Source organism: Emticicia aquatilis, from assembly GCF_014644295.1.
Classification (GTDB): Bacteria; Bacteroidota; Bacteroidia; order Cytophagales; family Spirosomataceae; genus Emticicia; species Emticicia aquatilis.
This window is the reverse complement of record NZ_BMKK01000014.1, coordinates 57,672-115,342: the sequence shown is the minus strand read 5'-3', so window position 1 is coordinate 115,342 and position 57,671 is coordinate 57,672. Positions and strand designations below refer to the sequence as shown.

51 protein-coding genes, 1 tRNA gene and 1 pseudogene (2 of these 53 cut by a window edge) are annotated in these 57,671 nt (G+C 36.1%); 33 read left to right on the top strand and 20 right to left on the bottom strand.

Annotation, left to right across the window (positions count from 1 at the left end):
* On the top strand, positions 1 to 437 hold the end of the coding sequence (locus IEX65_RS24710) for a glycoside hydrolase family 43 protein (RefSeq protein ID WP_188770456.1). It extends 583 nt beyond the left edge of the window; the window shows 437 of its 1,020 coding nt (coding positions 584–1,020); the start codon falls outside the window, past its left edge; its stop codon occupies positions 435 to 437.
* Positions 438 to 507: 70 nt separating this feature from the next.
* Here the strand turns inward: IEX65_RS24710 and metG are convergent, their stop codons facing one another.
* Positions 508 to 2,613: a methionine--tRNA ligase gene (gene metG / locus IEX65_RS24705; protein WP_188770511.1), complete on the bottom strand. Its 2,106-nt coding sequence runs from the start codon at positions 2,611 to 2,613 to the stop codon at positions 508 to 510.
* A 119-nt stretch (positions 2,614 to 2,732) separates the two neighbouring features.
* A complete protein-coding gene (locus IEX65_RS24700; RefSeq protein ID WP_188770454.1) occupies positions 2,733 to 4,358 on the bottom strand; it encodes an NADP-dependent glyceraldehyde-3-phosphate dehydrogenase in 1,626 nt (541 codons plus the stop codon).
* A gap of 216 nt (positions 4,359 to 4,574) precedes the next feature.
* Between IEX65_RS24700 and IEX65_RS24695 the strand changes: the two genes are divergently transcribed.
* From IEX65_RS24695 to IEX65_RS24685, 3 genes are all read left to right on the top strand, one after another.
* Positions 4,575 to 5,417, top strand: a complete 843-nt coding sequence (locus IEX65_RS24695) for a 1-acyl-sn-glycerol-3-phosphate acyltransferase (protein ID WP_188770452.1) — start codon at positions 4,575 to 4,577, stop codon at positions 5,415 to 5,417.
* Positions 5,418 to 5,528: 111 nt separating this feature from the next.
* Positions 5,529 to 6,272 carry a 3'-5' exonuclease gene (locus tag IEX65_RS24690; protein ID WP_308424973.1) on the top strand — a complete coding sequence of 248 codons (744 nt, stop codon included), beginning with the start codon at positions 5,529 to 5,531 and terminating at the stop codon, positions 6,270 to 6,272.
* A 69-nt stretch (positions 6,273 to 6,341) separates the two neighbouring features.
* The gene (locus IEX65_RS24685) at positions 6,342 to 6,803 is read left to right on the top strand and encodes a protein-disulfide reductase DsbD domain-containing protein (RefSeq protein ID WP_188770451.1); all 462 of its coding nucleotides are present in this window, start codon (positions 6,342 to 6,344) and stop codon (positions 6,801 to 6,803) included.
* 132 nt (positions 6,804 to 6,935) lie between these two features.
* On the opposite strand, the gene der is transcribed toward IEX65_RS24685, so the two are convergent.
* The 3 genes from der to era form a co-directional block, all read right to left on the bottom strand.
* Positions 6,936 to 8,246: a ribosome biogenesis GTPase Der gene (gene der / locus IEX65_RS24680; RefSeq protein ID WP_188770449.1), complete on the bottom strand. Its 1,311-nt coding sequence runs from the start codon at positions 8,244 to 8,246 to the stop codon at positions 6,936 to 6,938.
* Positions 8,247 to 8,435: 189 nt separating this feature from the next.
* A complete protein-coding gene (locus IEX65_RS24675; protein ID WP_188770447.1) occupies positions 8,436 to 9,335 on the bottom strand; it encodes an EamA family transporter in 900 nt (299 codons plus the stop codon).
* A 142-nt stretch (positions 9,336 to 9,477) separates the two neighbouring features.
* Positions 9,478 to 10,386, bottom strand: coding sequence for a GTPase Era (era, locus tag IEX65_RS24670; protein ID WP_188770445.1), 909 nt, complete (start codon positions 10,384 to 10,386; stop codon positions 9,478 to 9,480).
* Positions 10,387 to 10,496: 110 nt separating this feature from the next.
* Here era and IEX65_RS24665 point away from each other — a divergent pair.
* A tRNA-Met gene (locus IEX65_RS24665) sits at positions 10,497 to 10,569 on the top strand.
* Here IEX65_RS24665 and IEX65_RS28255 read toward each other — a convergent pair.
* The 3 genes and pseudogenes from IEX65_RS28255 to IEX65_RS24655 all read right to left on the bottom strand — a co-directional run bounded on the left by IEX65_RS28255 (position 10,529) and on the right by IEX65_RS24655 (position 12,402).
* Positions 10,529 to 11,503, bottom strand: coding sequence for a recombinase family protein (locus tag IEX65_RS28255; RefSeq protein ID WP_374757864.1), 975 nt, complete (start codon positions 11,501 to 11,503; stop codon positions 10,529 to 10,531). The two genes, IEX65_RS24665 and IEX65_RS28255, sit on opposite strands and share 41 nt — an antisense overlap.
* A gap of 165 nt (positions 11,504 to 11,668) precedes the next feature.
* Positions 11,669 to 12,190: pseudogene (locus IEX65_RS28250) on the bottom strand (recombinase family protein); the annotation flags it as partial.
* A gap of 11 nt (positions 12,191 to 12,201) precedes the next feature.
* Positions 12,202 to 12,402: a hypothetical protein gene (locus IEX65_RS24655; protein ID WP_188770442.1), complete on the bottom strand. Its 201-nt coding sequence runs from the start codon at positions 12,400 to 12,402 to the stop codon at positions 12,202 to 12,204.
* Between the two features lie 602 nt (positions 12,403 to 13,004).
* On the opposite strand from IEX65_RS24655, the gene IEX65_RS24650 reads away from it, so the two are divergent.
* The 4 genes from IEX65_RS24650 (at position 13,005) to IEX65_RS24635 (ending at position 16,442) form a co-directional block, all read left to right on the top strand.
* The gene (locus IEX65_RS24650) at positions 13,005 to 13,760 is read left to right on the top strand and encodes a hypothetical protein (protein WP_188770440.1); all 756 of its coding nucleotides are present in this window, start codon (positions 13,005 to 13,007) and stop codon (positions 13,758 to 13,760) included.
* Between the two features lie 308 nt (positions 13,761 to 14,068).
* Positions 14,069 to 14,692 (top strand): hypothetical protein, encoded by a 624-nt coding sequence (locus IEX65_RS24645; protein WP_188770439.1) that lies wholly within the window; start codon positions 14,069 to 14,071, stop codon positions 14,690 to 14,692.
* Between the two features lie 483 nt (positions 14,693 to 15,175).
* Positions 15,176 to 15,796, top strand: coding sequence for a recombinase family protein (locus IEX65_RS24640; protein ID WP_188770437.1), 621 nt, complete (start codon positions 15,176 to 15,178; stop codon positions 15,794 to 15,796).
* Between the two features lie 391 nt (positions 15,797 to 16,187).
* Positions 16,188 to 16,442 carry a hypothetical protein gene (locus IEX65_RS24635; protein ID WP_188770435.1) on the top strand — a complete coding sequence of 85 codons (255 nt, stop codon included), beginning with the start codon at positions 16,188 to 16,190 and terminating at the stop codon, positions 16,440 to 16,442.
* A 180-nt stretch (positions 16,443 to 16,622) separates the two neighbouring features.
* Here IEX65_RS24635 and IEX65_RS24630 read toward each other — a convergent pair whose 3' ends face one another.
* From IEX65_RS24630 to IEX65_RS24610, 5 genes are all read right to left on the bottom strand, one after another.
* On the bottom strand, positions 16,623 to 18,290 hold the full coding sequence (locus tag IEX65_RS24630) for a hypothetical protein (RefSeq protein ID WP_188770433.1): 1,668 nt from the start codon (positions 18,288 to 18,290) through the stop codon (positions 16,623 to 16,625).
* Positions 18,274 to 20,310, bottom strand: coding sequence for an McrB family protein (locus tag IEX65_RS24625; protein WP_188770430.1), 2,037 nt, complete (start codon positions 20,308 to 20,310; stop codon positions 18,274 to 18,276). The genes IEX65_RS24630 and IEX65_RS24625 overlap by 17 nt, the downstream gene beginning before the upstream one ends.
* Before the next feature lie 4 nt (positions 20,311 to 20,314).
* Complete coding sequence (locus tag IEX65_RS24620) at positions 20,315 to 21,577, bottom strand: DNA cytosine methyltransferase (protein WP_188770428.1); 1,263 nt, start codon at positions 21,575 to 21,577, stop codon at positions 20,315 to 20,317.
* Between the two features lie 542 nt (positions 21,578 to 22,119).
* Complete coding sequence (locus IEX65_RS24615) at positions 22,120 to 22,269, bottom strand: hypothetical protein (protein ID WP_188770426.1); 150 nt, start codon at positions 22,267 to 22,269, stop codon at positions 22,120 to 22,122.
* A gap of 136 nt (positions 22,270 to 22,405) precedes the next feature.
* On the bottom strand, positions 22,406 to 23,371 hold the full coding sequence (locus tag IEX65_RS24610) for a hypothetical protein (RefSeq protein WP_188770424.1): 966 nt from the start codon (positions 23,369 to 23,371) through the stop codon (positions 22,406 to 22,408).
* 264 nt (positions 23,372 to 23,635) lie between these two features.
* Between IEX65_RS24610 and IEX65_RS24605 the strand changes: the two genes are divergently transcribed.
* Positions 23,636 to 26,521, top strand: a complete 2,886-nt coding sequence (locus IEX65_RS24605; protein WP_188770422.1) for an FAD-binding and (Fe-S)-binding domain-containing protein — start codon at positions 23,636 to 23,638, stop codon at positions 26,519 to 26,521.
* 84 nt (positions 26,522 to 26,605) lie between these two features.
* Here the strand turns inward: IEX65_RS24605 and IEX65_RS24600 are convergent, their stop codons facing one another.
* Positions 26,606 to 27,748 (bottom strand): 2-isopropylmalate synthase, encoded by a 1,143-nt coding sequence (locus IEX65_RS24600; RefSeq protein WP_188770420.1) that lies wholly within the window; start codon positions 27,746 to 27,748, stop codon positions 26,606 to 26,608.
* Between the two features lie 511 nt (positions 27,749 to 28,259).
* On the opposite strand from IEX65_RS24600, the gene pyk reads away from it, so the two are divergent.
* Positions 28,260 to 29,711 carry a pyruvate kinase gene (pyk, locus tag IEX65_RS24595; RefSeq protein ID WP_188770418.1) on the top strand — a complete coding sequence of 484 codons (1,452 nt, stop codon included), beginning with the start codon at positions 28,260 to 28,262 and terminating at the stop codon, positions 29,709 to 29,711.
* A 95-nt stretch (positions 29,712 to 29,806) separates the two neighbouring features.
* On the opposite strand, the gene IEX65_RS24590 is transcribed toward pyk, so the two are convergent.
* On the bottom strand, positions 29,807 to 30,583 hold the full coding sequence (locus tag IEX65_RS24590) for a hypothetical protein (RefSeq protein ID WP_188770416.1): 777 nt from the start codon (positions 30,581 to 30,583) through the stop codon (positions 29,807 to 29,809).
* A 205-nt stretch (positions 30,584 to 30,788) separates the two neighbouring features.
* On the opposite strand from IEX65_RS24590, the gene IEX65_RS24585 reads away from it, so the two are divergent.
* Both IEX65_RS24585 and rnhB read left to right on the top strand, forming a co-directional pair.
* Positions 30,789 to 32,141, top strand: a complete 1,353-nt coding sequence (locus IEX65_RS24585) for an MATE family efflux transporter (protein WP_188770414.1) — start codon at positions 30,789 to 30,791, stop codon at positions 32,139 to 32,141.
* Positions 32,142 to 32,176: 35 nt separating this feature from the next.
* A complete protein-coding gene (rnhB, locus tag IEX65_RS24580; protein WP_188770412.1) occupies positions 32,177 to 32,785 on the top strand; it encodes a ribonuclease HII in 609 nt (202 codons plus the stop codon).
* Here the strand turns inward: rnhB and IEX65_RS24575 are convergent.
* Positions 32,757 to 33,605 (bottom strand): sugar phosphate isomerase/epimerase family protein, encoded by an 849-nt coding sequence (locus tag IEX65_RS24575; RefSeq protein ID WP_188770410.1) that lies wholly within the window; start codon positions 33,603 to 33,605, stop codon positions 32,757 to 32,759. The genes rnhB and IEX65_RS24575 overlap by 29 nt on opposite strands.
* A gap of 173 nt (positions 33,606 to 33,778) precedes the next feature.
* Positions 33,779 to 34,558 (bottom strand): TIGR00266 family protein, encoded by a 780-nt coding sequence (locus IEX65_RS24570; protein ID WP_188770408.1) that lies wholly within the window; start codon positions 34,556 to 34,558, stop codon positions 33,779 to 33,781.
* Between the two features lie 176 nt (positions 34,559 to 34,734).
* On the opposite strand from IEX65_RS24570, the gene IEX65_RS24565 reads away from it, so the two are divergent.
* The gene (locus IEX65_RS24565) at positions 34,735 to 35,142 is read left to right on the top strand and encodes a hypothetical protein (protein WP_188770406.1); all 408 of its coding nucleotides are present in this window, start codon (positions 34,735 to 34,737) and stop codon (positions 35,140 to 35,142) included.
* A gap of 79 nt (positions 35,143 to 35,221) precedes the next feature.
* On the opposite strand, the gene IEX65_RS24560 is transcribed toward IEX65_RS24565, so the two are convergent.
* Positions 35,222 to 35,527 carry a YtxH domain-containing protein gene (locus IEX65_RS24560; RefSeq protein ID WP_188770403.1) on the bottom strand — a complete coding sequence of 102 codons (306 nt, stop codon included), beginning with the start codon at positions 35,525 to 35,527 and terminating at the stop codon, positions 35,222 to 35,224.
* 120 nt (positions 35,528 to 35,647) lie between these two features.
* On the opposite strand from IEX65_RS24560, the gene IEX65_RS24555 reads away from it, so the two are divergent.
* Entirely contained in the window at positions 35,648 to 36,316 is a 669-nt protein-coding gene (locus tag IEX65_RS24555) for a YdcF family protein (protein ID WP_188770402.1), read from the top strand.
* Between the two features lie 98 nt (positions 36,317 to 36,414).
* Positions 36,415 to 37,077 carry a hypothetical protein gene (locus tag IEX65_RS24550; protein ID WP_188770400.1) on the top strand — a complete coding sequence of 221 codons (663 nt, stop codon included), beginning with the start codon at positions 36,415 to 36,417 and terminating at the stop codon, positions 37,075 to 37,077.
* On the opposite strand, the gene IEX65_RS24545 is transcribed toward IEX65_RS24550, so the two are convergent.
* A complete protein-coding gene (locus IEX65_RS24545; RefSeq protein WP_188770398.1) occupies positions 37,074 to 37,436 on the bottom strand; it encodes a CoA-binding protein in 363 nt (120 codons plus the stop codon). The two genes, IEX65_RS24550 and IEX65_RS24545, sit on opposite strands and share 4 nt — an antisense overlap.
* 47 nt (positions 37,437 to 37,483) lie before the next feature.
* Entirely contained in the window at positions 37,484 to 38,362 is an 879-nt protein-coding gene (locus IEX65_RS24540; RefSeq protein ID WP_188770396.1) for a DNA-3-methyladenine glycosylase family protein, read from the bottom strand.
* Positions 38,363 to 38,800: 438 nt separating this feature from the next.
* Between IEX65_RS24540 and IEX65_RS24535 the strand changes: the two genes are divergently transcribed.
* From IEX65_RS24535 to IEX65_RS24455, 17 genes are all read left to right on the top strand, one after another.
* Positions 38,801 to 40,045 carry a c-type cytochrome gene (locus IEX65_RS24535; protein WP_188770394.1) on the top strand — a complete coding sequence of 415 codons (1,245 nt, stop codon included), beginning with the start codon at positions 38,801 to 38,803 and terminating at the stop codon, positions 40,043 to 40,045.
* Positions 40,046 to 40,127: 82 nt separating this feature from the next.
* On the top strand, positions 40,128 to 43,181 hold the full coding sequence (locus IEX65_RS24530; protein WP_188770392.1) for a TAT-variant-translocated molybdopterin oxidoreductase: 3,054 nt from the start codon (positions 40,128 to 40,130) through the stop codon (positions 43,179 to 43,181).
* 64 nt (positions 43,182 to 43,245) lie between these two features.
* Positions 43,246 to 44,625 (top strand): NrfD/PsrC family molybdoenzyme membrane anchor subunit, encoded by a 1,380-nt coding sequence (gene nrfD, locus IEX65_RS24525; RefSeq protein WP_188770390.1) that lies wholly within the window; start codon positions 43,246 to 43,248, stop codon positions 44,623 to 44,625.
* 27 nt (positions 44,626 to 44,652) lie between these two features.
* Positions 44,653 to 45,174, top strand: coding sequence for a DUF3341 domain-containing protein (locus IEX65_RS24520; protein WP_188770387.1), 522 nt, complete (start codon positions 44,653 to 44,655; stop codon positions 45,172 to 45,174).
* 34 nt (positions 45,175 to 45,208) lie between these two features.
* Positions 45,209 to 45,823 (top strand): c-type cytochrome, encoded by a 615-nt coding sequence (locus tag IEX65_RS24515; RefSeq protein WP_188770385.1) that lies wholly within the window; start codon positions 45,209 to 45,211, stop codon positions 45,821 to 45,823.
* A 110-nt stretch (positions 45,824 to 45,933) separates the two neighbouring features.
* Positions 45,934 to 47,274 carry a quinol:cytochrome C oxidoreductase gene (locus IEX65_RS24510; RefSeq protein ID WP_188770383.1) on the top strand — a complete coding sequence of 447 codons (1,341 nt, stop codon included), beginning with the start codon at positions 45,934 to 45,936 and terminating at the stop codon, positions 47,272 to 47,274.
* Positions 47,275 to 47,354: 80 nt separating this feature from the next.
* Positions 47,355 to 48,488, top strand: a complete 1,134-nt coding sequence (locus tag IEX65_RS24505) for a cytochrome c oxidase subunit II (RefSeq protein WP_188770381.1) — start codon at positions 47,355 to 47,357, stop codon at positions 48,486 to 48,488.
* A gap of 36 nt (positions 48,489 to 48,524) precedes the next feature.
* Positions 48,525 to 50,405, top strand: coding sequence for a cytochrome c oxidase subunit I (locus IEX65_RS24500; RefSeq protein WP_188770380.1), 1,881 nt, complete (start codon positions 48,525 to 48,527; stop codon positions 50,403 to 50,405).
* 33 nt (positions 50,406 to 50,438) lie between these two features.
* A complete protein-coding gene (locus IEX65_RS24495; RefSeq protein WP_229250878.1) occupies positions 50,439 to 51,440 on the top strand; it encodes a COX15/CtaA family protein in 1,002 nt (333 codons plus the stop codon).
* Between the two features lie 3 nt (positions 51,441 to 51,443).
* Positions 51,444 to 52,325, top strand: a complete 882-nt coding sequence (gene cyoE, locus IEX65_RS24490; protein WP_188770377.1) for a heme o synthase — start codon at positions 51,444 to 51,446, stop codon at positions 52,323 to 52,325.
* A gap of 55 nt (positions 52,326 to 52,380) precedes the next feature.
* Entirely contained in the window at positions 52,381 to 52,989 is a 609-nt protein-coding gene (locus tag IEX65_RS24485; RefSeq protein ID WP_188770375.1) for a cytochrome c oxidase subunit 3, read from the top strand.
* Between the two features lie 80 nt (positions 52,990 to 53,069).
* Positions 53,070 to 53,816 (top strand): cytochrome c oxidase subunit 3, encoded by a 747-nt coding sequence (locus tag IEX65_RS24480; RefSeq protein ID WP_188770373.1) that lies wholly within the window; start codon positions 53,070 to 53,072, stop codon positions 53,814 to 53,816.
* 54 nt (positions 53,817 to 53,870) lie between these two features.
* Positions 53,871 to 54,203, top strand: a complete 333-nt coding sequence (locus tag IEX65_RS24475) for a cytochrome C oxidase subunit IV family protein (RefSeq protein ID WP_188770371.1) — start codon at positions 53,871 to 53,873, stop codon at positions 54,201 to 54,203.
* A gap of 3 nt (positions 54,204 to 54,206) precedes the next feature.
* Positions 54,207 to 54,902 (top strand): SCO family protein, encoded by a 696-nt coding sequence (locus IEX65_RS24470; protein ID WP_188770369.1) that lies wholly within the window; start codon positions 54,207 to 54,209, stop codon positions 54,900 to 54,902.
* A gap of 58 nt (positions 54,903 to 54,960) precedes the next feature.
* The gene (locus IEX65_RS24465; protein ID WP_188770367.1) at positions 54,961 to 55,500 is read left to right on the top strand and encodes a DUF420 domain-containing protein; all 540 of its coding nucleotides are present in this window, start codon (positions 54,961 to 54,963) and stop codon (positions 55,498 to 55,500) included.
* A 17-nt stretch (positions 55,501 to 55,517) separates the two neighbouring features.
* Entirely contained in the window at positions 55,518 to 55,763 is a 246-nt protein-coding gene (locus tag IEX65_RS24460) for a CAMCR motif-containing small membrane protein (protein ID WP_188770365.1), read from the top strand.
* A 198-nt stretch (positions 55,764 to 55,961) separates the two neighbouring features.
* On the top strand, positions 55,962 to 57,671 hold the 5' portion of the coding sequence (locus IEX65_RS24455) for a carbohydrate binding family 9 domain-containing protein (protein ID WP_188770362.1). The gene runs 486 nt beyond the window's last position; only the first 1,710 of its 2,196 coding nucleotides appear in the window; the start codon lies at positions 55,962 to 55,964; the stop codon falls past the right edge of the window.

The following is a 57,671-nucleotide window of genomic DNA, read 5'->3' as shown; positions in this document are numbered from 1 at the left end:
CACTCTGTCCGATTGTTGCAAAGTTGAGTGATGATATGCTGCAATTTGCCGAACAACCAAGAGAATTGAAGATTTTGGACGAAAATGGAGAATTGCTCTTAGCGGGTGATAATGACCGCCGTTTTTTTGAAGCTTCTTGGATGCACCACTATAACGGCAAATATTATTTTTCGTATTCAACTGGCGACACGCACTTTATTTGCTACGCTACGGGCGATAATCCCTATGGGCCTTTTACATACCAAGGCAAAATTCTTAATCCTGTAGTTGGGTGGACGTCCCATCACTCGATTTGTGAGGTTGAAGGTAAATGGTATTTGTTCTACCACGATTCAAGTTTATCTGAAGGCGTTACACATTTAAGAAGTGTAAAAGTTACCGAAATCAGCTACGACTCAGAAGGTAAAATTCTAACTATTGACCCATATTTGGATTGATAACAAAAATGCCCCAAACGTATTTAGTTCTGGGGCATTTTTTATGATAAATAGTCGGAATGCTTTGATATTAACTAACTGGCCCACCATTCCAAACTTCTTTGTGTGGTTGGAGAAGTGCCAAACTTCCATCACGGTTTTCAGCCATCAAAATCATTCCGTTCGATTCGATTCCCATCATTTTTCTTGGAGCAAGATTTGCCAAGAAAGTTACTTGTTTACCAATCATTTCTTCAGGTGAGAAATGTTTGGCAATTCCGCTCAAGATAGTGCGTTTCTCAAAACCATCATCTACCAAGAATTTGAGTAACTTATCGCTTTTTGGTAATTTTTCAGCTTCCAAGATAGTGCCGATACGAATATCCATTTTAGCAAAATCATCGTACTGAATCGTTTCTTTCAAAGCTGGTACTTTTGCATTTTCTAATTCATTCATTCGCTTCGATTCTTGTAATTTTTTTACTTGTTTTTCAATCACATCATCTTCGATTTTCTCGAAAAGATAATTATCTAATTCATTCGCAAGTGGTTGTGAGTTTGGAACTAAATCTATTCTCCCTGCATCTAACCAATTGTATTTCCAATATATAGCGGAAACTTCATAATCATTAGGTTTGCCTTCACTGTCTATTTTAATAAATCCTAAAATATCAATAATTCTTTTGCTAGTAAAAGGCAAAAATGGTTCGCAAAGAATTGCTAAATTAGCAACAATTTGTGAACTAAGATTTAAAATCGTACCAACTCTTTGAGGGTCAGTTTTTATAATCTTCCAAGGTTCAGTATCTGCCAAGTACTTATTTCCTAAACGAGCTAAATCAATCATCGAGGCAAGTGCTTCTCTAAAACGAAAAGTATCAATAGAATTTCCTATGCTTACAGGGAATGTTTTAATTGCCTCGATTATAGTATGGTCATAGTCTGTAAATTCTGAAGGTTTTGGTAGTTCTCCTTCAAAATATTTATTCACTAAAACCAAAACTCGATTTACAAAATTTCCAAAAATACCAACCAATTCGCTATTATTTTTGGTTTGGAAATCTTTCCAAGTAAAGTCATTATCTTTCGATTCGGGCATATTGGCCGAAAGGGCATAACGCAATACATCTTGCTTATTCGGGAATTCCTCCAAATATTCGTGTAACCAAACCGCCCAGTTTCTTGAAGTTGAAATCTTATCACCTTCCAAATTCATAAACTCTTGTGCAGGTACGTTATCAGGTAAGATATAACTTCCTTCGGCCATCAACATCGCAGGGAAAATAATACAGTGGAAAACAATATTGTCTTTTCCGATGAAATGCACGAGTTTGGTACTTTCATTTTTCCAATAATCTTCCCAGTTTTTGCCATTTTGGGCTGCCCATTCTTGCGTAAACGTGATGTAGCCAATTGGTGCATCGAACCAAACGTATAAAACTTTTCCTTCGGTGTCAGGCAAAGGAACGCTGATTCCCCAGTCTAAATCACGAGTCATGGCACGAGGTCTTAGTCCATCTTTTAACCACGATTGGCACTGACCAAATACGTTGGTTTTCCACTCTTTGTGGCTGTTTACGTATTTCTCAATGTCGGGCTGCATACGGTCGAGTGGCAAATACCAGTTTTTGGTACTTTTCATGATAGGTTTCGAGCCTGAGAGCGTCGAACGAGGGTTTTTCAACTCAGTTGGCGAGAGCGTAGAACCACATTTTTCGCATTGGTCGCCGTACGCATTCGGGTTTCCACAAACAGGACATTCGCCCACGATGTATCTATCAGCCAAAAACTGTTGAGCTACTTCATCAAAATATTGTTCGCTGGTTTCTTCATCGAAATAGCCTTTATCGTACAACGTCGTAAAAATTTCTTGCGAAACCTTATGGTGAGATTGATTGGACGTGCGAGAATAAATATCGAACGAAATACCAAAATCAGCGAAAGATTTTTTGATTTGTTCGTAATAGAAATCAACAACTTCCTGAGGTGTTTTTCCTTCTTTACGGGCCTTTACTGTAATTGGCACGCCGTGTTCGTCAGTACCACTGATAAACGCCACATCAGCTCCTTTCGAGCGGAGATAACGCACGTAAATATCAGCAGGTATGTAGCAGCCCGCCAAATGCCCAATATGAATAGGGCCATTGGCATAAATCAAAGCGGCCGTAACGGTATATTTTTGCGGAGTTTCGGTCATATCTTCTTTAGTATTCAAAAATTATTGTGCAAAGTTACGGTATTGCTACATAGAAACGAAAAACCCCTCAAAAGTTTTTGTTTTTGAGGGGTTGAATATATTGATAGCTAAATAACATTTTAGAAAACGTATTTCGTAGAAAGGAAGTGTGAGCTATGCTCTTCGACAATCTCATTGAAAATTTTCTTATTGGCATCGGTATCTTTCGTAGCTACTACCGTACGAATCGAGAAAGCCCTAAGAGCATCTTCTACCGAGAGTGTACCTTCGGCCGAGTCTTTTCTTCCTGTAAATGGGAAAGTATCTGGGCCACGTTGACACTGAGCGTTGATATTTACACGGCTAACTTGATTCACGAGCGGGTCAATCAAATGAGCAATTTGGTCAGGATTTGTACCAAAAATACTCACCTGCTGTCCGTGCGACGAATCAATGATATATTGAATAGGCTCTTCGACATCATCAAAAGGCACAACTGGCACGAGTGGCCCGAATTGCTCTTCACTGTAAACTTTCATTTTGCTATTCACAGGGTAAAGCACCGCAGGATATACAAATGAGTTTACGGTCGTACCGCCGCCTTCATTCACAACTTCCGCTCCGTTGGTTTGAGCATCAGCAATGCACTCTGCCAAATACGTTGGTTTGTTTGGTTCTGGCAATGGCGTTAAGTTTACACCAGCTTCCCACGGCATTCCGAACTTCAACTTTTCGAGTTCTTCTGTAAATCTATTCAAGAATTTCTTCGCAATCGAGCGGTGTACCCAAATGATTTTGATGGCCGTACAACGTTGACCATTGAATGAAAGCGAACCCAAAATACATTCTTTCACTGCCAATTCTATATCGGCATTTTTCAAGATAATTCCTGCATTTTTGGCATCAAGACCCAAAACAGCTCTCAAACGATTGAGTTTTGGGTGCATTTTTTTCAAATCATTGGCTACTTTGCTCGAACCAATGAGCGTAAGTACATTGATTTTGCCAGTTTGCATCAATGGCGGAACTACGTTTGCTCCACGTCCGTAAATTGTATTGACAACGCCTTTCGGGAAACATTCTTGGAAAGCCTTCAACAACGGGTAATGCAAAAGCGTACCGTGTTTTGGTGGCTTAAACAAAATCGTATTTCCCATGATAATGGCAGGAATCAGCGTACAGAAAGTTTCATTCAACGGATAATTGAATGGCCCCATACAAAGCACCACACCCAAAGGCGAGCGTCTGATTTGCCCAATAATACCTTGCTCAATTTTGAAACGAGACGAATTACGGTCAATATCTTTCAAACAATCAATCGTATCATAAATATATTCAATCGTTCGGTCGAATTCTTTGATTGAATCGGCCAATGATTTGCCAATTTCATACATCAATAAATTCACGATTTCGGTCTTTTTCTCAAGCATTTTTTTGAGAAAATTTTCCATGCAAGCAATGCGTTCGCTCAAACTCATCGTTGGCCATTCGCCACGGCCATTGTCGTAGGCTTTCAAGGCTGCATTCAGAGCATCCATTGCTTCTGCTTCGTCGGTAATCGGGTAACTTCCGATAAGCAAACTTTCAAATTTATCGCCGTTTTTTACATAAATCGGAGAATAAACATCTTGCGTAGCACCCGTCCACTGACGCATTTCGCCACCAACTAAATACTCTTTTTGGTGAAGCGGTTGAATCTGAAATTGTTCGGGAATTTGACCAGCTTCGGGGAAAATAGCCGTGATTTTGTTTTGTAGATTTGTCATGTTTTTGTTTAGAATCAAGCTGTTTTGTTGTAAAACACAAACGAAATTACAGCCATCAATAGCAAAACCAAAGAGAATTTGGTTTTTTTGAAATATTCGGCAGAAAACTACAATTTAATGTCAAACAAGTGCCAAAATCAAAAATCTATTTGGTCGGAAAGATTTTTATTCAGATTTTTGAATTACTAAAAACTTTCACCTAAACATCCTTGTCAATTGCTTTATTATATCTTACGTCCTTTTGTTACGTTTCTGCTGAAATTTTTTATCAAACGAATTAAAAATACAGGCCTCGAAAATATACCAAAATCGGGGGCAGTTATGTTGGCTTCTACGCACGCCAATTCGTTTTTTGATGCGGTTTTATTATGTTGTACGCTCGACCGACGCATTTGGTCGTTGGCTCGTGGTGATGTTTTCAAGAAAAGTTTAGCAAAAAAAGCTCTCTCGAGCCTTTTTATGATGCCTGTGCATCGTCTTTCGGAAGGAAAAGAGCATTTGGGAGATAATGATGAGACTTTCAAGAAGTGTATCGAACTTTTCAAACAAGGCGAAATGGTACTGATTTTCTCGGAAGGACTCTGCACCAACCAGACAAAACTTTTACCACTCAAAAAAGGAACTGGGCGTTTGGCTCAGAAGGCATGGGGAGATGAAATTTCGTTGACAGTAATTCCAGTAGCTATTACTTACAATACTTTTACAACTTATGGAAAAGTAATAAACTTAAGTTTTGGTGAAGCAATCCAAAAGGCAGATTTGCCGAATCCTGCCGAAGATGGTGTTTTTTTACGCCGATTCAATGAAGTTTTGACCGAAAAACTCAACCAGATTTTAAGCTGGAATTTCCCTAAACTGTCGCCTGCACAAGCACCGCTTTTCACGCTCGGATACATCACGCATTTTCCTGCAATTTGGTTGGCCACTTTTATTTCAAAAAAACTCACGAGAGGAATCGTCTTTTTCGATTCCATCACGATTGGCCTAATGATTGTACTAATGCCTTTATATTGGTTGATTATGTTCTTTGTGGTGCGAACATTCTGTTCGCTATTATGACGTTTTCTGACTGAATATTACAGCGAACAGGATGCGGCCGTCGCTCGGTTCGCACCACATTATGTAACTTTTGCTCAAAAATGAAGTCTGAAATCCAACACTTAAACACCTATGATTATGATAGATGATGCTTTTGTCAAACACCTAAAAAATGTCTTATTCATTGACATCGAAACGGTTTCGCAAGTGCCTGATTTTGAGCTACTTGACGAGCGACTGCAAAAACTTTGGCTTAAAAAAGCAGTCTATCTAAATAACGAAGAAAACCTGTCAGACGGAGAGTTTTATTTGAAAAAAGCAGGAATCTATGCCGAATTTGGCAAGGTGCTTTGCATAGGTGTTGGGGGAATAATGTTTGATGAAGAAAATAAACCATCGCTTCGAGTAAAAATGATTGGTGGAGACGACGAGCGAGAGGTTTTGCAAGCCTTCAAGAAGATTGTCGAAAAACATAAAGCAGGTAGTAATTTGATGCTTTGTGCTCACAACGGCAAAGAATTTGATTTTGCATATTTGTGTCGCCGAATGTTGGTCAATGGAATCGGTTTGCCGAGGGTTTTGCAAATATCGGGTAAAAAACCGTGGGAAATAAATCATTTGGATACGCTCGACCTTTGGAAATTTGGTGATTATAAGCACTTTACGGGCTTAGATTTGCTGGCAGCGATTTTTGATATTCCGAGTAGTAAGAGTGAAATCAGTGGCGACCAAGTGAATCATGTGTATCATGTTGAAAAAGATAGAGCAAAAATCGAACGATATTGTGCGGCTGATGTTGTAGTTTTAACGCAGCTATATATGAAAATGAATAATTGTGCGTTAATAGAAGAAGAAAATATTGAAGTACTTTTGTAGTTTCAGCAAGGTCGGCGAGGTTCGAACCTCGCCGACCTTATAAATATCAATTAATTTTATATTCAAAAAATGAAAAAAATACTCTTTTTATTATTTGTTGCTTCATCATTTGCGGCATCGGCTCAGATTTTAAAACCTGCTAAATGGACATTTACGCCTTCAAAAACATTAGCCAAAGTTGGCGAAACAATAGATTTAGTTTTCACAGCCAAAATTGATGATAATTGGTATATGTATTCTTCTCAACTAAAAGTGGAAGGGCCATTGCCGACATCAGTAAATTTCACAAAAACCGAAGGCTATCAAGTTGTCGGGAAACTCACGCCAGTGAAACCAAAAGAGAAATACGATGAAATTTGGGGCGGAAAAGTGCAGTATTTCGAGCATGAAGCTAAGTTTATTCAGAAAGTGAAAATAACGAAGGCCAATCCAATCATCGAAGGAAAAATCGAGTGCCAAACTTGTACCACCAAAGATGGCAAGTGCGTACCAAACAAAGATAAATTCAAGTTTGATGTTAAGACAATTTGATATTGGTAAACTGGTTATTGGTTTTAAACGCATAAAAAAAATCCTCGTTTCGGCGAGGATTTTTTTATTATAGGTTTTTGATTGTCAATAGACTATTCGTAAATCGTCATTCGCAATCATTCGTCATTCGACTTACTTCGCTCTAAAGAATACTGTAATAGCCACGCCCTCAAAACCGAAGTTTTCACGGAGTTTGTTTTGCAAGAAACGAGAATAAGATTCCTGCACGTATTGCGGTAAATTACAGAAGAAAATAAAAGTTGGTGAAGGCGTAGGCACTTGCACACAGTATTTTATTTTAATTTGTTTACCTTTCAACATCGGTGGTGGCGTACGCTCGATAATCGGCAACATCACTTCGTTGAGTCTTGAAGTCGTAATTTTCTGAGTCTTATTCTCATACACTTCCATAACTTTCTCAATCACTTGGAAAATACGCTGTTTTTCAATTACCGAAGCAAAAATAACGGGCATATAATTCATCGGAGCCAATCTGTCTAAGATTGCTTTCTTCATTGTATCGGCCGTTTTTGAGTCTTTCTCCACCAAATCCCACTTATTTACCATCAAAACAATGGCTTTTTTAGCGTTGTGAGCGTGACCAATGATGCTAATATCCTGCATTTCTAAGCCCACCGAAGCATCAATCAAAACCAAACAAACATCTGAGTTTTCGAGTGCTTTTACTGAGCGGAGTGTCGAATAAAACTCAATATTTTCCTGTACTTTGGCTTTCTTACGAATACCCGCCGTATCAGTCAAAATAAAATCTTTTCCAAAAAGCTTATAGTGTGTATCAATCGCATCACGGGTTGTGCCAGCCATGCTGTTTACGATACTTCTATCTTTGCCTGTCAAAGCATTCAAGAAAGATGATTTTCCAACATTCGGACGACCCAAAATCGCAATTCTCGGAATACCCGCATCTGGGTTTTCTACGCCCTCATCATCAAAATTCTTTACAACAGCATCGAGTAATTCTCCAGTTCCGCTACCATCAGCAGCCGAAATCGGAAAAATCTCTTCGCCCAAACCCATTGCATAAAACTCAGCGGCAGTCTGATGACGCTCGAAGGTTTCGGCTTTATTGGCCACTACATAAACGGGTTTTTTAGAACGACGCAAAACATTAGCAAAGTCATTATCTAAATCGGTCAAACCAGTCATGGTATCAACCACAAACAAAATAACAGTCGATTCTTCGATAGCTATCTCGACTTGCTCACGAATGGCAGCCTCGAAAGTATCTTCCGAACCAACTACATAGCCACCAGTATCAATAACTGTGAAAAATTTTTCAGTCCAAACCGCTTGTCCGTAATGACGGTCACGGGTTACGCCAGGCATATTATCGGTGATGGCCACACGGCTCTCGATAAGGCGATTAAAAAGAGTAGATTTGCCGACATTCGGTCGGCCTACGATTGCAACAATATTTGCCATAAAAAATCAGTAAACGGTTATCGTTTTTGAAACAATAAACAGTGATTCTCTTGCGAGAACTGTGAAAAATTGTCGATGTTTTTGTCTACAATCGACGTAAATAAAAGATTGTATCCCACAACGGGGGTGCAAAGGTACAAAAAAATATGCAGAAAACTATTGATTATCAGGAAGATAGATTATTACAACTTAAAACAAACCTTGAATATCTTGCCATGAAATCAGACCTATGGCCGCAACTGCCAACAAAAGTCCGATTTTATTGAGTGTAGTGAGTTTTTCTTTGAAGAAAACAAAAGCTACTAAGGCCGAAACCAAAATAACGCCGATATTATAAAGCGGATAAACAAACGCACCGCTATTTCCGTAGGCAGTTAGTGCCAAAATTAAGAAATAGAACGATAAGAAATTAGGAACACCAAGCGTAATACTGGCCAAAATATTCTTCAATTCAATCTTTTCTTGTCCACGAATTACTCGAATCACCAGCACAATCATTCCCGCCAAAATCGCCCCAAAAACCATCACAAGCGTAACAGGTACGGTGCGGTCTGCCGATTTTATAAAGTTGATATTCAAGTAGTTAATCGAAGTATTCGTAACGCCGTACATCAAAAAAACCGCCACAGGCAAAAGAAAATCTAAGCCTTTGCCCGATACTTTCTCATTGCTTTTCTTGAACGTACTAAGTGCAACTGCTCCCAAGGCAAGAGCCAAGCCTAAATAATTTAATCCATCAAATGGGCGTCCCTGTGTTTTGAAAATCAATAAACTACAAAGTACAGGAATCACCAACGAAATATTATTGGCCAGTGAAGTTGCCGTCATTCCCATTCGTTGGGTAGAAAATCCTGATAATAAGAAAGTTATGATAAAACCAACACCCAAAATAAGGGCGTAGAATGTCCAATTTTCCGAAAAATTGAGTTCAAAACTTTGTCCTTCAGGCATTAGAGCCAGCCCAGTCAAAAAACAAATAGGGTAGTTAAATGCAATTGCCTGAAAAGTGCTAATGCCAAATTTTGGGTACAAACGAAAGTTTGTCAACAACAAAACCGAAAAAATAATGCTTAGAAGAAGATAGAACATGGCTTTTTCAAATATTGATAATTTTCATACTTAACTTTTTGTTACCACGGAGACACGGATTGCATAGATTAACACGAATTTTTCCGTGAAACTCTGTGTAATCGCAGCGGCGAACCGTCCGTGTCTCCGTGGTAAAGAAATATCACTCATACCCAAATCGCTCCAATTTTTGGCGTTTATTTCGCCAATCTGGCTCAACTCTGATGTACTGCTCCAAGAAAATTTTCTTACCGAAGAAGTTTTCCATTTCTTGACGAGCCTCAATACCCACTTTCTTGATACGTTCGCCTTTATGCCCCAACAGAATCGCACGCTGAGTAGTTCGTTCCACATAAATTTCGGCACTTACCACAATCATATCCTCTTTTTCTTTGAAACTCGTAATCACCACTTCGCAGCTATACGGTACTTCTTTCGTATAATTCGTAAAGATTTTTTCACGGATAATTTCGGCCGCAAAGAAGCGTTCGGGCTTATCGGTCAATTCATCTTTCGGGAAATATGGGTGATGAACTGGCAAAAATCCAATAATTTTTGAAAACAAACCATCAACATTTTGTTGGTGCAATGCCGAAATCGGAATCACCTCAACGGCCTTGAAGTTTTCTTTCCAGTAACTTACTTTTTCTTCGATTTGCTCAGGCGTTGCCAAGTCTATTTTGTTGATAATTAACAGAATAGGCGTTTCTGTATGCTGAAGTTTGGTGATAACATCATCTTCATCGTGCTTTTCGAAAATATCCGTTACAAACAAAATTACGTCGGCGTCTTCGAGCGAGCCATGCACAAAGTGCATCATTGATTTATGCAATTCATATATCGGTTTGATGATACCGGGCGTGTCGGAGTACACCAACTGGAAGTCGGTGCCTTCATGCACACCATTCACAATACCCATGATACGGTGGCGAGTGGTTTGGGCTTTCGAGGTAATGATTGAAAGTCGCTCACCTACGAGAATATTCATCAACGTCGATTTACCGACGTTTGGTTTTCCAACGATACTAATAAAGCCCGCCTTGTGGTCGGGAGAAATGATTTCTTCTTGCATTTGAATTGGTCACGACAAAAAATAATCGTGTTTTTTTTATTTTTTTGCAAAGATAGTTTTTTATTGTGAAATTTTCTCGTACCTTTGCAGTCCGATATATGGAACAACATCGCGGGATGGAGCAGTTGGCAGCTCGTTGGGCTCATAACCCAAAGGTCACAGGTTCGAGTCCTGTTCCCGCTACTAAATGAGACTTTTCATCAATTTGATTGAAAGTCTCATTTTTTTTGCATTCATAATTGCTTGATAGGTAGTTACTTACAAGTAAAAAAGAGTTAACATCTTTGGTTAGATATGTGTGATTTTTCTTATCAAAGAATACACCCGAAGGAAATAGTGTATTTTGTAATGCTTTTTTCACTTCAAATGTACTCGAAACCCATATATTTCCTATATTTTGAAGGCTTTCGAGAGATTTTTTTATTAAATCTTCTTGGTTAGATAATTTTGGGTTAGTGTTTTTTAAATTCTTATTCAATTCTGATAATTCCTCTTCTATTGACTGTACTGTTAAGTCATACACTTTTTTTGTAAGTTGGCTTTTTCCAAATCTAATGTGTACACTGTTCAATTCGCTTTCAAGATTCTTTATTTTATTTTTAATATCCTTTTCTTTATTTGCTTCCATTGTATTAATAGCTGTATAGATTTTTTTCATTTGTTTCTCAATTAGAAAAGAAAAGGATTGATTGATTTTGTATTTATCTAATAATTCTATAAAAAGTTCATTTGCACCAATATTATTTGATTTTGGTTTTGTAATAGCATTAAGACTAACTCCTTTGCAATAATTACATTTATAATAAAAAAGCTTTTTCTTCTTATTTTCATAGCTGGTTAGTTTATTTTCACATTGATGACATTTTAGAAAGGCATTTAAGGGTTTACATTCATCTACTTTGTTATGTTTATAACCACTCTTATTTTTTTTAAGAATTTTTTCTAATTTAAAGAAATCGCTTATTGATATTATTGCTTCCCAATTTCCTTTAATAGCCTCTTCGTTTTCAAGTAATGAATTTGTTGAAACCCCACAATAAAAAGGATTTCTCCATATACTACTAATTGTTTGTTTCGGAATAATTAGTCCTTTAATTCGTAATTCTTTTAGAATCATAGTATCTGAATAATTACCTGATAGCTTCCATTTGAAGGCTTCTTGTAATAGTCTTCCATCGGAATTAACCTCAATTCTTTGTACTTTTGCATAACGATGTTCTTCTGTTGCCCTTGGTCCAAAAAGAGTATAACCACGTGGAACTTTGCCTAACCATTTGCCTTGAGATACAAAAGTTCTCATCCCTGGAATAACCCTCTCCTGTTTTGTTACATTTTCTTTTTTACTTTGAAGCAAAGCCTCTAAAATTGTAAGATAACCTCTATCGGATGTTGAGTCAATACCCGATTTTGCTTCTATTAAATGAATCATTTTTTTTGTTACTAAGTCTTCTAAAATTTCAATAGCCTTTCCTCCACTACGAGAAAATCTATCTATTGCAAACACCACAATACCAAAAATATCACCATTTTGCTTTTTAACAAATTTAAGCATATTGTTAAATTCTTTTCTACTTTCATCATTTTTAGCACTTTCATGTATATTTCCAAACTCTCGTATAATTACAAAACCTTTCTCTTTGCAAAAGTCTCGGATTGTTTTATCTTGGTTTGATAAACTAAAATTGTCCGCTTGACCAACACTTGAAATTCGTGTATAAATAACTACCTTATTAGATTTTTTTACAGATTTTTCCTTACTTTTTATTAAGCTATTAAAAGCTGATAAATTACTATTTTTATTCATTCTAAATTTATTTAATTGTTGTTGTTATTATAGAGCATTTTAGCAAAATCTACTAAAATTTCTTTGAGAAACCCTATCTCTTCATCATTTATTTTGGGGTAGATATTTCTTATTTCTGCATCTGTTAATTTAAATCTTTCCATTTCTGAAAAGTCTGTTACTAAATTTTTTTTGTGAATTGATTTTTTTAAATCAATGCCTTTTTTAATCATTCTATTTTTATTTTTTCACTACTTTTTATACAAATCATTTCAGAATATCTGTGATTGTAGTGCAAAGGTAAGCTGAATAAATGGCTAAAGTCAATAGGTAAAATACAACAAAATATTATAAAAATTATAAATTTATAATTTAAAAAACGTTGTTTTAAGAGGAAAAATACAGTTGTTTGATGTTAAGTATTTGATTATAAGTTATTTAAAAATAAATTAAATTAAAATAGATTTAATACCAACTGAAAATGAGATTTTAAGCCCAATTATATACCCTTATTTATAAAAAATTTAACAATTTCTTAACATTGAAAATCGTGTTATTTTTTTGAAATGAAAATCTACAATAAAATAAAAATTACTACTTTTTTGATGGTTTTTGCTAAAATATGATACTTATTGATAGAGAATTGATTTTAAAAAGTGTATTTTAAAAAGTGTATTTTAAAAAGTGTATTTTAAAAAGTGTATTTTAAAAACTTTTCTCAAATAATTTCGCATTCTCACTTGACAATCTAAAATAGAAATAATATAATTTCTCAAATGGCTCTTGACTCAACGCAATACGCATAAAAAGTGTCATTAAAAATTATACTAATAAAGTGAGAGAAAAGAATAAAATAGTAGCTACTCCTAATAAAGTAGGGAGACCTCAAAAATATAACACAGAAGAGGAGAGAAAAGAAGCAAAAAGAATTCACGATAAAATTAATCAGCGAGAGTGTAGAAGAAGAAAAAGGATAAAAGAACTTGAAAAAGAGATTGAAAGAATTGTTATTAGCAATAAAGAATCATTAAAGTGCAATAAAAACATTCATCAAGTAAAATCTAAAAAGGGTAATATTGAGTACAGAGAATCATTAGCCTCTTTTTTTGGCAAATTTGAATATGATACTTTATTCACAGGAACGTTAAACCCAAATAAGAGAGAAAAAAATAAAGAAAAAAAGGTAGAAAACGATGTTAATTATCAAACACAACGCCATGAAAGAGTATTTGATATAAACCCTTCGCAAAGATTAGGGATAAACGCTTTTATCAAAAGTTCGGATAGGTACATTAATGATTTATTAAAAAATGGATTATTTAAAAGGTGTTTTGGCGTTTTTGAATTAGGAAAAAATAACAATATCCACATTCATATATTATTCAAGAAAGGAGATAATGTTAAAAATTTTAGAGGCTTGTTGAAAAAAAAATGGGTGTTGGGTAATTCACATACCAAAGCCATAAAGCAAAAAGAAGAAAATAGAATGATTAGCTATTGTGTAAAAGATTTAAAACCATTTTCAAGCAATAAAAAAGATTTAATTAATGTTGATTATTGGCTTTTTGAAGGGAATTTTGATAAACAATAGATAATGTATCTATCCGCTCGCTCCCTTATTTTCACGTATCCCCCCTACTTCCGCTGAGGAGGGGAAGGGGGGGGATATAACCCATCAATTCCTTCTTTAAAATTTTACCAAAATTTTAAAGAAAACTCACTTTTTTTAAAACAAAATCAGGTTGTTACTATTTTGGATTTTTTGGTGTTTTAGGGTATTTCAAGGCTTTTAAGACCTTTTATTATATTAAAATATTATTCCCCTAAGTAAATTAGCCATAGGTCAAAAAAAATATATACTCACTCACAACTTTTGGCTTTTTGTGAATATTTATAAGAATGGAAATGTTAAATAAAACCCCTTGTAAATCGAAAAAAAACATTTTAGATGAAACTCAATCTTCTAATGTTAATCTGATTAACCAAATCTATTGCAAATTAGATACCCAAAGTCCTTGGTCTAATGATAAGTATTTTTATAAATTAACTATCGCAAAAACACCATTACGTACTAATTATCATATTTTTTCCTTTGAAGACTTCAAAGCAATTTCACGTAAAATAACAAACGGAGTTGCTTCAATTGGTAGGGTAGCAAATAGATATTTTTGGAACAAATATTTTATTGGTGGTGTGAAAGTAGTTTCAATTATTCAAGAGAATGAACAAAGTTATCCAACTTTTAAATTAAAATTTTTATTATATAGTAATTACGATAATTTGGATGTCCTAATTAAAGCTGGTTTAACATCAAGGATTAGAAAAATAGACCCATTATTAAGCGTCTCATTCGATTATTTAGGTAATTATGATAAATTATTAATCACCGATTATACAAATGCCTTAAATAGCATTTATTCTAACTCTGAAACACTCAATAAACTTGGTGAAATTAATATGAAGCAAATATTAAACAATAAGACTCAAAAACCTTACTTCTTAGGAGATTTATATGGCAAATAGTTAAGCATCTGTGTAAAAAAATAAATGCTTAACTATTTGTTGTAGCGTGATTACTTTACGCATCTAATTGCACGTTCCCCTGTTTTAAAGTCACTATATCTTGCTACTTCGCTATTTTCAAAATATAGATTTCTTATAATTGCATTCGAGCCATCAGAAGATGTTGAAGTCCAAAATAATGTGGCTGTACCAAGAAAACCATAAACACCTTATATTCAGCAAAATTATAATCAAACAGGTGGTAAAGTGGCAACACAAATGGTTATTAATTCTGACTCAAGTAGTGAAAAAGAGCTTTATGAAAGATTAATTGAAGAACTGAAAGATGAAGTCAACTTTCTTCGGAGTAAGGTACAATTTTAATGATGTATTTTAAATCAAGAATAAAAGGGAAACAAAATAATTGTCTTTAGTTGCCCAAAAATTAGGTATTTCAATCAAAATGTTGTAATTTTATTCTGTGAATTAAAATACACCAATAAGATGAAAGTAAAATACAATAGAGTATCAACAACACAACAAACAGGCGATAGATTTTCAATTGATACAGAAAAATACGACCTTACACTGTTTGACAAGGTTTCTGGAACTGTTCCATTTAAAGAGCGACCAAAAGGCAAAGAATTAGTTAAATTAATTGAAGAGAGCAATGTGAATATCAGCCTATATGTAGAGGAATTCAGTCGTTTGGGAAGGAATACAGGGGATGTTATAAAAACCTTAGAATGGTTAGATGAAAAAGGGGTAAACGTCAATATCAGAAATATTGGTCTTCAATCACGACCAAATGGAATAAAGAATCCTATTTGGAAAATGATTAGCTCTGTAATGTCCTCACTTTATGAAATGGAGTTGGAGAATATCAAAGAGCGTACAACTGTGGGAAGGCAAGTTTATGTTCAAAAGGGTGGTATTCTTGGAAGACCGACCCTTTCAGTAGAAACGGAAATAGATTTTTTGAAAAAAGATAGTATTCAACAAATTATTAAGAATCTAAAAAAAGGGTTTACGATTCGAGAAATATGTAAAATTGTTGATTGCTCAAATAAAACAGTTATTAAGGCTAAAAAAATAGCAATTAAGCACGGCATCTTGTTACTTTAATCTTCTCCAAGATTATTGGGTAATACTGGGATTTGCTGCACACTTCGGTCGATTGCACCATGAAATCCTTGTAAATATCTGATTTATAGTAAGTTACGTCAAATCATTTTACAAATACCCGCAAACAATTTATTTTAGAAGATATAGAAATACAGATTTAATGAAAACCAATTAAAATCTATTATTTTTTAAGGTGTATTACCTTTTTTTAGTGATTTTCTTCTAATTTTCGTAATTGTTTAAACGTTCGTTTTTACTTTTACGGTTTTTAGTTTAAACAGAAATAAATTATTCAATTCAAAGACAAATTGATTTAAGTTATTGATTGATACTAAACTGTAAAAAAATCAATTTCAACAATCAAACTATGTTAATATAACAAAAGAAAAAAATGACAAGGACAATTTCGCAACTACGCAAAGAGGCAAATAAAGCACCTAAATACGTTTTAAAAATGGATGGACTTGATTTATTTATAGCTGAAGAACAAGCTTTAACAGGCTGTAATATCACTGAAGATATAAACAAAGCCATAAAATATTCTGTAGGATTCGATAATGAAGAATTCAAAACTAAGATTTGGACAGCTACGGCTCAAAGACAATTAAATAATAAAAATATAAAATTTGAAGTCGTCTATTTGTAATTTAATGTATGATAAACTAAACTTTGGTTTCATAAGTAGTTACTTCTATCTCGCCTTTTTTGTTTTTACTAATTTGTTCTGTTTTCAATATAAAATAAAACTGTAAATACATGATTATCAACAAGTTATATGTTTTTGTTTGCCTTTTGGGTTACTAAGTGGAAAGTTTTTAAGTTATTATTACATCAATTCTTTAATTTCAAAACCTGTTTGTAAAGGAATTGTATCATTAAAATACTTAGCAATTAACAATTTACCATCATTTGTATAAAAGCATTTACCATTTAGAACTTTAAAGTTAGCATTTACAAATTTTTCAGCCTCTTCCTTGATTAATTCTTTTTCATAAATTGTAAATCTTGATTTGGTTGCGTCATTAAAGAAATTAATAAATTGTCTCCTAAAATCTCTTTGGGCTTTATCTCTAAATTCGGTAATAGTATATTGATTAAAAGTTGAATACGCTTTTAAAATAAATAAAAAATTCATTTTGTATTGGTGTACAAATAGAGTATCTCTATCAAATAATCTATCTTCAAAATGAAAAGATTTAATAGGTAGTTCTGTATGTTGAGTTAAATTTGGATTATCAAAGTCATTAACATCCTCTATATAGCCGTAGATAAAAAAATTAGGTGTCAGGTTATAACCCTCAGTTATTTCGTCTCTATACCGAATGTTTTCTTTATATACTTCTCCTTTATTTAATAAATCAATGTTGAACTGAATGACATTTTTAGCATAAGTAAACTGCTTATATTTTGATAGTTTACCCGCCTCGGAGTTGGATTTATAATACTTAGAGTCACCAATGAAGAAGATATTTGAAGTATCTATTAAAGATTGGTCTTCATAAATATGGTCGATAATTTTCCCATCATTATTGTTTTTTAAATCATTTAAAGAAATACCATCCTTTGGCGAGTCTAATTTATCAGAAAATAATTTATCCACCATATCTTCAAATACAATGTTATAATTCTTTACGGATATAAACTCTTCTTTTTTCTTTTTTATACTACTTGTATCTGTTTGTTGAAAGTATATCTCACAGAGACGAAACATTTTCTTTAAAGTATCCGAAAAATAACGATGTTTGATTTTGCGAAGCTTTGATAGTCCAGTCTTTTGTAGTTTTGCAAATACTGTACCCTCAACGATATTATAACTTGAGTCTATCTTTAGCTGTAACTGGTGATTTTTATTAAAGTGATGTAAAATTGAAAAAAAGTAAACAATTAATTCTTCCTCATTATTGACAATTTTCTTCTTATTGGTAATTTGGGAGTAAATAGGTGTATTAGATGAATCTAAAAACGGTAAGGATTTTCGGATAGTCTTCTCCCATTTAGGTTTTTTCGCTTGGTTCGACTTGAACTCTATATGCTTAAATAAAATTGTATTTTTATTCTTTTTGTAGAAGTTTACGAATGTTAACAGTAAGTCTAAATAAGTATATTCATTTCGACCTATATTGGTATTGAGTTCTAAACTTTGATTTGTTTCAATAATTATATTGTCTGAATTTCTTCGTTTATATTCTTTCAGACTATTATAAAAAAAAACAATAAGTTGTCTTATCCACTGGTATTCTTCTTTATGTTTGAAAGAAAAATGTAGCTCCAAATCAAAAAGAACATCTTTGGAAACACCAAAAACAGTTTCTTTTTCATTTTTCATGAAAACTTTAGGCAACATATAAACTAATTGGTTTCTATCAAAAGAATGGTAGTAACCTACTGCATTTATAGTACCTTCAAGTCCTTTTTGAATATAAAACTTAGGGCTATCAAATAGAGCTTCTAAGTCTTCAATATTATATTTTTCACCTTCAATTAGAACTCTCATCTTTTTTAGATTCAGTTATTTGTGGAAGAGTATCTAAATTTAGAGTTGAGGTTATAGTTATTGATAAATTAGTCAAAATCTTTATTATTTCATCTAAACCGTTGGTTTCTATCGGAAAAAAATCTTCATAATATGTACCTTTTAGAAAAATAGAGTCACTTTCCTCCTCATCTTTGAAAACATCATTCCACAGATAAAATATAGCCTTATTAATGAATTCTTTCAATGTAATTTCGTCTTGTGACGGTTTGATAAAGTAGTTTCCAATACATTTATCCATGCCTAAATTATCATTCTGCTTAATCTTTAAATTAACAGTTTTGATAAAATCTAACCATTTAAAAGAACGATTTTCGTCTATTTTAACAATGTATGTTGATGATTTATTTTCTTCATTTTCATCATAGCAAATAGGTATATAATCCCAATCCCATCTTCTTCTAAAAGCACTATCCATAGGAAATAGTGATTGGTCAGAAGTATTCATTGTAGCCAGCAAACTAAGATTTGGAGGTAATTTTAGTCCATTTGTTATTCCTTCATGGCTTAAACCAAGGGCTTTAATTAAATATTCTTTAAGTTCTTCCGATGGAGAAACCGTGTAATTACTATGTCTATCTAATAACTGGAATATGTCTCCAAATATTTCTGCACAGTTTCCTCTATTTATCTCCTCAATGGCTAAATAATACTGGTTCTCAAGGTCTTTCCAAGCTCTAACATAAATGTTTGTAAATGCTTGAGGGACAAATCTGTATTTTACCTCATCTTCTGTATATACTTCTTGATTATCATCTTTATACTTAACTGGTACTGTAATAGGTTTATATCCACCTACAAATAAAGCATGGTCATATTCGGGATGAAATGTTATTCTTTCATAAAATTTTGTGTCAAGATTCTTCAAAATCTCATTTACCTTGTATGACTTACCAGTACCAGGAGCACCATAATAGATAGTATTCTGAGGGGGGAGTCTTTTTGATGAGGGATTACTATAAATTTGAGTGGTTTTTCTTATTAATCTAAATATATCTTCTTCCTTAACAATCTCTAAGGTTGAGTTTGAAATATTATCTAAATAATTATTGAAGTTTACAAGTGTACGCCCTCTTCCTTCACCCTCTGCACTCCACTGTGTTGTAAAGTAGGAATGTTCATTATTAAGAACTGTAATATTATTGCTAAAGAATCTAATTGTATCGCTTGACTTTAGTAAATCAGGGGTTTGTGCATTATTAAACATCCCAATTATATAATCAGTCCCAAAGAATTTAGGCAATGATATACCTTTAAATGCTCTGTCTTCTATTTTGTTGTCTTTGATTGTTTGATTTTCTAAAATGACGTTTTCTCCAAACTCAATTAAGATATACTTGAATGTATCGAAAATGATTTGTTTGAGTATAGGAGAGCTTATAATTACCTCATCTGTTTTTAGTGGGGCTTTTGAATGGATATTTAAATCTTGTTGTAAGATTTCGATTAGATTTTGGTGATTGCATAAATGCAAAGCAAGTTGTGCGATATATGATTGACTATCATTAATCACACCTGCTGAACTAAGGACTGCTGATACAAAAAAATCTCCTCTATCAATAGTTTTGCTACCAGCCCACCAGTCATAATCGGTTAAAAACCGTTTGAATTTTTCAATATCATCAACGTCAAACTTTTTACTGATGATTGCATGAGTACTTGCATCTATTTGACGAGTTTCTCGAATAGTTTTAATCTCACTGTTTAGGCTTAAATCAGTAACCCATTTTTTATAGACTAATAATTGAGAGAGGAATTTTGAAAAATAAGAAGCAATTATAAACCACTGATTAGGTGCAATTATCACTAATTCGTTTTTGCTTGTAAATATGGTTGTATATTGGCCGAATGTGATTTCATAAGAAGTCATACTATCCTTAAATGCCTTTTTAAAGGCATCCGATAAAACAATATCTCTTTTATCATATTCTTTACATTTTTTTTGTGCCTCAAGAGCTAAAAGTCCTAAATCTTCTAACATACGTTTACAAAAGTTGTTTTTGAATTTCGTGAAAAATTGCTTGGATTACAGGGACAGATACACTGTTACCAAATTGTTTATATGCTTGAACGTCAGATACAGGAATAATAAATTTGGGGTCGTATCCCTGTAAATTTGCCGCCTCTCTTGTCGTTAATTTTCGTGGATTAGCATTAGGCTGTTCTATTAAAATTTCACTACCATCTTTGTAATATCTTGCTGATATTGTACTGGTATAAGCGGAATTTTCATTGAATAATGAAAAACCGAACCCATTACCTTTTTCCTTATGTTCTTTCCGTCTTCTTAAATGTCCAGCATATAATTTGTCGGAAATCGTATATTTAGGCTCAGGGTCTTCTATTAAGATGTCTTTTACTTTAGTCGCTTTTACTTGGTTTAGATGTTCAACCTCGAAAATAGTGCCGCCATTCGTATCTTTACCTAAAGGAAACTTAAAATTTCGATTGATTTCTTTTAACCAACCTACTATGAAAATTCTTTCTCTATTTTGAGGTACTCCAAAGTTTTTTGAGTTCAATACTTCAGTTGCTACTTCATACCCTAATTCATTTAAGGTTGATAAAATTGTTTTCAAAGTATTGCCTTTGTCGTGGTTTTTTAATCCTTTGACGTTTTCTAAAAACACAATTTTAACAGGATTACCCTTTTCTTTTCTTCTATTAAGAATATCTGCCACATCAAAGAATAATGTTCCTCGGGTATCTTCAAATCCTTTCTTTAGGCCTGCATGAGAGAATGGCTGGCATGGAAACCCGCCACATAAAACATCAAAGTTATCAGGAATATATTTTTTCGTACTTTCCTTAGTTATATCTCCAAAAGGAACTTCTCCAAAATTGGCTTTATATGTGATTTGTGCATACTTATCCCATTCAGAAGTGAATACACATTTTCCTCCCAAGTTTTGGAGAGCTAATCTAAAACCTCCAATTCCAGCAAATAAATCAATAAATTTAAAAGTGTAATTTTGAGGCGTTGGAAATGGTACGTTTTCGACTTCAAAAAGAAGTTGTTGTAATGCTTCCTCAGAGGCAATATTGATATTTTCTTCTTGGTTTTTATATGTTATAATATCTTTTAAATAAGCCTTTGCCTCTTGTTCGTAATGCTTTTTTACGCCATTATGTATATTTCGTAGATAGTGTGTTATAATTGCTTTTCTATTATCTTCTGCCTCTACAAATCGAATCTTGAATTTTTTTCCATCAAATTCATCAATTGATATTTGTTCTCTAATCTCCATTATTATTTTAACTTTTATTGCTTTTAGACAAATATATGAAATAGATATAACATTAAAAAAATACAACTTTAAGCAACGTTTTAATTGCTCTTTATTAATGTCCCATTGAAATCTTAAAGAAATAAACCAATCTGAGTAAATAGTTTCGTATGGTCTATTTATGCCACATTCTTTTTGTTCTAAAAACGCCCTGTCAGCTTCTTTTTTTTACTATTGATTCAGATATAGATACTTGCCTAATATCTGTAAATTCGGGTATTAGCCTTAACTGAATATTTTTCTTATAAAAAACATAGAGTATGGTATTCCAAAAATACTATTCCAATTAAAAAGTTAATAATTAATCAAAAAAACCTCTGATTGCTCGAATGAAACAGTTATTAAGGCTAAAAAATTGGCAATTAAACAAGGATTTAATTTACTCCAATGCTATAACTGTTTCATAAAATGAACTTAAATCTTCTAAAAAATTGTTAGATAATTGTATCACACACTCTACTAAGGAAGACTTATGAAGTCTTCCTTTTTTTATGCTCGTACTTCTATGATTCAAGTAATCTATCTGCAATATTTATCAGAAAAGAGATAATAATTCTGATTCTGTTTTCTTTTTTTATTCTTTCAATTTGGGTTTGTAATTCTTTAACTTGAGTTTTTAGTGTTTCTTCTTGTGTTGAATTTGTTCGCTTCATCTCTTTTTTGTTTTAGTGAAGCACAAATAAAAACACCAAAATTCATTAAATTTTAAAGAGTTTACTGAAATAAACTGTAATATTTCACTGAAATATTACAACATACTGTGCTTATTATAAGCGTATTAGCATTATTTTATTTGTTTTTCAAAAGTTCAGTAAATTCATTATAAACTAATTCTCCTTTTTCAACTTTTTTAACAATTGTCCACACTTGTCTATCCGTTTTATAGCCTGCTCTTCGATAAGAATCGTTAATGGCATCTGTTTTTTGAGTACCCTTTCTCATCTCATCAACTATCAATTTTAAAACTTTCTTTTGCTTACCGTTTGGTATTTTACCAAACACTGTGTTTTCTTTCTTATTTTCAAAAACATCATTTCGGATTTGAAACTGTACTATGTTTACATTTTCTGTATTTCTTTTGTCAAAATTATTCCAAACAATTTCTAAGGCTTCCTCTTCACTTCCTCCCTCATTAGTGAGTACATTCATGTATTGATGAAAAAGGTTTAAGTCAAACAAATGCAGTTTGTACTTTTTTTCTCTATGATTATGTTTATTTAAACCTAAAAATCGAATATTGTATGGAACATAAAATTTTAAGAAATATTTTAAATCATCGGTAACATAAGGTAAATGTTTTTCTACATGAGTAGAATGTTCCTTCGTTAAATGATAATAATCATGCCACTTATCTTCCTCAACTGATTCAACAAACTGATTATAATCATCTATGAATTGCTGTAAAATCTTATTCCAATTATTAGTTATTGCAACCCAATCAATTTTACTCCATTCCTCTAACAATGTCTTAATAGTCCTATTAAAAGTATGTATTTTTCCAGCTTCTGCATTAATAATTTTGTAAACAGCATCAACTGTTTTAAATAAATCAGAATATTTAGCGGATAAACGACTAACTGAACTTGCGTGGTTATTCATCGCATTTATAAATTTTCCTTCATTTTCTGTTATTTTTATGAAGTTGCTATTTATTGCTTTGCTGATTTCTTCTTGATTTTTAGTCGTTTTTAGGGCGATGCTATCCATCGCCTTTATGAATTTCTCTTCATTTTTACTTATTTTTATGTTTGCCATGCTTACAAATGTTTTCTTAACAATACTTTGCTAAATCACACACTCAAACCTCCCAAAACTTGTTTTTGTGCAGGTGTTTTACGTTTATCTCTTATTAGTTTGATGTTTAGCACTTGCTCAATATTTTGAAAATGTAAATATGAGTAAAATACGTGACTAATTAGTCATTTTGTAACCAGCCAAATTCTCACTTTCTTTTTCTCCCCAAATTCATAGCAAATCTACTTTTTCTTCCCCAATTTTGGGGTAAAAAATACCGATTATATGTTTGATGCGTTGCAGAGCGAATTTGAAGGCGAACTTTACTTCAAAAATACCACTACCGACAAAGCCCTAAAGAAAGTCTATTCGACCGATGCCTCGGTTTATCAGGAAGAACCGTTGGCGGTGGCCATTCCCAAGACTGTAAATGATATAAAAAAACTCATTAAGTTTGCTGATAATGAGCAAATTACACTTATTCCTCGTGCTGCGGGTACATCACTGGCTGGGCAGGTTGTTGGAAAAGGATTGGTGGTTGATATTTCAAAAAACTTCATCAATATCCTCGAAGTAAGTCAAGCCGAAAAATGGGTAAGAGTGCAGCCAGGTGTCATTCGTGACGACCTCAACGCTTATCTGAAACCCTACGGCCTAATGTTTGGTCCCGAAACCTCGACATCGAGCCGAGCCATGATTGGAGGCATGATTGGCAATAATTCGTGCGGACTTCACTCAATTATTTGGGGAGCAACCCGTGATAATCTTTTGGAGGTAAAAGCTTTATTATCAGATGGTAGCGAGGTTGTTTTCAGCGATTTAGACCAAAAATCTTTTCAAGAAAAATGTAAATTGGAAACCCTTGAAGGCAAAATTTATCAAAGTCTTGATAAACTCATCAACAATCCTGAAAATCAAACGGCCATAAAAGAGGGTTTTCCGAAAGCCAACGTAAAACGCCGAAATACAGGTTATGCTTTAGATGCCTTACTGAATGTTGAGCTACTGAATTTATCTAAACTAATTGCAGGTTCGGAAGGTACGCTTTGCTTTGTTACTGAAGCAAAACTGAAACTTTTCGACATACCTCCGAAAGAAGTAGGAATGGTGGCCGTGCATACTCATACGCTCAATGAGTCGCTTTTGGCCAATCTTGTGGCTCTTGAACATAATTGCTCAGCTTCCGAGTTGGTCGATGATTTTATTCTGGAATTTACAAAAACCAATATTGAGCAGTCGAAAAATAGATTTTTCATCGAAGGTGAGCCTAAAGCTATTTTGATGGTTGAATTTTTCGATGAAACCAAAGAAGGACTACTGCAAAAAGCCGAAAATTTAATAAAAGCTCTCAAAGAAAAAAATCTGGGTTATGCTCACCCAATCTTGCTCGGTGATGACTCTAAAAAGGCATGGGAAGTGCGAAAAGGGGGTTTAGGTTTACTTCGCAACCTTGAAGGAGATACTCAGTGCGTAAACTTAATTGAAGACTGTGCCGTTGACCCACAAGATTTGCCTGCATACATCGAAGATTTAGAGGTTTTACTAAAAAAACTCAATGTACAATATTCAATGTATGCCCATGCAGGGGCGGGCGAGCTGCACGTAGAGCCGATGGTTAATCTGAAAACCACCGAAGGCCGACAACTTTTCCGAACAATTTTGGCCGAAACGGCAGTTTTGGTGAAAAAATACGGCGGCTCACTCTCGGGTGAACACGGAGATGGACGTCTGCGTGGCGAATTCATTCCGTATATGATGGGTGAAAAAAACTACGCACTTTTCAGAGAAGTAAAGCAAATATTTGACGCAAAAGGCATTTTCAACCAAGGGAAAATCATTGATTCGCCGCCAATGAATGAGTTTTTGCGTTACGAAGCCGACCAACCAACGCCCAAACACCAAACAATTTTTGATTTCTCGAAGCAAGAAAGCATTTTACGCTTAACCGAAAAATGTAGCGGTTCAGGCGATTGCCGCAAAACCGAAATCACAGGCGGTACAATGTGTCCGAGCTACATGGCTACTCGCAGCGAAAAAGACACGACTCGTGCCAGAGCAAATGTTTTAAGGCAATATTATACCAACGAGCAAGCAATTACACAAGAAAGTGTAAAAGAAGTGCTTGATTTGTGTTTGTCGTGTAAAGGCTGTAAGTCAGAATGTCCGTCGAGTGTGGATGTGGGCAAGATGAAAGCAGAGTTTTTGCAGAAAACTTATGATACAAAAGGAATTCCGTTCCGCTCGAAGTTAATAGGGACTTTTACCAAACAAATGAAGCTGGCCTCGATTGCTCCGTGGGCATATAATTTCATTTTCAAAACCGAAGCCACTCGCCGAATCGCTAATCGAATCGTAGGTTTTCATCCTGACCGTACAATGCCGTTATTGCATAGCACGACATTGAAAGAATGGTTTGGCAAGCAACCTTCCCCCAAAAACGATAAAAAGGTTTATCTATTCTGCGATGAATTTACGAATTATAATGATGTAGAAGTAGGTAAAAAAGCGATTTTATTACTACAAAGGCTTCGTTATGAGGTCATTATGCCAAACCATGTAGAAAGTGGACGCACGTATTTATCAAAAGGAATGGTGCGTGAAGCTCAGAAAATCGCTATAAAAAATGTTGAATTGCTAAAAGATATTGTATCGGATAATACACCAATCATCGGACTCGAGCCATCGGCAATTTTGACTTTGAGAGATGAATATCTTGAACTTGTTCCGCAAGATTTAAGAGATTCTGCCGAAAAAATCGCTAAAAACACTTTTCAATTTGATGAATGGTTTGCCCGAGAAATCGACCGAGGAAATATCAAAAGAGAAGCATTTTCGAGCGAAAAACGTTTGATAAAACTACACGGACATTGCCACCAAAAAGCTTTATCTTCGCTTACGCCTACCAAGAAAAGTTTGTCTTTACCAGCAAATTATGAGGTTCATCTCATTCCATCGGGTTGCTGCGGAATGGCTGGTTCATTTGGTTATGAAGCCGAGCATTATGAAGTATCAATGAAAGTAGGAGAGTTGGTGCTTTTTCCGACCGTCAGAAAACAAGCTGAAGATGTAATAATTGCCGCTCCAGGCACAAGCTGTCGTCACCAAATAAAAGACGGAACGGGCCGAATAGCCCAACACCCAGCCGAGATTTTGTATGAAGCGTTGATTTAATTGATAATTGAAAATGAAAAATGGAGAATTGATAATGTTGAGTAAAACCCGCATTATCAATTCTCCATTGTCAATTAAAAAAAACTACGCTCTCATTAACTTCACCAAATCCTTATCATTTACTTCTTTGATTTGGTCGGCTAAGTCAAGGAAACGCTTGTATGTATCATCTAACAAAGGTTTTTCGAGTTTATAGCCCAACATTTCGAGGCGGTGTTTCAATGCGTGGCGACCACTACGAGCCGTCAAAACAATTGAAGATTTTGGTACACCAACTTCCTGTGGATTAATGATTTCGTAAGTATCGGTGTGTTTCAAGAAACCATCTTGGTGGATACCCGACGAGTGTGCAAAAGCATTACGACCAACGATTGCCTTATTGGCTTGAACTTGCATTCTCATGGTCTGAGAAACCAAATTACTCATCGGGAATAGCTTCGTGCTGTCGATGTCGGTGTGGTAGCCAAGCGATTTGTGTACTTTCAAAATCATTGCTACTTCTTCCAAAGAAGTATTTCCAGCTCTTTCTCCAATACCATTGATTGTCACCTCCACTTGTCTTGCTCCCGCTCTGATTCCTGCAATTGTATTGGCAGTTGCCATACCCAAATCATTATGATTGTGCATCGAAAGAATGGCTTTATCAACATTTGGTACGTTATTCATCAAATAATTGATGCGGTCATACATATCGTTCGGCAAAACATAACCTGTTGTATCAGGTAAATTCACAACCGTAGCACCTGCTTTGATAACACTTTCGGTCAGACGAGCCAAAAACTCTAAATCGGCACGGCCAGCATCTTCGGCATAAAACTCAACATCATCAACCAAGTTTCTGGCGTGTTTTACGGCATCAATCGCTTGCTCAATAATTGCTTCACGGCTACTATTAAATTTATGTTTGATATGAATATCAGATGCACCGATTCCTGTATGAATACGAGGACGTTTCGCAAATTTCAGAGCTTCGCCAGCGGAATCAATATCGCCTTTTACGGCACGTGACAACGCACAAACTGTTGGCTCGGTAACGGCTTTAGAAACCTCCACAACCGAACGAAAATCGCCAGGACTCGATACTGGAAATCCTGCTTCGATGATATCAACACCCAGCTTTTCGAGTTCTTTAGCAATCATTACTTTTTCGTCAGTCGTTAACTGACAACCCGGTACTTGCTCGCCATCTCGCAAAGTAGTGTCAAAAACATAAATTTTATCGCTCATTTCTGATGAGATTTATATTGGTTAAGTAAGAATCTTGTCAATCTGTTTTCACAAAAAAGCCCTTTCTTACGTTGATAAGAAAGGGCTTTCGTATATACAAAATCTCCATTTCTCACACCGACGGGCTGAGTAGCAGGAGAAGTGAAATTGCGATTGACGAATGTTTCAATGGTTTTGTTTTTTTATTGATACAAATTTAGTCAAATATTTTTTTCACACAAAAAAAAACGTTTTTTTTTCAAAAAAAGTCAATCTCAGAATATGGCTTTTCTAAGTTTGACTTTAAGCGATTTACTACCAAAAAAGCTATTCTATTGATTTTTATGGTACTTTTTTGATTTATTATAAAGATTTAACATAAACAATAATCAGATTTAAGTTATTGATAATCAATTTGTTAATTGTTTTTTCAAAAAACCTTCCTGCTTTCTGTTTTAAATATTCTGTAAATCTCGTCAATAGTTAGTATTTTTGCACAATTCCTAAGCCGAAGAAAAATTTTATTTCACCTATGCAAAGAAAAACCAAAATAGTAGCAACTGTCGGACCTGCTTCCGAAAGCGAAGAAATGTTATTGGCATTGGCAAAAGCTGGTGTAAATGTTTTCCGCTTGAACTTCTCTCACGGAACTCACGCCGACCACCAAACTCGTATCGACCGTATTCGTAAAATCAATAAAGAACATGGCTTCAAATGTGCCATCTTGCAAGATTTGCAAGGCCCTAAAATCAGAATTGGTCTGATGGAAAGCGGTAATGATGGCGTTGAAATTTTTGCAGGAAATCAACTAAGATTCGCCAGCGACGATATCGTTGGTAATGCCGAAAGAGTGAGTACACCTTACAAAGGTATGTACAACGACGTGAAGGTAGGCGAGAGAATCTTGATGGATGATGGAAAGTTAGAAGTAAAAGTAATAGGTAAAGATGGCACCGATGTAATCACAGAAGTGGTTTATGGTGGTCTTTTGAAACAAAAGAAAGGTGTAAACCTTCCAAATACTAATATCTCTCAGCCATCAGTAACTGATAAAGATTGGGAAGATTTGAAATTTGGTTTGGCAAATGATGTTGACTGGGTTGCTCTTTCGTTTGTGCGTACTGCCGAAGAAATCCAAGAGATTCAGAAATATATCAAAGAACAAGGCAAAACTGCGAAAGTAATTGCAAAGGTTGAAAAACCAGAAGCAATTGTGAACATGGAGGCTATCGTAAACGCCAGTGATGCAATTATGGTTGCTCGTGGCGATTTGGGTGTTGAACTTCCATCAGAAGATGTGCCGATGATTCAGAAGCGTTTGGTTGAGATGTCGAATTTGGCCGCTAAGCCAGTTATCGTGGCAACTCAGATGCTCGAAAGCATGATTGATAGCCCACGCCCAACTCGTGCGGAAGTAGGTGATGTTGCCAATGCCGTATTAGATGGAGCTGATGCAGTTATGCTTAGTGCCGAAAGTGCATCGGGAAAATATCCGATTTTGGCAGTTGAGACAATGGTAAACACGATTGTGAAAGTGGAAGAATTGGCTGATGAGAAAAAACTCTATTTCCGTCACCATACACGTGTAACCGAAGATACTTATGAGTCGAAAGAGAAAGAAAACGATAACGTGGTAATGACGGCTTGTCGTTTGGCTCGTGACTTGAAAGTAAAAGCTATTATTGGTATTACTAACTCGGGTTATACGGCTGTTCGTTTATCACACCACCGCCCGAAAGCGAGTTTGTTTATCTTTACCAACAACGAAAAACTATCAACACAATTGAGTCTTTATTCAGGCGTGAAGGTTTTTGTAGTAGATACAATGAAAGGCAAAAACGTTGAACAAGTGGTTGATACTATCAAAGATTTCTTGATTGCAGAAGGTGAATTACAAAAAGGAGATTTGTTTATCAATACTTTGAGTTTACCATTACAAGATAATAACCGTACGAATACTGTGAAGTTGAGTAAGGTTGAGTAAGCCCCCAGCCCCTAAAGGGGAGCTAAAACTAAAAAAGCCTTTTTCGCATGAGAAAAAGGCTTTTTTTATGAAATATGAGAAATAGAAACTCCCCTTTAGGGGCGGGGGGCCTTTTTCAACAACATCAGCGGCATACCTTGTTTATAAACAGGTTTTTCGTCTTCATCATTGATTTGTTTTAATTCAAAAATCGTTATCGAATCTCCTTTTGAGCGGAAGCCATACATATCTGATTTGTCTTTTTTACCTAAGAAAATCACATCCCCGTCTTCGTTTGCTACGCAATCTCCGTTCACACAAACTGTGTAATTATCGTATTTATCCCAGCCTTTGATTGTGCCGAACCTACTAAACTCGCCCGATTTTTGGGTCGAAAGGTGTTCATAAATATCCCATTTTCCTTCAAAAGTAGCTTTATTTACGGCCGAAGGAAAGGCAACTTTGGGTGTAAAGCTCTTATCAATCAAGCTACTATCAGCACGTACGAATCGGAAAACACGATTCAATTCTTTATCCGTAAATGTCAAAGTTTTGGTGCTTACCGAATATAGAATGTCAGTTCTATCATCTTGATTGAGTTTTAGACTGAGGGTATCGCCATGGCGTTTCATGGGTAAAGTCGCAAATTCAGCTTGACCGTTAAAGACCATAATAGAATCGCCTTTTGTATGGTCATAGATGAGTTCGGTGGCATAAAAAGTATAGTTTTCGGCCACATTTTTGGGTGAATGAGATGCTTCGAGAGCTTCGAGGTATTCTTGGTTGAGCCAATGTCCGTCAAGGTTTGTGGGGGCCGATGTTTCTTGTTTTGGAGTATTGCAAGCGTTTAGCAGCACACAAGCGACAAACGTAGGTAGGAGTAGTTTTTTCATTGAAAAAGGATAAAATGTAGGACAAAGTTAATGATAAGTGAATAGAAACAATTATTTCGCAATTTGTGTATTTGTAAAATACTGATAGTCAGTTGTTTATTCGTAATTCGTAAATCGAATAATTAGTCAATATTTCCGTCTGTGCTAATTCTTGAATAAAATTTTGCGACCTTTGTGGCCAACATTACACTTTATAGAAAATTCTATGCCGATTTTTTCACAACATTACCAAGATGAAATAAAGAAAACCTTTCTGTTGGCTTTGCCGATTGTCATTGCTCAGTTGGGCGTGGTCTTGATGGGGGTTACGGATAATATCATGGTAGGGCGATACATCGGGAAAATCGGACTTGGGTCGGCTGGAATTGCCAATTCTATGTCGTTTCTGATTGCTTCTATTGGCATGGGTGGACTTTCGGTGGTTGCTCCGCTGATTTCTAAGGCAAAAGCCGAGCGTAATGTTCCCGAAATTAATCGACTTTTTAGAGCTGGAATTAAAGTTTCGCTTTGGTTTAGTGTGATATTGGGTATTGTGGGCTTTGTTTGTATTTATTACTTTAGAATTTTCCAACAATCGCCCGAAATCAATGAGCAAGCCCCCGCTTTTATGGCGATTATCATCGTTTCAAATGCCTTTATGTTTGTTTTTGCGGCAGCCAAACAGCTTTCAGATGGCCTTTCACGCACCTATGTGGCCATGATGATCACGGTTTTTGGGTTAATCCTCAATCTGATTTTTAATATTGTGCTAATAAACGGCTATTTAGGTTTTCCGAAAATGGGTTTGCTTGGTTCGGCCGCTTCAACGCTTATTACCAGAATCTTGATGATGTTGGCTCTTTTGGCATATTTATTCAATACAAAAACCTTCAAAAAATACCTTCATGCAAAATATAAATCACTGCAAACCAACGATTTAGTGTTGATGATTTTTAAAATTGGTGTACCAAGTGGACTTCAATTTTTCTTCGAAATCGCAGCGTTTTCGTTGGCGGTAATCATGATGGGTTGGCTCGGCGAAAACCAGTTAGCTGCTCACCAAATTGCTATCAATGTGGCCTCGACAACCTACATGATGGCATCGGGTCTGGGCATTGCTGGCGGAATCAGAGTAGGCGAGGGACGAGGTCTAAAAAATGTACGTAAAATCAGATTTTCAGGGAATGTGGCTTTGCTTTTGGTAGTGATTTTCATGACAGCTATGATGTTGATAATTTTAGTCTTTAATCGCATTCTTGTTGAATTGTATATTGCTGATAATGAGGTGATTGTAATTGCTATGCGATTAATGATAGTAGCGGCTATTTTTCAATTGTCTGATGGTATTCAAGTGGTTTCGCTCGGTATTTTGCGTGGTATTGCCGATGTAAATATTCCGACTTGGATTACGATGTTTGCTTACTGGGTTATATCGTTGCCTTTGGGTTATCTGCTGGCTTTCAATTTCGATATGGATGCCATCGGTATTTGGTTCGGGCTTTTGGCTGGACTCACGGCATCGGCAGTTTTACTTACCGTTCGTTTTTATTATTTGATTAAGAAAATGAGATTGGAGTAGTATAAAAATTACTCATTCATTCACTCATTAGATTTATGCTCCGTTCGTACTATAATATTGATGCCATAGAGGCAGGGCTTGATGAAGCTGGCCGAGGTTGTTTGGCTGGGCCAGTAGTGGCTGCTGCCGTAATTTTACCTAAAGATTATACGCACGAGTGGCTCAATGATTCTAAACAACTGAATCACCAGCAACGAGAAAAACTAAGACTTGAAATTGAGCGGGATGCCATTGCTTTTGCAGTTGCCGAGGCTTCAAACGAAGAAATCGACCAAATAAACATCTTAAAAGCCAGTTTCTTGGCCATGCACCGAGCGGTTGATGACTTAAATCTTCGCCCCGAGCATTTATTGATTGACGGGAATCGTTTTACTCCTTATCCACTGATTCCGCATACTTGTATCGTAAAAGGAGATGCGAAGTTTTTATCTATTGCAGCGGCCTCAATTTTGGCAAAAACCTATCGAGATGATTTAATGGTAAAACTCGCTTCCGAATTCCCACATTATCGTTGGGAACAAAATGCGGGTTATCCAACGCCATTTCACAAAAAAGCGATAAAAGAGCATGGTTTCACGCCCTTTCATCGCCTTACATTTCGTAGTGAAATTAATCCTAAAACTTCAAGTCCTTCAAGTAAATAGCATCGCTTTTCATACTTTCGATTGGCCCAACAGGATATTGCTCTTGTTCAACCAAGAAATACTTGATTCCGCTATCTTTTGCCGCACGAAGTAAGCCTTTATAGTCGATTATTCCAGAAGCAAGGTCAGTTTGCTGAGGTTTTGGGTCTTTCGTCGCAAGCTGTTTGATATGACAAAGCTCGTAGCGATTGCCGTATTGTTTCAAATGCTCAATACTATTTTCGCCTGCTGCTTCGCTCCAGCACATATCTAACTCAAAACATACGATTGATGGGTCGGTATTTTCGAGCAAAATTCTTTGTCCTTTGATACCGTTGGCATTTTGAAAAGAGTAGGCATGATTATGATAACCATAACGCAAACCATATTTTTTACAGATTTCACCATTTTTGGTAAATGCTTCGGCTTTTTGTTTCCAAGCATCAGCCGATGGCTGCATTCCGATAGCTGGACAAATCACGTATTTCAAGCCCCCTTCTGCACATTTGGCTATCATTTCTTCATTAGTATCAGGTAAACCCAAGTGTGTACTTACCATTTTTACACCAATATCACCTAAATATGCTTTTGCATCTTTTGGTGCCATACCCCAGAATGGGTCTTTCGAGTAGCTTTCAAAATATTTATAACCCATATCAGCCAATTGCTTCATGTAGTTTTTAGGGTTTTTCGGAAGTACATCACGGATGCTGTAAAGTTGACAACCAAACTGTTTTAGAGTTCCACGAAGTGTTCCTTTAGCTTGCAAATCATTGGTTATAAATGCTAAAGCGGCCAATGAAGCCGATTGTTGCAAGAATTTTCTGCGATTGATAATCATTGTCGTAATTTAAGGTTGAGTTAAAAAGAGGAAGCAATTTAGTAGATTTATTATAGATAATTGTTAGTTCTGAAAATAAAAATAGCAGCCTATTACTAAGCTGCTATTAACTTTTCTCCATAGCAATGGGTTTGCAAACTCATCGCTATGGAGAAAAGGAGAATATTTGTTTTTTACCCCTCAAACAAGCTGCCCAAACCGCCCAAAACTGAGCCGCTTTCTTTGGTAGCATTTCCACCATAAGGAGAAAGACGTTGAATGAGTTTAGAAATTGGTAATGACTGAATCCAAACTTTTCCTGTGCCACGAAGTGTCGCCAAGAAGATACCTTCACCACCAAAAACCATTGATTTTAAACTTCCCGAACGCTCAATATCAAATTGAAGTTGCGGCTCGAAACCAACTACGCACCCAGTGTCAATTCTTAGTGTTTCGTTGTTAAGTTGACGCTCAATAACAACGCCCCCCGAGTGAATAAATGCCATACCATCGCCTTGTATTTTTTCGAGAATGAATCCTTCGCCACCGAAGAAACCAGCACCGAGACGTTGGTTGAAGTGAATCGAGATGCTCGTACCCATTGCCGCACACAAAAACGCATCTTTTTGTACGATGAGTGTATTACCCATAATTTTGGCTAAATCAACGGCTTTGATTGTACCAGGATACGGAGCGGCAAAAGCCACTTTACGCTTGATATTTGAGCGGTTAGTGAAGTGAGTCATAAAAATTGACTCGCCCATCAATACTCTACTACCAGCTTGCATCAATTTACCAAAAAGGCTTTGTTGTGGCTGCGAGCCATCGCCCATTTTGGTTTCAAACATGATTCCGTCTTCCATGAAGAGCATTGAGCCTGCTTCTGCAATAACGGTTTCGTTTGGGTCAAGTTCTATTTCGACGATTTGAATATCTTCGCCAAAGATTTGGTAGTCAATTTCGTGAGAACGCATGGAATTAATTGAGTTTTAGATTTGATGAAACGAAGATAGAAGTTATACCGAAATCTATCAAAAAAATCTACACAAATGAGGGCAAGCCAATGAAGAAAGGTTATTTTTGAAAAAAAATGATTTTGCTCCAACCTTTTGGTATAGAAATGTATCTAAGTATAAAAATCAAAAATACGATGAAAAATATAATAGCCGCTTTCCTTTTAGTTTTTTCGGCCTGTACAAAAGAAGAAGTCGAAGTTGCACAAACGCCACTTGCCTCAAAAGTCGAACTTAGTTTCGATACCGAATTAGCCTACCAAGAAGGTGTAAAAATCAAAGTTACAAAAGTAGAAGATAGCCGCTGTCCGCAAGGTACCACTTGCATTTGGGCAGGAATGGCAAAGGTTTTCTTTACGATTACAGATAAGGGTATCTCGAAAAATTCTTCGGTTGATTTTGAATCAAAACCTATCAAAACAACAGTTGATTTGGGTGGAGTAAAATACGAAGTAGAAGTTTCGGATGTGTTGCCCTATCCTAAAGGTGCTACCGAAATCAATCAGAAAGACTATAAAGTGAGTGTAACTGTGAAAAAACTGTAGGACAGATTTGTAATCTGTCATTGTCTGCGTAGAATACGTAGAAATAAAAAGGGCGAAGTCAGAACTTCGCCCTACAAATTTATACTTTTGGCTCTTCGGTAGCTGGTGTTTCGGTTGCCACCTTTGCTTTTCCGAATAATTCCTGCAAAAATGCTTCTGCATCTGGGAAACTGTCTTTCAAGGCAGTTGTAGCTTCGGTTTTTAGTTTTTCAAAATATTCTGGAGCTTTATCAATGGCTTGTTCGGCTTCATCTTTAAACTGCCCAGCTTTGATTTTTAAATCTGCTAAAGCTTTTTCTCCTTCTTCGGTTTGTAAATATTTATTAAGTGCTACGCCCGCCGCTGCTCCGAGTACGAATGTTGCTAAATGTTTTGCGTTGACCATTTTAGTAAATGTTGTTTTATGTGTTTAATGCTGAATCTCTGACGAAATTCATGCCCGAAAGTATCAAACTTTATTGACTAATAATTGATAATTTTGCCGATTGGTAAATTTTATACGCAAATGGACGAAAACCTTGTTGACTATTACGCAGAGCTTCTCTACGATTATCATTTCTTGAAACAACCCTTACAAAAAGCCGATGCCATTTTTGTTTTGGGTAGCCATGACCCCAGTGTAGCTGACTATGCAGTAGAATTATATAAAGAAGGCTGGGCTAATTACATTATATTTTCGGGTGGAGTGGTTCGGCCCGTCGGAGAACTCCGAAACCAAACTCCAAAATCAGAAGCAGATGCTTTTTTTGATATTGCCGTAAAAGCGGGTGTACCTGCCGACGTCATTATACTCGACAACGAAGCCACAAACACAGGCGAGAATTTTTCGTGTACGAGAAAGGTTTTGAAAGAAAAAGGCTTCGATTTTCAGAACTTTATTTTGGTTCAGAAGCCTTATATGGTGCGTCGAACCTATGCAACGGCTTTGGTTCAATTTTCGGAGTTTAAATTCATTTCAACTGCCAAACCCGATTCTTATGCCCAGTACATTGCTCGATGTATCGAAAACAATATTAGTAAAGAACGGGTAATCAGTAACATGACGGGCGATTTACAACGCCTAAAAATTTATCCAGAAAAAGGATTCTTGGCAGCGATGGAAATTCCAGAAAATGTATGGGATGCTTACGAAAAACTCATCTTCATGGGTTTTGAAGGACGAATGGCTAATTAGTTAAAGAGAAGTTTTTTCATAATAATTTGATTTTTAATGTTTTAGTGATAGTTTTAATGAAAAAAACACAATTAATTCATCCAAAAATCTTTCAACTTATGAAAACCTACACATTCTTGTTATTTCAACTAATAGTATTTACAGTTCTTGGTCAAAACGAAAAACCTTCAATTAAAGGAGATAATGACGTTTGTGCAGGGGCAAAAGCAACCTACAGCTACACAATTGCCGATAAGAGTATAAAATTTAAAGATTGGGTTTTACCAGAAGGGGCCGAAAAAGTATCTGAAAATAAAAATAAAGTTACTGTACAGTTTGCCAAAGATGGAAGTTACGAGCTCAAAGCCATTTTTATTTCGGAAGACAATGCCCTTAGTAGCCAAACGTTTAATGTAGCGGTGAAAGAACAACCAAAAATTAGCATTGCAGGATTAGACAGAGTTTATTCAAAATCTGATAACGTTTTTAAAGCAAGTCCAAGTTCAGATGGTGATGTATTTACTTGGTCGGTTTATCTTTCACAAGGCAGTACCGACCTTTTACATGGAAATTTGGGTGTTACTGCAAAAAACTTTGAAGATGCCGTGATGTATTCTTATCCAAACAAATCGTCAATTATGCTTGATTTTAGAAGACCAGGTATTTACGAATTAAAAGTTTTTAGTAAAAGTAAAAATGGTTGCGAAAGCCCAGTTCAAACAAAAACAATTAAAGCTTACTTGGCACCAGAAAATCGAGTTTTGACATCAAATATGCCTTAATATTGCCCCGTAGCAAGCATTACGAGCGTACATGCTTCAATCGGTTCGATACCTTTTTCGGTCAGAAAATCCTCAAATGTAGGATTTTCTGTACCGGGATTGAAAATCACTCTTCGAGGCTTTAGGTCGGCCACATAATCAAAATATTCACTTTGCCTTTGTGGATTCACATAAAGCGTAACCGTATCTATATCTTCAAATTTCTCTTTTTCGGTATTTATTTCTTTTCCAGCAACAACTCCTTCTTTTACACCTAAAAGCTCAATTTCGTGTTTGTGGCTCACCAATCGGTTGGCTGCTAAATACGAATATCTACTTGGGTCGGTTGATGCTCCTATAACTAATGTTTTCTTTGCCATTTTTCAGAATGTTTCTGCTCTAAAAATCCTATTTTCTGAAAATTAGTTCAACCCAACAACGAATGCCAAAAATAGAATGTAGCATACCCTCGCCAACCTTTCCATTTTTCGGCCATTTGGTTCAATTCTTTAATAGTTGGCTTTGCCGTTAAACCATATTGTGTTTTCACGGCATTGTGCAGTCCTACATCTTCTACCGGAAAAGCATCATAGTTTTTTAGACTTTTCATCATAGAATAATTCGCCGTCCAGTTACCAATACCTTTTATCTTTACCAATTTTTCTTTCACTTCTTCGAATGATAATTTTCTCAAAGCTTCTTGCGACAAATTCCCTTCGGCAAACTCTCGTGATACATTTAATATATATTGAGCTTTGCTTCTACTAAATTGAAGTGGTTGAAAATCTTCGATAGTCAAATTAGCGAGTCTTTCGGGAGTAGGCAAAGCATAAAAACTTTCATTCTCAAAGAGAATTTTTTGACCAAAATTATGCACCAAGCGTTCTTTCAACGAATAAGCGAAATTGAGGTTAATCTGCTGACCAATAATTGACCAAATCAACGATTCAAACAAATCGGGCATCCCAATCATACGAAGCCCATGAAACTTTTCACAGAGATTTGCCAACACTTCATCGGTTTGTACTGTTTTATAGAAGAGGTCTAAGTTTGCCTCCAAATCGAACCAATCATTGACGTAATTTTTTATTAAATCCACATTTTTCTGACTTTTATCTTCAGAGTGGATTGATATTTGCAAGCAAGAATCGAAGGAAATAGAGAATAGAATCAAAGCATTCTCGTTGGAGATAACCTTGAATATTTCTCTACCACGAAGCGTATGTAAACATTCTTTTTCGTTACGAGAAAGAAACTTTATTATTTGGTCAAAATTAAATTCTTTTGGGGTAAAAAGCTCAATCATTTGGTGTTGAAAATGGAGTCAAGTTGCAATCTAACCGAAATAATTTTAAAAAATAATCCGTATTTTGCTAATTGGTCAAAATCGCTGTCAGAAGGGCTAAAAAAGAAGTTTATTCCTTTATGTTTGCAAAGAAAGGGCTTATACTTTACCTTTGTGGCATACGTATTCGATAAGTTTTTTCCAACACAGCAAAGACTTTATACGTTCCACATAAACAAATATTCTTGCTAAAATACCATTCCATAGTCAACTATGTATGTTGATTATTGAATGGTTTTTTGTTTTAATTACTTGATTATCAGGTTATTATGCGTTTATTTAAAATAATTCTAAATTACTGTAAGCTATAAAAAAAATAACAAAACCTATTTGATAGAAAACAATAGTAGCGTAGTTTTGCAGTCTGAAAAAGTAGGAATACTACATTTATATATAAATATGATTCGTAAATTTTATAAGTCAATTTTAGCTCTTGCTGTTGCTGTAAGCATTTCCGTTGGTTATGTAGCAGCACAAGATAGTACTTCTACTGCAGCCGCAGCACCAGCTGGTGGTGGCGATGTAGCAAAGGGAGAAGAGTTATTTAAGAATAACTGTGCACAGTGTCATGCTGCTACAGCTGAGGTTGTAGTTGGGCCTGGTTTGGCGGGTATCGAAGAGCGTCGAGACTATGCTTGGATTAAGAAGTGGATTAACAATCCAATGGGAGTGGTTGCCAGTGGCGATAAATACGCTAACGAACTTTACAATAAGTTTAACAAAACCCAAATGACCGCTTTTGGTGCATTTGGTGATGCAGAAGTAAAAGCAATCTTAGCTTATGTTAAAAGTGCAGGTGCTCCAGCAGTAGCTGCTCCAACAGGAGGTTCTTCAACAACGACAGCTCCAGCAGAAACAGGTGGTGGTAAATTTATCAATGTTATCTTAGTAGCATTGTTAGTTATCATGGGTCTTGTTTTGGTAGCATTACTTGGTATCCTACAATTATTAAATAAATTGTCAGGTGCTGATGCAGGTTCGGCAGATGCGTCTCTTTCTTTCGGAGAGAAACTCCAAGCAGGATTAAAGAATGTTGCAGCTAACAAAACTGTTCGTTCGGCAATCGTTTGGGCATTTATCTTGCTCGCAACTAAAGCTACTTTCGATGGTATGTACGGAATCGGTGTTCACCAAGGATACGCTCCAAAACAACCAATCGCTTTCTCTCACAAATTGCACGCTGGTGAAATGAAAATCAACTGTGCATATTGTCACACGGGTGTATATAAAGGAAAACAATCAGGTATTCCTTCTGCCAATATCTGTATGAACTGTCACAATGCTATCAAACGTGAATCACCAGAAATCCAAAAGATTTACACTGCAATCGAAACTAATAAGCCAATTGAGTGGGTACGTGTGCACAACTTGCCAGACTTAGCTTATTTCAACCACGCACAACACACAAACGTTGGTGGTTTAGAGTGTAAAAACTGTCACGGAGAAATTGAGAAGATGGAAGTTGTTCAACAACGCTCTACACTTACAATGGGCTGGTGTATCGACTGTCACCGTAAGACAGAAGTTAATGGCAAAGACAATGGCTACTATACCAAGTTAATGGAAGCTCACAAAGCAGTTAGCAAAGGAGCCATGAAGGTTCAAGATAACGGTGGTTTAGAGTGTGCTAAATGTCACTACTAATACCAATCAATATCAATTATATTTTTATTCTGAAGAAAGTTCATAACATTAAATAAAAGTTCCTATCAGGAATTAGGATACTATGGAGAATACTAATAAAAAGTATTGGAAAGGGGTTGAGGAGTTGAAAAACGACATTGGGTTTGTAAAAAATGCCAATCGTGAATTTAATTTAGATGACATCGAAACTGTCGAGCCTACTCACCGCCGTGACTTCTTGAAAGTGTTAGGCTTTAGTGTAGCAGCAGTATCATTGGCTGCTTGCGATGCACCTGTTCGTAAGGCAATCCCTTACTTGAATAAGCCAGAAAGCGTAGAGCCAGGTATTCCAAACTGGTACGCATCGACTTACTCAGAAGGTGGTGAATATTGCAGTATCTTAGTAAAAACACGTGAAGGTCGTCCGATTAAAATAGAAGGTAATAAACTTTCATCTATTACAAAAGGTGCAGTAAATGCAAGAGTACACGCTTCAGTATTGAGCTTGTATGATAACGAAAAATTGAAAGGACCGAAAAAAGGCTCTTCTGATATAAAGTGGGAAGAATTAGATAAGGAAATCGTTGCTGCTTTAGCAAAAGGCGGTAATATCCGTATCGTATCAAACACAATTCTTTCTCCAACTACAAAGAAAGTAATCGCAGATTTCGCTGCAAAATACCCAACTGCAAAGCACATTACGTATGATGCAAACTCATCTTACGCAATTGTTCAAGCAAATGCTGAGTCTTTTGGCCAAGCAGTTATCCCTTCTTATGATTTCAGCAAAGCAAATGTAATCGTTGGTATCAACGCCGATTTCTTAGGAACTTGGATTGCCCCAAATACATTTGCTGGTCAATGGGCCGCAACTCGTAAATTGAGCAGTGGCAAAAATGGCAAACGCACAATGTCTCGTCATTACCAATTCGAAACTGGTTTGACAATCACTGGTGCATCTGCCGATTATAGAGGAATGATTAAGCCTTCACAAGAAGGTGCAGTTGCTTTAGCATTATACAATAAAGTAGCAGCAGCTTTAGGTGGTAAAACTACTACTGGTGGAGCGGTTGAAACGCAAAACTTAGATAAGTGTGCAAAAGACCTTATCGCTGCAAAAGGTGCTGCTTTAGTTGTTTCGGGTTCAAATGACCCTGCTGTACAAACTATCGTTAATGCTTTGAATAGCTTATTGGGTAGCTACGGTACAACTATCGACTTAGGTACACCAGTAAATTATCGTCAAGGTAATGATGCTGAAATGACAGCATTCATCAATGAAGTGAAAGGTGGACAAGTTAGCACAGTAATCTTCTTATCTAACCCAGTATATGACCACCCGAGAGGTGCAGAGTTAGGTGAAGCATTATCAAAAGTGGCAACTTCGGTTTCATTCGCTGACCGTGCCGACGAAACAGCTTCAAAATGTAAATATATCGCTCCAGCTCCTCATTATTTAGAGTCTTGGAATGATGCAGAACCTAAAAAAGGTTTCTTCTCACTTACACAGCCAACAATCTCTTTGATTTTCGATACTCGTCAACCACAATCAAGCTTATTAACATGGGCTGGTTTGAATAGCGATTATCATGCTTACTTGAAATCAAACTGGAGTAAAAATATCCTTAGTGGAAAATCTTGGGTACAAGCATTGCACGATGGCGTATATGAGCCAGCTGCTGGTGCTACGGCTTCAGGAGCAAGCTTCGCAGGAAATGTTGATGCAGCCGCTGCTTCAATTGCTAAAGTAAAAGGTGCAGGTATCGAGGTATCTATCTTCGAATCAGTAGCAATCGGTACAGGTTTGCAAGCAAATAACCCTTGGTTGCAAGAAATGCCAGACCCAATTTCAAAAGTTACTTGGGAGAACACAATTGCAGTTTCACAAAAAACAGCAACTGAATTAGGCATCGCTCAAGGTGATTGGGCAAAAGTTACTGTTGGTGGAAAATCAATCGAGCTTCCAGTATTGATTCAACCAGGCCAAGCAAACGGAACGATTTCAGTTGCTTTAGGCTATGGCCGCACAGCTGCTGGTAAAGCAGGTAATACTGGCGAAAATGTTTTCCCTTGGATTACTAACGGTCAGTATTTTGCAAACGATGCGAAAATCGAAAAAACAAAAGACGGATATACATTAGCTCAAACTCAAACTCAAAATACAATCATGGGCCGTACGGCTGTTGTACAAGAGTCAGTTTTGGGTGAATACGTAAAAGATGTGAAAGCTGGACGTTTCGAACCAAAAATCGAAACTTCAGAGGGTGAAAAGACACCTTATCAAATCACACTCTGGAATGGTCACGAAAAGAAAAACCACAGCTGGGGAATGGTTATTGACCTAAACAGCTGTACAGGTTGTGGTTCATGTTTGGTAAGTTGCCAAGCTGAAAATAACGTGGCTGTAGTTGGTAAAGCTGAGGTTGCACGTGCGAGAGAGATGCACTGGATTCGTATCGACCGTTATTATAGCTCAGAAATGGGTCATGATGAGGCTTTAGCAGAAAAAGGTATCATCGGTGGGTACAGAGAGTTAGAAATTGCTGCTGAAAATCCAGAGGTTGTATTCCAACCAATGATGTGCCAACACTGTTCTAATGCTCCTTGTGAGACTGTTTGTCCTGTATTGGCTACTACTCACAGTTCTGAAGGTCTAAACCAAATGACTTATAACCGTTGTATCGGTACTCGTTATTGTGCCAACAACTGTCCATATAAAGTACGTCGTTTCAACTGGTTCAAATACTTCGAAAACGATAATTTCGATTATCACATGAATAGCGACTTAGGTCGTATGGTATTGAATCCAGACGTAACTGTTCGTTCTCGTGGGGTAATTGAGAAGTGTTCGATGTGCGTTCAACGTATCCAAGCTGGTAAATTAACAGCGAAGAAAGAGCGTCGTCGTCCGATAGATGGAGAAATCCAAACAGCTTGTTCGCAATCATGTCCAACAAATGCAATTACATTTGGAGATATGCTTGATGAAAATTCTGAAATCTCAAAAACTTTAGCGGTTGAGAAAGAAGGACGTGCTTTCAACGTATTGGAAGAAATCAACGTTCAGCCACAGATGAGCTACTTGACAAAAATCCGTAACAAGGATGGCGTTGCAAAAGCGGCTCATGCTGAGAAAAAAGAAGCACACCACTCGTAAGATTGAGGGGTAGATAAAGGTTAAAATAAGAAAATTAAAATAAATATCTCAAAAGAATAAAACTATGCACGTAGTTTCACCAATAAGAGAAACTTTAGTACTTAATGGTAAGTCTTACCACGATGTAACTGAAGATATTTGTAAGCAGGTTGAGGGAAAACCAACCAAAGAGTGGAAAATCGTTTTCGGAATTTCAGTATTAGTACTCCTTTATGGTGCTGCTTGGGTATTCTGGACATGGTGGGAAGGTCTTGGTGTTTGGGGTCTCAATAAAACAGTAGGTTGGGCGTGGGATATCACCAACTTCGTATGGTGGGTAGGTATCGGTCACGCTGGTACACTTATCTCTGCGGTATTGTTATTATTCCGTCAAAAATGGAGAACATCTATCAACCGTGCTGCTGAAGCGATGACAATCTTTGCCGTTATTTGTGCGGCGTCATTTATCGTAATGCACATGGGGCGTCCTTGGTTAGCATATTTTGCTCTTCCATTACCAAATACTTTTGGTTCATTGTGGGTAAACTTCAACTCTCCATTGGTTTGGGACGTATTTGCTATCTCGACATATTTCTCAGTATCATGTCTATTCTGGTACATTGGTTTAATTCCAGATTTAGCAACTATCCGTGACCGTGCAACAGGTGTTCGTAAGAAAGTTTACGGTGCTTTAGCTATCGGCTGGACTGGTGGAGCAAGAGCTTGGGCAAGATACGAAGACGTTTCTTTGATTTTGGCAGGTTTGTCAACACCACTCGTACTTTCAGTACACACAATCGTATCTTTTGACTTTGCTACTTCGGTAATTCCGGGATGGCACACAACAATCTTCCCTCCATACTTCGTTGCGGGTGCTATCTTCTCTGGTTTTGCAATGGTTCAAAACTTGATGTTGGTGACAAGAGTTGTGTATAAAATGGAAGATTACGTAACGATGGAACACATCTCTTTGATGAATAAAATCATTACTCTTACAGGTTCTGTTGTTGGTATCGCTTATATCACTGAGTTCTTTATCGCTGCTTACTCTGGCGTTGAATACGAACAATATGCTTTCATTAACCGTGCTACTGGTCCACTTTGGTGGTCATACTGGGCGATGATGACTTGTAACGTAATTTCTCCTCAGTTATTCTGGTTCAAGAAAATTCGTGAAAACATCCTTGTTTCTTTCGTAATGGCTGTTGTTGTAAATATCGGTATGTGGTTTGAGCGTTTTGTAATCATCGTAACTTCATTACACCGTGATTACTTACCATCAAGCTGGACGTACTTTACTCCACGTATGGGTGATATTTCTGACTATATTTTCTCTTTCGGTTTCTTCTTTACAGCTTTCTTCTTATTTGCTAAGTTCTTACCAGTTATCAACATGGCAGAGGTAAAATCTGTATTGAAATCATCATCTGAGAAGTACCCAGAAAAGAAGAAAACAACAGTTTAATAAAGATTTTTTAACCATTCATATAAAATGGCAGATAGCAAATATTTAGTAGGAGTTTTTGACGATGGCGATGAGTTATTACACGCAGTTGAAGACATAAGACACCAAGGTGTTAAAATTCATGAAGCATATACGCCTTTCGCTGTACACGGACTTGATAGAGCTTTAGGTTATAGCTTCCCGAGAATGGGGGTTGCCGCTTTCTTGTTCGGTTTGACAGGTACATGTTGTGCATTATTACTTACATTCTGGACAATGGGCGTTGATTGGCCGATTAACATTGGTGGAAAGAACTTTTTCCCTTTCCCAACTAACGTGCCGATTATGTTTGAGCTTACTGTCCTTTTAGCGGCATTTGGTATGTCATTTACATTCTTTTTCATGGAAGATATGGGTCCAACCGCTAAACCAATCATATTTGATGTTAGAAGTACAGATGATAAATTTGTAGTAGCTATTGACCTTGCTAAAAATAAATTATCAGAAGCTGAAATTTCAAAATTATTGAAAGAATCAGGTGCTTCAGAAGTAAATGTGAAAGAAGTATAACATTTATCTGTTTATCAATTCAAAGAATTCAAAAATGAAGGTTTCATTAAAAAATATTTCGCTTGCATTATCAATCGCAACTTTTTCTACGGTTGCCTTGACTTCTTGCAAAGATAATAATAGTACTGGTTGGGAATTTGCTCCTAATATGTACAACTCTCGTGCATACGAACCGTTGACACAATGGCGTGAAAATAACATCAATCCAGATGGTAAAAATATGCGTTCGCCAGTGGCAGGAACTGTTGCTCGTGCAAACTATAATACATCATTTGTGCAAGATGATAGTACGGTTGTAAATGATTTAATGGTTTATAACTTACCAAAAGATAGTATTGCAGTAGCAGAAGTAACATTGAAAAACCCAATTCCGTGGTCAGAAAAGGCAGAAGAAGAAGGCAAAGTGTTATATGAAAGAAACTGTCAACACTGTCATGGAGAGAAAGGTGCAGGTGATGGCCCAGTTGGAAAAGTTTACAAAGGGGTTCCAAACTACGCATCTGATGCTTACAAAAATATGAACGATGGACATATTTATCATGTAATTACTTTTGGAAAAGGACGTATGTGGTCACATGCTTCACAAGTAAATCCAGAAGAGCGTTGGAAAATCGTACACTACGTACATAGATTACAATTAGGTAACTAATATTTTAAATGCTATCCGCCGTAAAATGCGGAAAACCCTTAACTGGGCTAAGTATAAAGATATATCATTTATTAACACCCTTTAAGTGTAAGGGTTCAAATTTAAAGAAAATGGCTCATAGTACTCACGAAATTCCTTCTACAGAAGAAAGATTTGAGTTTAAATCTGAAACCAAAAGAAATCTAATTATTGCAGCATTAATTGGTGTTGCAATGGTAGCGATTGGTTCATTCTTATTATCAAAAGGCTGGTCAATAGGTGTTTGGGAATCACATGGTGCCGAACATGCTGGTGCTGGACACGAAGCAGCAGGCGGCCATGCAGAACACGGAGGCGAACACGGTGCAACCTTGTTTAGCCGTATTATTGCCAATATTTGGATGAATAGTGTGTACTTCATAGGAATATCAGTAGTTGGAGCGTTTTTTATCGCTTATAACTATGTGGCAAAAGCTGGTTGGTCTTCTTCAATCAAACGTGTTGCTGAAGCTCTTCCTTCATTTATCATCGTTCCAGGAACAATCCTTATCATTTTGATGGCAATTCCTTCGACTCGCCACATTGTTATGCACTGGACACATGATGGTATCATGGACCCAGCAAGCGAACACTATGATAAAATCATCGCTGGTAAAGCATGGTATCTTAACCTTCCATTCTATTTTGTACGTTTGATTGCTTATGTAGCAGTATGGTACTTTGGATGGACACAATTAAGAAAATACTCACTCCTTGAAGATGCAGAAGGTGGTTTAGAAAACTATTACAAGAGCCGTAGTATTGCTAAATTATTCTTGATTTTCTTTGCTGTTACAGCATCTACTTCTGCTTGGGATTTATCAATGGTTGTTGATACACACTGGTTCTCTACAATGTTCGGTTGGTATCACTTAGCAAGCTGGCACGTAGCTGGATTGGCAACTATCATGCTTACAATCTTATTATTGAAAGACCAAGGGTATTTGAAAATCGTTAACGAAAGTCACTTACATGACTTAGGTAAATTTATCTTTGGTTTCTCTATTTTCTGGACATACGTATGGTTCTCTCAATACTTATTGATTTTCTATGCGAACTTACCAGAAGAAACTATTTATTTCCGTGAGAGATTTACAGGTTTCCAAGGAAGATATTGGTGGCCATTCCATATTAGCTTATTGTTAAATTTTTTCTTCCCATTCTTGATTTTACTTGCAAGAAATTCGAAGAGAAGAGCTACATTCTTGAAATTAGGTAGTGTTTCAGTTATTATTGGTCACTGGTTTGATTTCTACCAAATGCACATGCCAGGTATTGCTAAAGACCAAGGCGGTATCGGTATCATTGAGTGGGGAACAACCTTAACATTTGCATCATTGTTTATTTACTTCGTTGCAAACCAATTATCTAAAGCAAACCTATATCCTAAAAACCACCCATTCTTAGAAGAAAGTATTCACCACGATATTTAATTTTTTCAAAACAATTTCGTTGAACATTCTTTTTTAGATACAAGGGTTTAAGTATTCAAACTTGTAAATTATTTAGTAACATGACATTATTGATTGTAGCTTTAGCAATTGTGTTTATTGTTCTTACCATCTTGGTAATTTCAAAAACACAGACCCTCCTGAAGGGAGTGAAAGGTGATTCGGAACAAAGCGAAGAGGTGGTAGATAGTGCCAATAACATCAATGCAATTGGTCTCTTTGTTTTTTGGATTTTGAGTGTCGTTGGTATCTTTTGGTCTTTCTTCTATGCTAAAAAAGACTTTTTAATAGCTTATGGCGACCTTCCATCTGCTTCTTCTGTACACGGAAAAGAAACAGATTATTGGTTCTGGTTCGGTATGGCTGTAGTGACGGCATCGTTTTTAGTAGTAAATACAGTTCTTTTTTATTTCCCGTTGAAATATCGTTACAATAAGAAAAGAACAGCTCATTTCTACCCTCATAACAATACTCTTGAAATTGTTTGGACTTTAATTCCTGCAGTAGTTATGGCTGGTTTAGTATTTACTGGCTTGAGAGTATGGAACAAAGTAATGTCAGAAGCTCCGAAAGATGCTGAAGTAATTGAGATTATGGGTAAACAATTCGGATGGCAAGTTAGATACGGTGGTGTAGATAATGGTAAATTAGGAAACTATAATTACAAGCTAATTGATGATGCTTCTGGAAATGAATTTGGTGTAGATTTCACAGATGAAAATTCATTTGATGACTTCACAAATAGTTCAGAATTACACATCCCTAAAGGTAAACCAGTATTACTTAAAATCAGAGCGAGAGATGTATTACATAGCGTATTTATCCCTCACATGAGAGTTAAAATGGATGCAGTACCTGGTATGCCTACTAAATTTTGGTTCATTGCTGATAAAAGTACAGCCGATATGAAAGCTGAGCTTGGAAATCCAGATTTCAAATATGAGATTGCTTGTACTGAGGTTTGTGGAAGAAGCCACTTTGCAATGAAGTTAATCTTGGTTGTTGATGAGCCAGCAGATTACGAAAAATGGAAGAAAGAGCAGAAATCATTATTGGCTTCTAAACCTGAATTTTTGGAGAAAGTTCCTGCAAGTTTGAAAGCTAAAGCAATGAAATATCTTCCTTCGGAGGCTCCATCTGATAGCACTACTGCTTCAGCAGGTACAAGCTTACCAACAGTTACGTCTTTAAGATAAAATTCAATCTAAATTATTTAAACTAATAATATATACATGGCAGCAGTAGCACACGCAGATACTCATGTTCACGGACATGAAGAAGCACATGAGCATCACGAGCCACAGAGTTTTATAAAGAAATATATATTCTCTGAGGACCATAAAGTGATTGCCAAGCAGTACTTGATTTCAGGTATTGTATGGGCTTTGATTGGCGGTTTTTTGTCCTTGGTTTTCCGTTTACAATTAGGTTATCCAGGGATTGATTTGGGTTGGTTAAAGCCAATTTTAGGAGAAAGATGGTTCGACGAGGCTGGTAAATTAGACCCGAATTACTATATCGCTCTCGTAACGATGCACGGTACTATCATGGTATTCTTTGTATTGACTGCGGGTTTGAGCGGTACTTTCTCAAACTTCTTGATTCCATTACAAGTTGGAGCAAGAGATATGGCATCTGGATTTATTAATATGTTGTCATATTGGTTCTTCTTCTTGTCGAGCGTAATTATGTTCTGCTCATTGTTCGTGCAAGATGGCCCTGCGGGTGGTGGTTGGGTAGTATATCCGCCATTGAGTGCATTGCCTGACGCTGCACCTGGTTCAGGTACTGGTATGACAATGTGGTTAGTAAGTATGGCAATCTTTATTGTATCAAGTTTATTAGGTAGTATCAACTATGTAACTACTGTAATTAACTTACGTACAAAAGGTATGACTTTCGATAAAATGCCATTGACAATTTGGGCATTTACATTTACTGCTATTTTGGGTATTTTATCATTCCCTGTATTGTTATCAGCAGCCTTATTATTGATTTTTGACCGTAGTTTTGGTACAAGCTTCTATTTATCTGATATTTATATCAACGGACAAGCTCTTCCAAATCAAGGTGGTAGCCCAATTTTATTCCAGCACTTATTCTGGTTCTTGGGTCACCCAGAGGTATATATCGTTATTTTGCCAGCACTCGGTATGACATCTGAAATTATCGCTACAAACTCAAGAAAACCAATCTTTGGTTACAAAGCGATGATTTTCTCGATGCTCGGTATCATGTTCCTTGCATTTATCGTTTGGGCTCACCACATGTTTATGACAGGTATGAATCCATTCTTAGGTTCGGTATTTACGCTCCTTACTTTGATTATTGCAGTTCCTTCTGCGGTTAAAGCGTTTAACTATATCACTACATTGTGGAGAGGTAATATTATCTTCACTCCTGCAATGTTATTCTCGATTGGTTTAGTTTCGTTCTTCGTGTCAGGTGGTGTTACTGGTATTATCTTAGGAAACAGTGCATTGGATATTCAATTACACGATACATACTTTGTAGTTGCTCACTTCCACCTTGTAATGGGTTCTGCGGCATTCTTTGGAATGGTTGCGGGTGTGTATCACTGGTTCCCTAAAATGTTTGGTAGAATGATGAATAGCACATTGGGCTACATCCACTTCTGGACAACTTTCATCGGTGCATACATGGTATTCTTCCCACAACACTATTTAGGTATTGCTGGTTTTCCAAGAAGATACTACGCTTATACAGGTTTTGATTTCACCAATAAATACCAAGACTTAGCACAAGTTAGTACGATAGCTGCGATTGTAGTATTTGCTGCAAACCTTGTTTTCTTGTGTAACTTCTTCTATTCAATTTTCTGGGGTAAGAAAGCAACTCAAAACCCTTGGAAGTCAAACACTTTAGAGTGGACAACACCAATAAATGTTGGACACGGAAACTGGGAAGGAGAAATTCCAACAGTTTATCGTTGGCCTTATGATTATAGCAAGCCTGGTGCTGCTGAAGACTTTATTCCTCAAAACATTCCATTCTCTGCTACGCCAGAATCTAACTTCCCGTATGAGAATGAGTTGATTAAGGAAGAAAAAGAAATCGAAGGAATCCAATTTGATTACAGTATTCCAGATTGATAAAATTTGAAACGATTCACAACTCTAAAAGTTGTGAATCGTTTTCTCCAACCAATTATGACTCACGGTAAAGTATTTAGAAAGCTTGGTTTTTGGACGATTGGTGCGATTTACTTTCTTATTTTAGTCGGTGGAATAGTAAGGGCAACGGGTTCAGGTATGGGTTGTCCAGATTGGCCTAAGTGCTTTGGTTCTTGGGTTCCTCCAACAGATATATCGCAACTACCAAGCAATTATAAAGAAATTTACGGTGAAAAGCTTAAAGGAGAAATAGAGTTCAATGCCGTTAAGACATGGATTGAATATATTAATCGTTTAGTTGGGGTCGCAATTGGTTTTTTAGTTTTCGGAACTTTCGTAAGTGCATTTGTTAGTTTCAGAAAGCAAGATAAGACAATTGTCTTACTAAGCCTGCTCGCAACGATTTTAGTAGCTTTTGAAGGATGGTTAGGCTCGAAAGTAGTTTCGAGTGAACTTCACCCAGTAATGATTACGCTACACATGATTCTCTCAGTAATTATTGTGTTTGTGTTATTATATGCGGTGGCTCGTTCTTACAATTATGTGATTGAAATCGAAGATATTGCAGATAAAAGTTCTTTGAGTTTTTTAGTTTCAGCTGCCATTTTTCTAACTATCGGACAAGTTTTGTTAGGTACTCAAGTTAGAGAAATTGTTGACCAAGTTGCCAATAGTATGGGCGAAGCTCTTCGCACCGAATGGGTTGCAAATTTGGGTGGTAAGTTTCAAATGCACGCTTTCTTTTCGATAGTAATAGTGATAATCAATTTGTTTATTTATTATCGAATTAAAAAGTCTGTTGAAAATAAAGGTTTGCTGACAACCTTTGCTAATTGGTTAGTAATAATAATTGGTATCGAACTCTTGTCTGGGCTTTCATTAGCTTATTTAGGCTTTCCAAGATTAATGCAACCGATTCACCTAACATTGGGTACATTGGCGATAGGCGTACAGTTTGTTATTTTTTTATTTCTTAATAAAGAAAGAGTTTTCAGAAGCATTGCTTCAAAATGATAGATGAGTTTGACAGTAACAGAAAATATTTTTGCTCAAAAGCTAAAAGCATATTACGATTTAACTAAGTTTAGGTTATCGTCAACTGTTGTTTTTTCATCGGCTATTGGCTTTACTTTGGCTGCTGATAAAATTGAATGGGCAAGACTAATAATGTTTGCGATAGCGGCTTTTGCAACAACAGCGGCAGCTAACATTATCAATCAAATTATCGAAAAAGACCTTGATAAATTGATGTCACGTACTGAAAATCGTCCACTTCCAAGTGGTAGATTATCAGTGAAAGAAGCAGCAATGTTTGGCTGGATAATGGCTGCGATTGCGATGTATATTTTGTTCTATGAATTCAATTACAAAGCGGGTTTATTAGCTCTTTTATCAATGGTTTTATACGGATTTGTATATACACCACTAAAAAGAGTTGGACCGATTGCTGTAGCAGTAGGGGCGTTGCCAGGGGCTTTTCCTCCGATGATTGGTTGGGTAGCAGCTGTTAACCACTTTGGATTAGAACCAGGTATATTGTTTGCGATACAGTTCTTTTGGCAGTTTCCTCATTTTTGGGCAATTGCTTGGGTGTTGGATGAAGATTATAACAAAGCTGGATTTAAGTTATTACCATCAAGTGGTGGACAAAATCTAAACTCAGCTATTCAGATAATGATTTATACGCTATTTTTATTGCCACTCTGTTGGGCTCCATTTTATTTGGGTATGACAGGTATTAACTCGGCAGTAGTAGCAATGGTGTTTGGTGTATTGTTTTTAGCACAGACATTTCATTTAATGCGTAGAGTTGACCGAAAAGCAGCTCTTCAATTAATGTTCGGTTCATTTATATATTTACCAGTAGTGCAGATTGCCTATTTATTGGATAAATTATAATACCACTTTTATTTACTTGAGCTTTGCTTGAGTAAACGATTCAACGACAAACTTTATGAGTAATAAATTAAATAAAAGTAACACAGCAACTACCACTGTGGGTGTACAAGAGCCAGCTCAAGTACTATCAGTTAACAAGTGGAAGTTTATAGTTTGGCTCTTTATTATCACGATTGTGATGCTATTTGCTTCTCAGACGAGTGCATATTTAGTACGAAGAGCAGAAGGAAACTGGGCAGAATTTGAAATCCCAAGCATTTTTTGGATTAGTACATTGGTTTTGATAGTTAGTAGTATTACAATGCACCTATCATTGCAAGCTGCCAAAAAGAATGAAAATACAAAACTCAAGACATTAGTAGCCATTACAACAGTTTTAGGTCTTGTATTTTTAGGAATGCAGTATTTAGGTTGGCAAGATTTACAACAACAGGGAATTTACCTCAAAGGTAATCCATCAGGTTCGTTCTTTTATATTTTTACGGGCTTACACATGGCTCACTTAGGGCTTGGATTAGGCATTTTGATAGCCACATTTATAATGGCATTCAGATTAAAGTTAGATTCAAGCAATACTATTTTAGTTGAAGTTTGTGCAACTTCTTGGCACTTCTTAGACATACTTTGGCTATATTTGTTCGTATTTTTATTGTATTTTAGATAATATTTACTTTTTGACTATTTTTGGGTCGAAATTAATTGAAACTGTTAACCAAAGCGGCAAACCGCTAATAATTGTAAGTTATGGCAAGTGCAAATACCTCTACGACCGCAGAACACTTAATTTGGAAAGGTGGCGTGCAACCAATGAAAGTTGGCTATGGAAAATTAATGATGTGGATATTCTTATTATCCGATACATTTACGTTCTCGGCTTTATTGATTTCATACGGTTTAGTTCGTTATAGTTTCCCTACATTTGAAGGTTTACGTAAAAACTTTGAGTTCTCTAATACTTGGTGGCCAATTCCTGAAAGGGTTTTTGAAGCAGTTCCATTCTTACATGGAGTATCGGCACCGTTGGTGTTCGTAGGTATCATGACATTTATTTTGATTATGAGCTCAGTAACAATGGTATTGGCTGTGGAAGCTGGTCACCGTCGTGATAAGGCTGATGTTGAAAAATATATGCTTTGGACAATCCTTGGTGGTTTTGCGTTCTTGAGTTCACAAGCTTGGGAGTGGGGTCATTTTATTCATGGAACTGAAGAAGGCTTGACTTTGGCAAACGGAGCAAAAGTATTTGGAGCAAATTTGGTTCAAAATCAATATGGCCCACCAGCATTCGCTGATTTCTTCTTCTTCATTACAGGTTTCCACGGAACACACGTATTTTCGGGTGTTGTATTGAATATCTTGATATTCTATAACACAGCAAACGGTGTTTATGAGAAACGTGGTCACTATGACATGGTTGAGAAAGTTGGTTTATATTGGCACTTTGTAGATTTAGTATGGGTGTTTGTATTTACATTCTTCTATCTTGTTTAGTTTAGAACCAAACTCTTTTTTAATAAAATTAGAAAGTCTTAAAATTATTATACAATGGCTCAGCATTCTGAAAATACCGAAAAACTACCAGCACAAACCAAAGAGATTTGGAAAACATTCTGGATTTTATTAGGCATCACCGCATTGGAATTTTTAATAGCATTTACAATTGATGCAGACCAATACAAGTGGACAAAAGTGGGGATATTTATCATCCTTACAATTGTAAAGGCATACTACATCGTAGGTATATTCATGCACTTAAAACATGAAGTAAAATCTTTGATTTGGACGGTAGTATTGCCGTGCGTATTTGTGGTATGGCTAATCGTTGCATTAATAGTGGAAGGTGGATATATAGGTTTGGAGAGATTATTATTTAAATAAATAATGCGAAATAAATCATCAAAAGTCGGAATACTAATAGGCATATTAGCTGTTCCGACTTTTATTTTTGTTTTACTCAAACTATTTGGGCAAAACTACTATAAATTACCCTATCTCATGCCCGAAATGGATGAAACTGGGCAGATTGTTATGAAAGGGCCAGATACGGTGTTTCATCAGATTCCACCGTATGAGCTAATAGACCAGCAAGGAAAGAAGTTTAGCTCGGCAAACGTAAAAGGTAAAATCTATATAGCAGATTTCTTCTTCACAAGATGCGGAACTATCTGTCCGAAATTATCTAATAGTTTATCGAGAGTACAAAGTATTTTTTCGGCAGACAGTAATGTGGTGATAGTATCTCACAGTGTTGACCCGAAGCATGATTCTTCAGCTGTATTGCAGCAATATGCTCAAAAATATGATGCGAAATACGGTAAATGGTATTTTCTGACTGGTGATAAAAAAACGATTTACGATATTGCTATAAAAGGCTATAAGTTGCCAGTATCGGATGCTTCCGAATATGATAATAAAATCAAATCAATTGATGAAACATTTATTCATTCGGAGAAGTTACTATTAATAGACAAAGAAGGATATATTAGAGGAATTTATGACGGAACGTACTCTCCAGATGTAGAGCGTCTGATAGGTGAAGTGAAGGTGCTATCAGAGATTTATAAGTCTAAGAAGTAAGTTCAGTAACTCTAATTGTCTTTCATTGCTAATCTATTATTTTTTTAAACAAATTAAAATGAAAGCAGTAAGAGCAAAACAAGATAAAGCTTCGATGACATTCATTAATGTAGTGTCGGTAGCAGTGCCATTAGTTGTGGCAATTTTGTTAGGAATAAGACAAAAAATTGATTTAGGAGCGTGGACAAAAGTGCTTCCGCATGTGATTGGAGCAATCAATACAATTACTTCAATTTTATTGATTTATGGTTTATTTTTAATCAAACAAAAGCAAATACAACGTCATAGAAAGGTGATGTCTTTAGCGTTTTTGTTAGGTGGAGTATTCTTGGTTTGTTATGTGCTTTATCACTTAACCAATCCATCTACAAGCTACGGAGGCGAAGGATTTATTCGATATTTTTATTATTTTATCCTCATAAGTCATATTTTGTTATCATTGGTTGTATTACCTTTGGTTTTAAGAGCATATTTTTTTGCTTGGGTTGAAGAGTATGAATTACACCGTAAATTGACAAAATATGCATTCCCGATTTGGTTGTATGTATCGGTTACAGGTGTGATAGCATATTTGATGATTAAACCTTATTATGTTTAAACTTTAAGTAGAAGGTTATGAAAAAAATCGTAGCGTTTTTTATAGTATTCTTGCTAAGTCAAACGTTGACTTTTGCACAGTGTGCGATGTGCCGTGCTTCGGTAGGAAGTAATTTGAGCGAAGGACGTGGAGTTATTGGCACGGGTATCAATGATGGTATATTATTAATGTTGGTGTTTACTTATCTTTCTGTACCGACCGTTATTTACGTTTGGTTCAGAACTGCGAGAAAAGAAATGCGTTTGAAAATGGGTCAGCAATAAGCCCATTACAAGTTGTAAATACGCAAAGCGATTATTAGACTAAAATCTGATAATCGCTTTTTTGTTATTAAAATTTCCGTCTCTATTTTAGGCAAAAATAACTTTGTCGCTATTTTTAGCCATTTGGGCGTGTTAGTAAGTAAAAAGTACAGAAAAAACGTAATTTTGTTATAGACAAAACTACATTCTAAACTTACAATGCTCAAAAACCTATTAACTTCCTTTCTTTTACTCAATTCTTTCTTCTCTTTTGCCCAAAGTAAAAACGAAAAAGTAGAATATCACATTCATCGTGCAACATCGCCTTTAAAAATTGATGGAATTGTTGATGAAAAAGCTTGGGCAGATGCTCAATTGGCAACTGATTTTTATCAAGTGCTACCGATGGATACAAGCTACGCCAAAGTTCGTACAGACGTAAAAATGACTTATGATGATAAAAACCTTTATGTGGTTTTTATCAACTATGACAAACTCCCTGGGCCATACATGGTGGAGTCTTTGAAACGAGACTTTAGTTTCGGTAAAAACGATAATGATTTATTGTTTATTGATACGTTTAATGACCAAACTAATGGCTTTTCGTTCGGAGCAAATGCGATGGGTGCTCAGTGGGATGGCTTAATGTTTAATGGAAGTAATATTAGTCTGACTTGGGAAAATAAATGGGTATCAGAAGTAAAATATGATGATGAAAAGTGGGTTTGGGAATGTGCGATTCCGTTCAAAACACTTAGATATAAAAAAGGAATTAAGCGTTGGGGAATAAACTTTAGCCGTTTAGACCTTAAAACTACCGAAAAGTCGGCTTGGGCTCCAGTTCCACGCCAGTTTCCAACTGCTTCGTTGGCTTATGCGGCTTCGTTGATTTGGGATGAAGAACCGCCAACGGCTTCTTCAAATATTTCGATTATCCCTTATGTTTTGGGCGGTGTATCTCGCAATCAAGAAAAGAAACTTCCAACCGATTACAGGGGAGATGTAGGTTTTGATGCAAAAGTTGGCTTGACTTCTTCTATAAACCTTGACCTTACGGTAAACCCAGATTTTTCGCAAGTAGAAGTTGACCAGCAGCAAACAAATCTTGACCGTTTTGAATTGTTATTTCCAGAGAAACGTCAGTTTTTCTTAGAAAATGGTGATTTATTCTCAAATTTTGGGTATCAGACTATCCGACCATTTTTCTCTCGAAGAATTGGTTTAAATACTCCTATACGCTTTGGTGCGAGAGTGAGTGGAAAACTCAACAAAGATTGGCGAATTGGCTTCATGGATATGCAAACAGGTAAAAATGATGTTATATCGAATGCTCAAAATTTTGGCGTGATTGCTTTGCAACGTAGGGTTTTTGCTCGCTCAAATATTGCCGTGATGTTTGTAAACAAACAAACACTTGATTATCAGTCGGTTATTGATACAAAGAACATTAGTGAATACAACCGAAATCTCGGTATTGAATATAATATTCTTTCAAAAAACAATGCTTGGACAGGGAAATTACTCTATCTAAAATCTTTCACCCCAACCACAAAACCTAACGATGGCGTTTTGGCGGGAAATATCCTCTACACAAATAAACGTTGGACGGCTGGTTTGCAACTGGAGCAAGTAGGTACAAATTATTCGGCAGAAGTAGGTTATGTTCCTCGCTTAGATTACGGAAAACTAAATCCGCAAGTAGGCTACTTGTTTTTCCCAAAGCCGTCAAGTAAAGTATTGAGTCATGGCCCTTTGACAATGTTTACTCATTATTTTTTACGTGATTTCTCAAAAGAAACCGAAAACGAGAAATTTTTAGCCTACCGTGTTAACTTCCGTAAAACAAGTACATTGATGGCGTGGGTAGCCCATAATTACGTGTATTTGCTCAATCAATTCGACCCTACAAACTACGCAGGTGTGTTTTTA

What these genes read in the sequence shown, in the direction of transcription:
- IEX65_RS24655 (WP_188770442.1), bottom strand. Translation starts at nt 12,402, where the DNA reads ATGATTAAAAAAGGCATTGATTTAAAAAAATCAATTCACAAAAAAAAT.
- IEX65_RS24690 (WP_308424973.1), top strand. Translation starts at nt 5,529, where the DNA reads ATGATTATGATAGATGATGCTTTTGTCAAACACCTAAAAAATGTCTTA.
- IEX65_RS28255 (WP_374757864.1), bottom strand. Translation starts at nt 11,503, where the DNA reads ATGATTCTAAAAGAATTACGAATTAAAGGACTAATTATTCCGAAACAA.
- IEX65_RS24630 (WP_188770433.1), bottom strand. Translation starts at nt 18,290, where the DNA reads ATGAGAGTTCTAATTGAAGGTGAAAAATATAATATTGAAGACTTAGAA.
- IEX65_RS24675 (WP_188770447.1), bottom strand. Translation starts at nt 9,335, where the DNA reads ATGTTCTATCTTCTTCTAAGCATTATTTTTTCGGTTTTGTTGTTGACA.
- IEX65_RS24555 (WP_188770402.1), top strand. Translation starts at nt 35,648, where the DNA reads ATGGACGAAAACCTTGTTGACTATTACGCAGAGCTTCTCTACGATTAT.
- IEX65_RS24500 (WP_188770380.1), top strand. Translation starts at nt 48,525, where the DNA reads ATGGCAGCAGTAGCACACGCAGATACTCATGTTCACGGACATGAAGAA.
- IEX65_RS24485 (WP_188770375.1), top strand. Translation starts at nt 52,381, where the DNA reads ATGAGTAATAAATTAAATAAAAGTAACACAGCAACTACCACTGTGGGT.
- nrfD (WP_188770390.1), top strand. Translation starts at nt 43,246, where the DNA reads ATGCACGTAGTTTCACCAATAAGAGAAACTTTAGTACTTAATGGTAAG.
- IEX65_RS24560 (WP_188770403.1), bottom strand. Translation starts at nt 35,527, where the DNA reads ATGGTCAACGCAAAACATTTAGCAACATTCGTACTCGGAGCAGCGGCG.
- IEX65_RS24515 (WP_188770385.1), top strand. Translation starts at nt 45,209, where the DNA reads ATGAAGGTTTCATTAAAAAATATTTCGCTTGCATTATCAATCGCAACT.
- IEX65_RS24530 (WP_188770392.1), top strand. Translation starts at nt 40,128, where the DNA reads ATGGAGAATACTAATAAAAAGTATTGGAAAGGGGTTGAGGAGTTGAAA.
- IEX65_RS24510 (WP_188770383.1), top strand. Translation starts at nt 45,934, where the DNA reads ATGGCTCATAGTACTCACGAAATTCCTTCTACAGAAGAAAGATTTGAG.
- IEX65_RS24590 (WP_188770416.1), bottom strand. Translation starts at nt 30,583, where the DNA reads ATGAAAAAACTACTCCTACCTACGTTTGTCGCTTGTGTGCTGCTAAAC.
- IEX65_RS24550 (WP_188770400.1), top strand. Translation starts at nt 36,415, where the DNA reads ATGAAAACCTACACATTCTTGTTATTTCAACTAATAGTATTTACAGTT.
- metG (WP_188770511.1), bottom strand. Translation starts at nt 2,613, where the DNA reads ATGACCGAAACTCCGCAAAAATATACCGTTACGGCCGCTTTGATTTAT.
- IEX65_RS24465 (WP_188770367.1), top strand. Translation starts at nt 54,961, where the DNA reads ATGAAAGCAGTAAGAGCAAAACAAGATAAAGCTTCGATGACATTCATT.
- IEX65_RS24520 (WP_188770387.1), top strand. Translation starts at nt 44,653, where the DNA reads ATGGCAGATAGCAAATATTTAGTAGGAGTTTTTGACGATGGCGATGAG.
- IEX65_RS24620 (WP_188770428.1), bottom strand. Translation starts at nt 21,577, where the DNA reads ATGGAGATTAGAGAACAAATATCAATTGATGAATTTGATGGAAAAAAA.
- cyoE (WP_188770377.1), top strand. Translation starts at nt 51,444, where the DNA reads ATGAGTTTGACAGTAACAGAAAATATTTTTGCTCAAAAGCTAAAAGCA.
- IEX65_RS24540 (WP_188770396.1), bottom strand. Translation starts at nt 38,362, where the DNA reads ATGATTGAGCTTTTTACCCCAAAAGAATTTAATTTTGACCAAATAATA.
- IEX65_RS24625 (WP_188770430.1), bottom strand. Translation starts at nt 20,310, where the DNA reads ATGTTAGAAGATTTAGGACTTTTAGCTCTTGAGGCACAAAAAAAATGT.
- IEX65_RS24635 (WP_188770435.1), top strand. Translation starts at nt 16,188, where the DNA reads ATGACAAGGACAATTTCGCAACTACGCAAAGAGGCAAATAAAGCACCT.
- IEX65_RS24615 (WP_188770426.1), bottom strand. Translation starts at nt 22,269, where the DNA reads ATGAAGCGAACAAATTCAACACAAGAAGAAACACTAAAAACTCAAGTT.
- der (WP_188770449.1), bottom strand. Translation starts at nt 8,246, where the DNA reads ATGGCAAATATTGTTGCAATCGTAGGCCGACCGAATGTCGGCAAATCT.
- IEX65_RS24585 (WP_188770414.1), top strand. Translation starts at nt 30,789, where the DNA reads ATGCCGATTTTTTCACAACATTACCAAGATGAAATAAAGAAAACCTTT.
- IEX65_RS24685 (WP_188770451.1), top strand. Translation starts at nt 6,342, where the DNA reads ATGAAAAAAATACTCTTTTTATTATTTGTTGCTTCATCATTTGCGGCA.
- IEX65_RS24535 (WP_188770394.1), top strand. Translation starts at nt 38,801, where the DNA reads ATGATTCGTAAATTTTATAAGTCAATTTTAGCTCTTGCTGTTGCTGTA.
- era (WP_188770445.1), bottom strand. Translation starts at nt 10,386, where the DNA reads ATGCAAGAAGAAATCATTTCTCCCGACCACAAGGCGGGCTTTATTAGT.
- IEX65_RS24640 (WP_188770437.1), top strand. Translation starts at nt 15,176, where the DNA reads ATGAAAGTAAAATACAATAGAGTATCAACAACACAACAAACAGGCGAT.
- IEX65_RS24505 (WP_188770381.1), top strand. Translation starts at nt 47,355, where the DNA reads ATGACATTATTGATTGTAGCTTTAGCAATTGTGTTTATTGTTCTTACC.
- pyk (WP_188770418.1), top strand. Translation starts at nt 28,260, where the DNA reads ATGCAAAGAAAAACCAAAATAGTAGCAACTGTCGGACCTGCTTCCGAA.
- IEX65_RS24610 (WP_188770424.1), bottom strand. Translation starts at nt 23,371, where the DNA reads ATGGCAAACATAAAAATAAGTAAAAATGAAGAGAAATTCATAAAGGCG.
- rnhB (WP_188770412.1), top strand. Translation starts at nt 32,177, where the DNA reads ATGCTCCGTTCGTACTATAATATTGATGCCATAGAGGCAGGGCTTGAT.
- IEX65_RS24605 (WP_188770422.1), top strand. Translation starts at nt 23,636, where the DNA reads ATGTTTGATGCGTTGCAGAGCGAATTTGAAGGCGAACTTTACTTCAAA.
- IEX65_RS24645 (WP_188770439.1), top strand. Translation starts at nt 14,069, where the DNA reads ATGGAAATGTTAAATAAAACCCCTTGTAAATCGAAAAAAAACATTTTA.
- IEX65_RS24480 (WP_188770373.1), top strand. Translation starts at nt 53,070, where the DNA reads ATGGCAAGTGCAAATACCTCTACGACCGCAGAACACTTAATTTGGAAA.
- IEX65_RS24460 (WP_188770365.1), top strand. Translation starts at nt 55,518, where the DNA reads ATGAAAAAAATCGTAGCGTTTTTTATAGTATTCTTGCTAAGTCAAACG.
- IEX65_RS24470 (WP_188770369.1), top strand. Translation starts at nt 54,207, where the DNA reads ATGCGAAATAAATCATCAAAAGTCGGAATACTAATAGGCATATTAGCT.
- IEX65_RS24545 (WP_188770398.1), bottom strand. Translation starts at nt 37,436, where the DNA reads ATGGCAAAGAAAACATTAGTTATAGGAGCATCAACCGACCCAAGTAGA.
- IEX65_RS24600 (WP_188770420.1), bottom strand. Translation starts at nt 27,748, where the DNA reads ATGAGCGATAAAATTTATGTTTTTGACACTACTTTGCGAGATGGCGAG.
- IEX65_RS24565 (WP_188770406.1), top strand. Translation starts at nt 34,735, where the DNA reads ATGAAAAATATAATAGCCGCTTTCCTTTTAGTTTTTTCGGCCTGTACA.
- IEX65_RS24475 (WP_188770371.1), top strand. Translation starts at nt 53,871, where the DNA reads ATGGCTCAGCATTCTGAAAATACCGAAAAACTACCAGCACAAACCAAA.
- IEX65_RS24575 (WP_188770410.1), bottom strand. Translation starts at nt 33,605, where the DNA reads ATGATTATCAATCGCAGAAAATTCTTGCAACAATCGGCTTCATTGGCC.
- IEX65_RS24700 (WP_188770454.1), bottom strand. Translation starts at nt 4,358, where the DNA reads ATGACAAATCTACAAAACAAAATCACGGCTATTTTCCCCGAAGCTGGT.
- IEX65_RS24570 (WP_188770408.1), bottom strand. Translation starts at nt 34,558, where the DNA reads ATGCGTTCTCACGAAATTGACTACCAAATCTTTGGCGAAGATATTCAA.